54 protein-coding genes (2 of these 54 cut by a window edge) are annotated in these 56,738 nt (G+C 71.0%); 42 read left to right on the top strand and 12 right to left on the bottom strand.

Annotation, left to right across the window (positions count from 1 at the left end; translation table 11 throughout):
• The 5 genes from ABKA19_RS09495 to ABKA19_RS09515 all read right to left on the bottom strand — a co-directional run.
• On the bottom strand, positions 1 to 740 hold the start of the coding sequence (locus ABKA19_RS09495) for a phospholipase D-like domain-containing protein (RefSeq protein ID WP_353688695.1). The gene continues 805 nt to the left of window position 1, outside the view; 740 of the gene's 1,545 nt are visible here — the first part of the coding sequence; its start codon is at positions 738 to 740; the stop codon falls past the left edge of the window.
• 229 nt (positions 741 to 969) lie between these two features.
• The gene (crcB, locus tag ABKA19_RS09500) at positions 970 to 1,356 is read right to left on the bottom strand and encodes a fluoride efflux transporter CrcB (RefSeq protein WP_353688696.1); all 387 of its coding nucleotides are present in this window, start codon (positions 1,354 to 1,356) and stop codon (positions 970 to 972) included.
• Between the two features lie 59 nt (positions 1,357 to 1,415).
• Positions 1,416 to 2,795 carry a replication-associated recombination protein A gene (locus tag ABKA19_RS09505; RefSeq protein ID WP_353688697.1) on the bottom strand — a complete coding sequence of 460 codons (1,380 nt, stop codon included), beginning with the start codon at positions 2,793 to 2,795 and terminating at the stop codon, positions 1,416 to 1,418.
• Between the two features lie 77 nt (positions 2,796 to 2,872).
• Positions 2,873 to 3,514, bottom strand: a complete 642-nt coding sequence (gene lolA, locus ABKA19_RS09510) for an outer membrane lipoprotein periplasmic chaperone LolA (RefSeq protein WP_353688698.1) — start codon at positions 3,512 to 3,514, stop codon at positions 2,873 to 2,875.
• Between the two features lie 178 nt (positions 3,515 to 3,692).
• The gene (locus ABKA19_RS09515) at positions 3,693 to 6,035 is read right to left on the bottom strand and encodes a DNA translocase FtsK (protein ID WP_353688699.1); all 2,343 of its coding nucleotides are present in this window, start codon (positions 6,033 to 6,035) and stop codon (positions 3,693 to 3,695) included.
• A 309-nt stretch (positions 6,036 to 6,344) separates the two neighbouring features.
• Here ABKA19_RS09515 and trxB point away from each other — a divergent pair, with 309 nt between their 5' ends.
• The 5 genes from trxB to ABKA19_RS09540 all read left to right on the top strand — a co-directional run bounded on the left by trxB (position 6,345) and on the right by ABKA19_RS09540 (position 10,297).
• Positions 6,345 to 7,295 (top strand): thioredoxin-disulfide reductase, encoded by a 951-nt coding sequence (gene trxB / locus ABKA19_RS09520; protein WP_162375382.1) that lies wholly within the window; start codon positions 6,345 to 6,347, stop codon positions 7,293 to 7,295.
• A gap of 185 nt (positions 7,296 to 7,480) precedes the next feature.
• Positions 7,481 to 8,608, top strand: coding sequence for a GNAT family N-acetyltransferase (locus ABKA19_RS09525; protein WP_353688700.1), 1,128 nt, complete (start codon positions 7,481 to 7,483; stop codon positions 8,606 to 8,608).
• 27 nt (positions 8,609 to 8,635) lie between these two features.
• The gene (gene aat, locus ABKA19_RS09530; RefSeq protein WP_353688701.1) at positions 8,636 to 9,385 is read left to right on the top strand and encodes a leucyl/phenylalanyl-tRNA--protein transferase; all 750 of its coding nucleotides are present in this window, start codon (positions 8,636 to 8,638) and stop codon (positions 9,383 to 9,385) included.
• Positions 9,386 to 9,461: 76 nt separating this feature from the next.
• Positions 9,462 to 9,680, top strand: a complete 219-nt coding sequence (infA, locus tag ABKA19_RS09535; RefSeq protein ID WP_052633646.1) for a translation initiation factor IF-1 — start codon at positions 9,462 to 9,464, stop codon at positions 9,678 to 9,680.
• 251 nt (positions 9,681 to 9,931) lie between these two features.
• A complete protein-coding gene (locus tag ABKA19_RS09540; RefSeq protein WP_353688702.1) occupies positions 9,932 to 10,297 on the top strand; it encodes a hypothetical protein in 366 nt (121 codons plus the stop codon).
• 130 nt (positions 10,298 to 10,427) lie between these two features.
• Here the strand turns inward: ABKA19_RS09540 and clpA are convergent, their stop codons facing one another.
• Positions 10,428 to 12,713, bottom strand: coding sequence for an ATP-dependent Clp protease ATP-binding subunit ClpA (gene clpA, locus ABKA19_RS09545; protein WP_353688703.1), 2,286 nt, complete (start codon positions 12,711 to 12,713; stop codon positions 10,428 to 10,430).
• A 138-nt stretch (positions 12,714 to 12,851) separates the two neighbouring features.
• Positions 12,852 to 13,172: an ATP-dependent Clp protease adapter ClpS gene (gene clpS / locus ABKA19_RS09550; RefSeq protein ID WP_162375376.1), complete on the bottom strand. Its 321-nt coding sequence runs from the start codon at positions 13,170 to 13,172 to the stop codon at positions 12,852 to 12,854.
• Between the two features lie 97 nt (positions 13,173 to 13,269).
• Here clpS and ABKA19_RS09555 point away from each other — a divergent pair, with 97 nt between their 5' ends.
• The 6 genes from ABKA19_RS09555 (at position 13,270) to ABKA19_RS09580 (ending at position 17,722) form a co-directional block, all read left to right on the top strand.
• The gene (locus tag ABKA19_RS09555) at positions 13,270 to 13,764 is read left to right on the top strand and encodes a YbjN domain-containing protein (protein ID WP_353688704.1); all 495 of its coding nucleotides are present in this window, start codon (positions 13,270 to 13,272) and stop codon (positions 13,762 to 13,764) included.
• Between the two features lie 2 nt (positions 13,765 to 13,766).
• A complete protein-coding gene (locus tag ABKA19_RS09560; protein ID WP_162375374.1) occupies positions 13,767 to 14,228 on the top strand; it encodes an NUDIX hydrolase in 462 nt (153 codons plus the stop codon).
• Between the two features lie 14 nt (positions 14,229 to 14,242).
• Positions 14,243 to 15,325, top strand: a complete 1,083-nt coding sequence (gene mnmA / locus ABKA19_RS09565; RefSeq protein ID WP_502945772.1) for a tRNA 2-thiouridine(34) synthase MnmA — start codon at positions 14,243 to 14,245, stop codon at positions 15,323 to 15,325.
• Positions 15,326 to 15,464: 139 nt separating this feature from the next.
• Positions 15,465 to 16,079, top strand: coding sequence for a high frequency lysogenization protein HflD (hflD, locus tag ABKA19_RS09570; RefSeq protein ID WP_353688706.1), 615 nt, complete (start codon positions 15,465 to 15,467; stop codon positions 16,077 to 16,079).
• A 138-nt stretch (positions 16,080 to 16,217) separates the two neighbouring features.
• Positions 16,218 to 17,411, top strand: coding sequence for a methyl-accepting chemotaxis protein (locus ABKA19_RS09575; RefSeq protein WP_353688707.1), 1,194 nt, complete (start codon positions 16,218 to 16,220; stop codon positions 17,409 to 17,411).
• 98 nt (positions 17,412 to 17,509) lie between these two features.
• A complete protein-coding gene (locus ABKA19_RS09580; RefSeq protein WP_353688708.1) occupies positions 17,510 to 17,722 on the top strand; it encodes a hypothetical protein in 213 nt (70 codons plus the stop codon).
• Positions 17,723 to 18,221: 499 nt separating this feature from the next.
• Here the strand turns inward: ABKA19_RS09580 and ABKA19_RS09585 are convergent, their stop codons facing one another.
• Entirely contained in the window at positions 18,222 to 21,011 is a 2,790-nt protein-coding gene (locus ABKA19_RS09585) for a bifunctional diguanylate cyclase/phosphodiesterase (RefSeq protein WP_353688709.1), read from the bottom strand.
• Between the two features lie 158 nt (positions 21,012 to 21,169).
• Between ABKA19_RS09585 and ABKA19_RS09590 the strand changes: the two genes are divergently transcribed.
• Positions 21,170 to 23,227, top strand: a complete 2,058-nt coding sequence (locus tag ABKA19_RS09590) for a sensor histidine kinase (RefSeq protein ID WP_353688710.1) — start codon at positions 21,170 to 21,172, stop codon at positions 23,225 to 23,227.
• 7 nt (positions 23,228 to 23,234) lie between these two features.
• Positions 23,235 to 24,962 (top strand): EAL domain-containing protein, encoded by a 1,728-nt coding sequence (locus ABKA19_RS09595; protein WP_353688711.1) that lies wholly within the window; start codon positions 23,235 to 23,237, stop codon positions 24,960 to 24,962.
• Between the two features lie 19 nt (positions 24,963 to 24,981).
• Here the strand turns inward: ABKA19_RS09595 and ABKA19_RS09600 are convergent, their stop codons facing one another.
• The 4 genes from ABKA19_RS09600 to flgA all read right to left on the bottom strand — a co-directional run bounded on the left by ABKA19_RS09600 (position 24,982) and on the right by flgA (position 27,673).
• Positions 24,982 to 26,211 (bottom strand): ATP-binding protein, encoded by a 1,230-nt coding sequence (locus ABKA19_RS09600; RefSeq protein WP_502945773.1) that lies wholly within the window; start codon positions 26,209 to 26,211, stop codon positions 24,982 to 24,984.
• An 85-nt stretch (positions 26,212 to 26,296) separates the two neighbouring features.
• A complete protein-coding gene (locus tag ABKA19_RS09605) occupies positions 26,297 to 26,638 on the bottom strand; it encodes a flagellar protein FlgN (RefSeq protein ID WP_162375366.1) in 342 nt (113 codons plus the stop codon).
• Between the two features lie 3 nt (positions 26,639 to 26,641).
• Positions 26,642 to 26,950 carry a flagellar biosynthesis anti-sigma factor FlgM gene (gene flgM, locus ABKA19_RS09610; protein WP_162375365.1) on the bottom strand — a complete coding sequence of 103 codons (309 nt, stop codon included), beginning with the start codon at positions 26,948 to 26,950 and terminating at the stop codon, positions 26,642 to 26,644.
• Between the two features lie 90 nt (positions 26,951 to 27,040).
• Positions 27,041 to 27,673, bottom strand: coding sequence for a flagellar basal body P-ring formation chaperone FlgA (gene flgA / locus ABKA19_RS09615; protein WP_353688999.1), 633 nt, complete (start codon positions 27,671 to 27,673; stop codon positions 27,041 to 27,043).
• 111 nt (positions 27,674 to 27,784) lie between these two features.
• Here flgA and ABKA19_RS09620 point away from each other — a divergent pair, with 111 nt between their 5' ends.
• The 29 genes from ABKA19_RS09620 to ABKA19_RS09760 all read left to right on the top strand — a co-directional run.
• Positions 27,785 to 28,732: a chemotaxis protein gene (locus tag ABKA19_RS09620; protein WP_162375364.1), complete on the top strand. Its 948-nt coding sequence runs from the start codon at positions 27,785 to 27,787 to the stop codon at positions 28,730 to 28,732.
• A 69-nt stretch (positions 28,733 to 28,801) separates the two neighbouring features.
• A complete protein-coding gene (flgB, locus tag ABKA19_RS09625) occupies positions 28,802 to 29,218 on the top strand; it encodes a flagellar basal body rod protein FlgB (protein ID WP_353688712.1) in 417 nt (138 codons plus the stop codon).
• A 25-nt stretch (positions 29,219 to 29,243) separates the two neighbouring features.
• Entirely contained in the window at positions 29,244 to 29,651 is a 408-nt protein-coding gene (gene flgC, locus ABKA19_RS09630) for a flagellar basal body rod protein FlgC (protein WP_162375362.1), read from the top strand.
• 11 nt (positions 29,652 to 29,662) lie between these two features.
• A complete protein-coding gene (locus tag ABKA19_RS09635) occupies positions 29,663 to 30,334 on the top strand; it encodes a flagellar hook capping FlgD N-terminal domain-containing protein (protein WP_353688713.1) in 672 nt (223 codons plus the stop codon).
• A gap of 44 nt (positions 30,335 to 30,378) precedes the next feature.
• Positions 30,379 to 31,602, top strand: coding sequence for a flagellar hook protein FlgE (gene flgE, locus ABKA19_RS09640; protein WP_353688714.1), 1,224 nt, complete (start codon positions 30,379 to 30,381; stop codon positions 31,600 to 31,602).
• A gap of 27 nt (positions 31,603 to 31,629) precedes the next feature.
• Positions 31,630 to 32,379, top strand: a complete 750-nt coding sequence (locus tag ABKA19_RS09645; RefSeq protein ID WP_353688715.1) for a flagellar basal body rod protein FlgF — start codon at positions 31,630 to 31,632, stop codon at positions 32,377 to 32,379.
• A 773-nt stretch (positions 32,380 to 33,152) separates the two neighbouring features.
• Positions 33,153 to 33,938, top strand: coding sequence for a flagellar basal-body rod protein FlgG (gene flgG / locus ABKA19_RS09650; protein WP_162375358.1), 786 nt, complete (start codon positions 33,153 to 33,155; stop codon positions 33,936 to 33,938).
• A gap of 33 nt (positions 33,939 to 33,971) precedes the next feature.
• Positions 33,972 to 34,658 carry a flagellar basal body L-ring protein FlgH gene (flgH, locus tag ABKA19_RS09655; protein ID WP_162375357.1) on the top strand — a complete coding sequence of 229 codons (687 nt, stop codon included), beginning with the start codon at positions 33,972 to 33,974 and terminating at the stop codon, positions 34,656 to 34,658.
• 9 nt (positions 34,659 to 34,667) lie between these two features.
• A complete protein-coding gene (locus tag ABKA19_RS09660) occupies positions 34,668 to 35,840 on the top strand; it encodes a flagellar basal body P-ring protein FlgI (protein ID WP_353688716.1) in 1,173 nt (390 codons plus the stop codon).
• Complete coding sequence (gene flgJ / locus ABKA19_RS09665; RefSeq protein WP_353688717.1) at positions 35,840 to 37,003, top strand: flagellar assembly peptidoglycan hydrolase FlgJ; 1,164 nt, start codon at positions 35,840 to 35,842, stop codon at positions 37,001 to 37,003. Before ABKA19_RS09660 ends, flgJ begins: the two co-directional genes overlap by 1 nt.
• Positions 37,004 to 37,009: 6 nt before the next feature.
• A complete protein-coding gene (gene flgK / locus ABKA19_RS09670; protein WP_353688718.1) occupies positions 37,010 to 38,890 on the top strand; it encodes a flagellar hook-associated protein FlgK in 1,881 nt (626 codons plus the stop codon).
• Positions 38,890 to 40,092 carry a flagellar hook-associated protein FlgL gene (gene flgL, locus ABKA19_RS09675; RefSeq protein ID WP_353688719.1) on the top strand — a complete coding sequence of 401 codons (1,203 nt, stop codon included), beginning with the start codon at positions 38,890 to 38,892 and terminating at the stop codon, positions 40,090 to 40,092. The genes flgK and flgL overlap by 1 nt, the downstream gene beginning before the upstream one ends.
• 833 nt (positions 40,093 to 40,925) lie before the next feature.
• Complete coding sequence (locus tag ABKA19_RS09680; protein ID WP_353688720.1) at positions 40,926 to 41,750, top strand: flagellin domain-containing protein; 825 nt, start codon at positions 40,926 to 40,928, stop codon at positions 41,748 to 41,750.
• Positions 41,751 to 41,974: 224 nt separating this feature from the next.
• Positions 41,975 to 43,315, top strand: a complete 1,341-nt coding sequence (fliD, locus tag ABKA19_RS09685; RefSeq protein WP_353688721.1) for a flagellar filament capping protein FliD — start codon at positions 41,975 to 41,977, stop codon at positions 43,313 to 43,315.
• Between the two features lie 102 nt (positions 43,316 to 43,417).
• Positions 43,418 to 43,831 carry a flagellar export chaperone FliS gene (fliS, locus tag ABKA19_RS09690; RefSeq protein WP_162375350.1) on the top strand — a complete coding sequence of 138 codons (414 nt, stop codon included), beginning with the start codon at positions 43,418 to 43,420 and terminating at the stop codon, positions 43,829 to 43,831.
• Entirely contained in the window at positions 43,828 to 44,133 is a 306-nt protein-coding gene (locus ABKA19_RS09695; protein WP_353688722.1) for a hypothetical protein, read from the top strand. Before fliS ends, ABKA19_RS09695 begins: the two co-directional genes overlap by 4 nt.
• A gap of 30 nt (positions 44,134 to 44,163) precedes the next feature.
• Entirely contained in the window at positions 44,164 to 44,403 is a 240-nt protein-coding gene (locus ABKA19_RS09700) for a hypothetical protein (protein ID WP_353688723.1), read from the top strand.
• Positions 44,400 to 44,972, top strand: a complete 573-nt coding sequence (locus ABKA19_RS09705) for a PilZ domain-containing protein (protein WP_353688724.1) — start codon at positions 44,400 to 44,402, stop codon at positions 44,970 to 44,972. Before ABKA19_RS09700 ends, ABKA19_RS09705 begins: the two co-directional genes overlap by 4 nt.
• A gap of 72 nt (positions 44,973 to 45,044) precedes the next feature.
• Positions 45,045 to 45,677, top strand: coding sequence for a response regulator (locus ABKA19_RS09710; protein ID WP_162375346.1), 633 nt, complete (start codon positions 45,045 to 45,047; stop codon positions 45,675 to 45,677).
• Between the two features lie 190 nt (positions 45,678 to 45,867).
• Entirely contained in the window at positions 45,868 to 47,295 is a 1,428-nt protein-coding gene (rpoN, locus tag ABKA19_RS09715) for an RNA polymerase factor sigma-54 (protein ID WP_353688725.1), read from the top strand.
• 14 nt (positions 47,296 to 47,309) lie between these two features.
• Positions 47,310 to 47,690: a response regulator gene (locus ABKA19_RS09720; RefSeq protein WP_162375344.1), complete on the top strand. Its 381-nt coding sequence runs from the start codon at positions 47,310 to 47,312 to the stop codon at positions 47,688 to 47,690.
• Positions 47,687 to 49,159 carry a sigma-54 dependent transcriptional regulator gene (locus ABKA19_RS09725; protein WP_353688726.1) on the top strand — a complete coding sequence of 491 codons (1,473 nt, stop codon included), beginning with the start codon at positions 47,687 to 47,689 and terminating at the stop codon, positions 49,157 to 49,159. Before ABKA19_RS09720 ends, ABKA19_RS09725 begins: the two co-directional genes overlap by 4 nt.
• Positions 49,156 to 49,857, top strand: coding sequence for an acyltransferase (locus ABKA19_RS09730; protein WP_353688727.1), 702 nt, complete (start codon positions 49,156 to 49,158; stop codon positions 49,855 to 49,857). The genes ABKA19_RS09725 and ABKA19_RS09730 overlap by 4 nt, the downstream gene beginning before the upstream one ends.
• Positions 49,858 to 49,925: 68 nt before the next feature.
• A complete protein-coding gene (locus ABKA19_RS09735; protein WP_353688728.1) occupies positions 49,926 to 50,381 on the top strand; it encodes an adenylyltransferase/cytidyltransferase family protein in 456 nt (151 codons plus the stop codon).
• Positions 50,381 to 51,952, top strand: a complete 1,572-nt coding sequence (locus ABKA19_RS09740; protein WP_353688729.1) for a CDP-glycerol glycerophosphotransferase family protein — start codon at positions 50,381 to 50,383, stop codon at positions 51,950 to 51,952. Before ABKA19_RS09735 ends, ABKA19_RS09740 begins: the two co-directional genes overlap by 1 nt.
• Complete coding sequence (locus ABKA19_RS09745) at positions 51,940 to 53,223, top strand: ATP-grasp domain-containing protein (protein ID WP_353688730.1); 1,284 nt, start codon at positions 51,940 to 51,942, stop codon at positions 53,221 to 53,223. The genes ABKA19_RS09740 and ABKA19_RS09745 overlap by 13 nt, the downstream gene beginning before the upstream one ends.
• Positions 53,220 to 54,734 carry a glycosyltransferase gene (locus ABKA19_RS09750; RefSeq protein ID WP_353688731.1) on the top strand — a complete coding sequence of 505 codons (1,515 nt, stop codon included), beginning with the start codon at positions 53,220 to 53,222 and terminating at the stop codon, positions 54,732 to 54,734. The genes ABKA19_RS09745 and ABKA19_RS09750 overlap by 4 nt, the downstream gene beginning before the upstream one ends.
• 82 nt (positions 54,735 to 54,816) lie before the next feature.
• A complete protein-coding gene (locus ABKA19_RS09755; RefSeq protein ID WP_353688732.1) occupies positions 54,817 to 55,947 on the top strand; it encodes a DegT/DnrJ/EryC1/StrS family aminotransferase in 1,131 nt (376 codons plus the stop codon).
• Positions 55,944 to 56,738: the 5' portion of a CDP-glycerol glycerophosphotransferase family protein gene (locus tag ABKA19_RS09760; protein ID WP_353688733.1), read on the top strand. It continues 510 nt past the right edge of the window; 795 of the gene's 1,305 nt are visible here — the first part of the coding sequence; it begins with the start codon at positions 55,944 to 55,946; its stop codon lies beyond the right edge, outside the window. Before ABKA19_RS09755 ends, ABKA19_RS09760 begins: the two co-directional genes overlap by 4 nt.

The raw sequence follows: 56,738 nt of genomic DNA on the forward strand, positions 1-56,738 counted from the left end.
GGCGAGGACTGGTCCGGGGAAAGCTGGGCGATCGGATAGTTGGAAGGCGAATCCCAGAACCGCGCGAAGTTGCGCGCCACCTCGCCGACCGCCGGGCCGACGACCAGCAGGTCCAGGTCGACGAAGTTCGGGCCGTCGCTGGCGGCGAAGTACTCGTTGCCCAGGTTGCGGCCGCCGACCAGCGCCATGCGTCCATCGACGATCCAGCTCTTGTTGTGCATGCGGTGGTTGAGCCGCTTGAAGCCGGTGCCGAACTCGCCGGCCAGGCTGAGCGTGCCAGAGCGGCTGGCCAGCGGGTTGTAGAGCCGCACCTCGATCCGCGGGTGCGCATCGAGCGCGGCCAGGCCGGCATTCTTGGCCCGCGCATCCAGGTCGTCGGCGAGGATGCGCACGCGGACGCCGCGGTCGGCGGCCTGCAGCGCCTGCCGCGCCAGCATCCGCCCGGTGAGGTCGTCGTGCCAGATGTAGGTCTGGATGTCCACGCTGGCTACCGCGGCCTGGGCGCTGTAGGCACGCAAGGCATACGCTTCGGCGCCGTCGCCGACGAGGCGGAAACCCGATTGCCCCGGATGCGCCGCCTCGGCCGGCAGCGTGCGCCCGGCGATGGCGCCTTCGGTCGCCGGGGGCAGCAGCGCGTCGGGAGGGGTTTCGGCGCGCGGCGGCAGTTGCGCGCAGCCGGCCAGGAGCGCCAGCGCCAGCCACGCGCAGGCGCGAGGGATGGACGGGCAGCGGACTGCCATCCTGCCGCGACGACGACCTTCGGCTCCCCGCATGGCCCCTCCCCCGGTGCCCGTGTCTTTCGGCGCCCCCTGCGATAGCGCCGTGAGCGGTGAATAGCACATCGGCGGCCGACAATCCCGCACCGGCCGCGCATGCGCCATGCATGCCGCGGCCCGGTCCGTGACCCGCGCGGCCGTCCGCGTGGCCGCTGCCCGCGGCGGGCGATCGTTGGCGGACGCGACGCCCGGATCAGGCGCCGAAGCGCAGCAGCCGGTAGGTGTACAGGCCCAGTGCGGTGAGCAGCAGCGAGCCGAACAGGTGCGCCGCCACGCCGAGCAGCGCGGTTCCGTACTGATGCCGGGTCAGGTGCTGGACGATCTCGGCGGAGAAGGTCGAGAACGTGGTCAGCCCGCCCAGCAGTCCGGTGACCAGGAACAGCCGCCACTCCGGCGACACGCCGGGCCGGTAGGTGATCCACCCCAGCGCGATGCCGATCACGTAACCGCCGACCAGGTTGGCAGCGAGTGTCCCCAGCGGGATCGGGCTGCGCGACGGATTGAGCCAGACCGACAGGCCCCAGCGCATCCACGCGCCGATCGCCGCGCCGGTGCCCACCGCGATGAAGGAACGAACCATGTCCACTGCCCTGCTCCGTGCCCGTGCCTGTCGGGCAGCCCGCGGCCAAGCGTAGCGGATCAGTCGCCGGACGGGCGGCGCGCCTGGCTGCGCGCGGCGCGCAGCCGGTCGAGCTTGTCCTTGAGCTTGATCTCCAGGCCCCGCTCGACCGGTTCGTAGTACACGCGCTCGCCCATCGCGTCCGGGAACCCGGTCTGGTCCAGGGCGATCCCGCCCGCGGCGTCGTGGTCGTACTGGTAGCCCTTGGAGTAGCCCAGCTGCTTCATCAGCTTCGTGGGCGCGTTGCGCAGGTGCAGCGGGACCTCGGCGGTGCCGTACTGGCGCACGTCCGCCCTGGCCGCGTTGTAGGCGTTGTAGGCGGCGTTGGACTTGGCGGTGCTGGCCAGGTAGATCGCGACCTGGGCCAGGGCCAGGTCGCCTTCCGGGCTGCCCAGGCGCTCGTAGGTGTCCCAGGCGTCGACCGACATCTGCAGCGCGCGCGGGTCGGCCAGGCCGATGTCCTCCACCGCCATCCGGGTCAGGCGCCGCGCCAGGTAGGCTGGATCGCAGCCGCCGTCGAGCATCCGCGCCAGCCAGTACACCGCCGCGTCCGGATTGGAGCTGCGCACCGACTTGTGCAGCGCGGAGATCTGGTCGTAGAACTGTTCGCCGCCCTTGTCGAAACGGCGGGTGCGGTCGGCCAGCACCTGCATCAGGGTCGCCTCGGTGACGCGGCCGCCCTCGTCGGCGGCCAGCTCGGCGGCGATTTCCAGCAGGGTCAGTGCGCGGCGTACGTCGCCATCGGCCGCGCCGGCGATCTCGCGCAGCAGCGCATCTTCCACTTCGATGCCCTGTCCGCCCAGGCCACGTTCGCCATCCTCCAGCGCCCGCCGCAGCGCATCGGCGATGTCGTCCACCGACACCGCTTCCATCACGTGCACGCGGCAGCGCGACAGCAGCGCCGAGTTCAGTTCGAACGAGGGGTTCTCGGTGGTGGCGCCGACAAAGACGATACTGCCGCGCTCGATGTGGGGCAGGAACGCGTCCTGCTGGCCCTTGTTGAACCGGTGCACCTCGTCCACGAACAGGACGGTGCGGCGCCCCTCGGCGAAGCGCTGCGCCGCCTCGGCCAGCACCTGGCGCACGTCCGGCAGGCCGGACAGCACCGCCGAGATCGCCCGGAAATCGGCGTCGGCATAGCGGGCCAGCAGCAGCGCGAGGGTGGTCTTGCCGCACCCCGGCGGGCCCCACAGCACCATCGAATGCACGCGGCCCGATTCGACCGCGCGACGCAGCGCCGAGCCCGGTGCCAGCAGGCGGCGCTGGCCGACCATCTCGTCCAGGCTGCGCGGCCGCATGCGCTCGGCCAGCGGACGCATGGCGTCCTGGCGCCCGCTGTCCACGGCCAGCAGGCCGTCATCGGACCCGGGGGACGAAGCGTTTCGGCGCGCGCGGCTCATCGCGCCATCCTAGCGCCTGGCCTCACCGGGACGCCTGGTTGCGCAGGCCGGCCGGACCTGGGATCGGCGTGGCCCGGTCACTGGCCGACGACGTCGACATCCTCGCCCGGCTTGAACTGGAAGGTGCCCGCGGCGAAGGCCGGGTTGCGCTTCCAGGCCTCGAAGCGGATCTCGGTCTTCTGCCCGACCAGGTCCAGCACCTGCATCCGGGCCAGGCCCTGCGCGCCGAAACCCAGCCGCGCCATCTGGAAGTTGGCCTGCGCATCCACCTTGGGGGTCAGGGTCAGCCACTGCAGGCCTTCGCTGGCGGCGGCCTCCTCGCTGACATCGAAATGCTGGTCCAGGCGCTTGGGATCGAACAGCGCCACCAGCGGGCTGTTGCGCTCCTCCTCGCCCTGCGGCCGCACCGTGGCCTGCTGCAGGTCCGGCTCATAGACCCAGACCTTCTGCCCGTCGGCCACGATCAGCTGCGCGAACGGCTTGACGTATTCCCAGCGGAACAGCCGCGGCGCCGACACGGCCACGCTGCCGGCGCTGCTTTCCTTGGCCCGGCCGTTGGCATCGAAGACCTGCTGGCTGAACTTCCCTTCCAGGCCCTTGAGCCCGGTGGTGAACCGGGCCAGGTCCTCGCGGGCGCCCGCGAAAGCGTGGCCGGCCAGGAGCAGGCCCAGGCCGATGCCGGAGGCGAGGCGGAGAGCGGTGCGCGATATGCGGTGCATGGCGTGATCGACGGAGGATGGATGGCGGAAGTGTGCGGATAGGAAGCTGAACAGGCGTGGATGCCCGGGTGGTGGCGGATGGCGTGGGCGGAAGGCTGATGGAAGCAGCCGCGCAAGCCCGGCCCCACGCGCCCCATTTCGTAGAGCGGGGCTCGCCCCGCTGGCGCTCCCCGCCCGGTCAGTCGCGCGGCGGCGGCGGCGCCAGCACGCTGCGGTCGCCGTTGTGCTCGGGCCCGCTGACCACGCCCGCCGCTTCCATCGCCTCGATCAGGCGTGCGGCGCGGTTGTAGCCGATCTTCAGCCGCCTCTGCACGCCGGAAATGGACGCGCGGCGGGTCTCGGTGACGATCCGCACCGCCTCGTCGTACAGCGGGTCGGACTCGTCGCCGCCGCCGCCGGATTCGGGCAGGCCGGTGGCGCCGACGACCACGCCGTCGCCCATGGTCTGCACTTCGTCGAGCACGCCCTCGATGTAGTCGGCGCGGCCGCTGGCCTTGAGGTGCTCGACGACCCGGTGCACCTCGTCGTCGCTGACGAAGGCGCCGTGGATGCGCTCGGGCATGGCCGTGCCCGGCGGCAGGTAGAGCATGTCGCCGTGGCCGAGCAGGGTCTCGGCGCCGGACTGGTCCAGGATCGTGCGCGAGTCGATCTTGCTGGACACCTGGAAGGCGATGCGGGTCGGGATGTTGGCCTTGATCAGGCCGGTGATGACGTCCACCGACGGGCGCTGGGTGGCCAGGATCAGGTGGATGCCGGCCGCGCGCGCCTTCTGCGCCAGCCGCGCGATCAGTTCCTCGACCTTCTTGCCGACGATCATCATCATGTCGGCGAATTCGTCGATGAAGATGACGATGAACGGCAGCGGTTCCAGCGGACGCGGCGCCTCGCCCAGTTCCGGGTTGGGCTTGAACAGCGGGTCCATCAGTGGCTGGCCCGCATCCTGCGCGTCGCGGACCTTCTTGTTGAAGCCGGCCAGGTTGCGCACGCCGACCGCGCTCATCAGCTTGTAGCGGCGCTCCATCTCCGCCACGCACCAGCGCAGGCCGTTGGCGGCCTCCTTCATGTCGGTGACCACCGGCGCCAGCAGGTGCGGGATGTCCTGGTAGACGCTCAGCTCGAGCATCTTCGGATCGATCATCAGCATCCGCAGGTCTTTCGGGCTGGCCTTGTACAGCAGGCTCAGGACCATGGCGTTGACCGCCACCGACTTGCCCGAGCCGGTGGTGCCGGCCACCAGCAGGTGCGGCATGCGCGCCAGGTCGGCCACGGTCGGCCGGCCGGCGATGTCCTTGCCCAGGGCCAGGGTCAGCGGGCTGGCGGACCTGTCGTATTCCTTCGAGCGCAGCAGCTCGGAGAGGAAGATCATCTCGCGGCTGGTGTTGGGGATCTCCAGGCCGATCACCGACTTGCCCGGGATCACGTCGACCACGCGCACCGACTTCACCGACAGGCCGCGGGCGATGTCCTTGTCCAGCGAACTGATCTGGCTGACCTTGACGCCCGGCGCCGGCTCCATCTCGAAGCGGGTGATCACCGGGCCCGGATAGGCGCCGACCACCTGCGCATCGATGCGGAAGTCCTTGAGCTTGAACTCGATCTGCCGCGACAGCGTTTCCAGGGTCTCCTCGGAGTAGCCCTTGGTCTGCGGCTTGGGGTCGTCGAGCAGGGCCAGGGGCGGCAGGCCGTCGGCGGTGCCGCCGGTGCCCTGGAACAGCGGGATCTGGGTCTCGCGCTTGGCCCGCTCGCTCTTCTCCACCACCGGCGCCGCCGGCGGTTCGATCCGCACCGGTTCACGCCGGGCCTGCCTGACCGCATCGGTCTTGCGGACCTCCTCACGCTCCTCGCGCAGATCGCGGGTGCGCTTCCACTCCTCGGCCTGCTGGGTCTTGCGCCGCAGCAGGTCCGGCAGCGCCAGCACGCCGGCGCCGATCTTCTCCATCACCCAGAACCAGGACAGGCCGGTGGCCAGGGTGATGGAGACCAGCAGCAGGACGACCAGGAACAGGTTCGCGCCGAGGGCACCGAAGCCCGCCGCCAGCGACTGCCCGACCAGCCGCCCGATGACGCCGCCGGCCTGGCCGACGTCGCCCGCGTGCAGGCGCAGGTGCAGCAGCCCGGTAAGCGCGATCAGGAACGCGACGATCCCGACCAGGCGCAGGGCCGGCCCGAGCTCGTCCTCCTCGCCCAGCCCGAACAGCGCGATCCAGGCGATCGCGCCGAGGATCACCGGCAACACGAAGGCGGCGTAGCCGAACAGCTGGATCAGGATGTCGGCGATATATGCGCCGGCCAAGCCGCCGAGGTTCTGCACCTGGCCTGTCACGCTGCCGCTGTTGGACCAGCCGGGATCGTCCGGCGAATAGCTCACCAGGCACGCCAGCAGGTACAGCAGCAGCGGCGCGATCACGATCAGGGCCAGGTCGCGCCACAGCCGTTGCCGTCGCGGGCTGGCGGCGTCGCGCTCGGCGCGCGCTGCGTTGCCGCGGCTGGACTTGCTGCGTTCCGTCAATGCCTTGGCCACGTCGACGTTTCGATCCCCGGGTCTGGAACTGCTCGCAGAATGCGATGTTAGGCCTTGATCTTAAATGCTTCTGTCGCCAATTGCCTAGCCGCCGTGCCGGCCGGCGGCGGCGACGGGCCGCCGCGCCGGCAGGATCGCCGCCGCCGGCGGCAGACGAGCGGTTGCGCCCCGCGAGCGGGAGTTCCCGGCGCGCTCGCCGGGGAAGCCGAGCCCCCCGCCCTGGCGCCCCAGCGTTCCGTCCTTCGCCTTGATTCACCCCGGTGCGGCCTCCACTCTATGCGCTGCTTCCCACTCGTCGCCACGGACTGCATGACCACCAAGCACTCGCGCCTGCTCATCCTCGGTTCCGGCCCCGCCGGCTGGACCGCCGCCGTCTATGCCGCGCGCGCCAACCTCAAGCCGGTGGTGATCACCGGCCTGCAGCAGGGCGGCCAGCTGATGACCACCACCGAGGTGGACAACTGGCCCGGCGACGCCCACGGCCTGATGGGCCCGGACCTCATGGCGCGCATGCAGGCCCACGCCGAGCGCTTCGATACCGAGGTCATCTTCGACCACATCCACACCGCCGACCTGTCGAAGCGGCCGTTCACCCTGTCCGGCGACAACGCCACCTATACCTGCGACGCGCTGATCATCGCCACGGGCGCGACCGCCAAGTACCTGGGCATCGAGTCGGAGGAGAAGTTCAAGGGGCGCGGCGTATCGGCCTGCGCGACCTGCGACGGGTTCTTCTACAAGGACCAGGACGTGGTCGTGGTCGGCGGCGGCAACACCGCCGTGGAAGAAGCGCTGTACCTGTCCAACATCGCCCGCAAGGTCTACCTGGTCCACCGCCGCGACACGCTGCGCGCGGAGAAGATCATGCAGGACAAGCTGTTCGCGAAGGTCGAGGCCGGCAGGATCGAGCCGGTATGGCACCACACCATCGACGAGGTGCTGGGCGACGACGCCGGCGTGACCGGGGTTCGGGTCAGGTCCACGCTCGACGGCAGCACCCGCGACCTCGCCGCGCACGGCTTCTTCGTGGCCATCGGCCACCATCCCAACACCGGCCTGTTCGAGGGCCAGCTGGCGATGGACAACGGCTACCTGGAGATCCGCTCGGGCCTGGGCGGCAACGCCACCGAGACCTCGGTGGCAGGCGTGTTCGCCGCCGGCGACGTCGCCGACCAGCACTATCGGCAGGCCATCACCTCGGCCGGCTTCGGCTGCATGGCCGCGCTGGACGCCGAGCGCTTCCTCGACAAGGGCGAGTAGCCGCCCTTGCATGCCGCCCCGCCGGTGGTTTGCGCGGCGGCGGGCGCCCGGTCATGCACAGCCGGGCCGGGCGTTGCGGAGCGCGTGGTGCGCCATGGACGGCGACACATCCGCCTGGAGAGGCCGAGGCTGCCGGAACAGATGAAAGCCCCCTCCCCGTTCGCGAATCCGCAGACCCCGCCTTGATGCCGACCGTACGCATCCTCGATTCGCTGGCGCAGGTTCCCGCCGCTGACTGGAACGCGCTGGACGACAGCGGCAACCCGTTCGTCCGCCATGCCTTCCTCGAAGGCCTGGAGCGGCACGGCTGCCTGCGTGCCGACTGGGGCTGGACCCCGCGCCACCTGACGCTCTGGGAGGGCGGACGGTTGCTCGCCGCCGCCCCTGGCTACCTCAAGACCAACTCGCACGGCGAGTTCGTGTTCGACCATGCCTGGGCCAACGCCTATGCGCGGCATGGGCTGGACTACTACCCCAAGTGGCTGTTCGCGGTGCCCTACTCGCCGGTGACCGGGCCGCGCCTGCTCGCCGGCGGCGAAGCGGCGCGGCGCGCCCTGCTGGAGGCAATCGCGCGCCAGGCCGACGAGGACGGCCTGCCTTCGGCCCACGTCAATTTCCACACCCAGGACGAGGACGCCCTGTTCGATGCCCAGTGGTTGCCGCGCATCGACGTGCAGTACCACTGGCACAACCGCGACGGCTGGGCGGATTTTCCCGGTTTCCTGGCGGCGATGGACCACAAGCACCGCAAGAACATCCGCCAGGAGCGGGCGCGGGTGGCCCGCGCGGGAGTGGAGTTCCGGCGCCTGCACGGCGATGAGGCGGGTCCGGCCGAGCTGGACCTCATCCACCACTTCTACCTGCAGACCTTCCGGGAGTACGGGAACGCGCCAGCCCTGACCCGGGACTTCCTCTCGCATATTGCGCGAGAAATGTCTCGTAACATTATGATTGTTATCGCATATCATGCGGGGCAAGCCGTCGCCGGGGCGCTCTTCCTGCGTGGCCGGGATACGCTCTATGGTCGGTACTGGGGCAGCGACGCAGTCCTGCCGGGGCTGCACTTCGAGACCTGCTACTACCAGGGCATCGAGTACTGCCTGGAACAGGGCCTGGCCCGTTTCGAACCCGGCGCCCAGGGCGAGCACAAGCTGGCCCGGGGGTTCCTTCCCGCGTTCGTGCGCAGCCGGCACCGCATCGCCGATCCGCGGTTCCAGCCGGCCCTGCGCGACTGGTGCCAGGAAGAGGCGCGCTCGGTCCGGCGTTACGCGGCGGCACTGGCCACGCGCGGGCCGTTCCGCGACCCGCCCTGAGCCGCCGCCCCCTGCCTACAATCCACCATGGCCCGACGCCCCGTCCTCCTGTCCGGCGATCCCCATGCCCCCTTCCCCGACGTATCGCTGGCGCTGCGGCAGCCGGATGGGCTGCTGGCAGTCGGTGGCGACCTGTCGGTCCCGCGCCTGCTGGCGGCTTACCGCAATGGCATCTTTCCCTGGTACTCGGAGGGCCAGCCGATCCTGTGGTGGAGCCCCGACCCGCGGACGGTGTTCCGCACCGGCGCGGTGCATCTGTCCTCGCGCTTCCGCCGGGAACTGCGCCGCCTGCGCTGGCAGGTGCGGGCCGATACCGCCTTCGACGCGGTGGTCGCCGCCTGCGCCGCGACGCCACGGCCCGGACAGGACGGCACCTGGATCGTCCCGGGGATGCGCCGCGCCTACGCGCACCTGCATCGCCTGGGACATGCGCATTCCATCGAGGTCTTCGACGAGGATGGGCTGCTCGCCGGCGGGATCTACGGCGTGGCGATCGGCCGGATGTTCTTCGGCGAGAGCATGTTCAGCGCACGCAGCGGCGGCTCCAAGGTCGCGCTGGCGGCACTGGCGCGATGGCTGGACGAACGGGGCTGGCCGCTGATCGATGCGCAGGTGGGCAACCCGCACCTGGAATCGCTTGGCGCCGAGGCGTGGCCCCGCGAACGCTTCATGGACGCGCTGGCTGCGCTCACCGCCGCCCCGGGCCTCGGCGGCAGCTGGACCGGCGAATTCGGGACCATTCCGGCCTCGGGGCTGGCCGGACCGACGGCTGGTTAACATAATTTTTGCCTTCGGCGCCAGTCTCGCGTAAAATGCGCGGCTTTCCGCCCGCCCGCCCCCTGACTGGAACCGCATGTCGAAAGACGACTCCATCGAGTTCGAAGGCACCGTCATCGAGACGCTGCCCAACACCACGTTCCGGGTTCGCCTGGAGAACGGGCACGAGATCATCGCCCACATCTCCGGGCGCATGCGCAAGAACTACATCCGCATCCTCACCGGCGACAAGGTGAAGGTCGAGATGACCCCGTACGACCTGACCAAGGGCCGTATCACCTACCGAATGAAGTGATGCACGGCCTTGCGCCGCGGCATCCAGCAAAGGCGGCCGATGGCCGCCTTTTTTTTGCCGCGCGCCGGCGCGCCGGACCACGCCGTGCGCACTGTGACGCAGGCACGTGGATGTGCAGCGCACATGAACAAGGCATTACCGAAACGGCATCCATGACCTTGGTCATTGTCACCACAGGCAGGTCCGGAAACGCATAAGCGGCCATAGCCTTGTGCGCGTCCAATCCGGACCACCCCGAGCCCCTATAAGCCATGAACATCAAGCGTCTTTGCACTGCAGCGCTGCTCGCCGGCGCCGCCTTCGCCGCCAATGCCGCCGACAACACCCCGATCACCGACTGCGTCGACCTGGGCGCGAACCAGGAGATCGTGCGTTCCGGTGGCGCGCAGAACATGCTGCTGCGCGACGGCGATGCGCACTACCTGGTCGGCTTCCGCGGCGACTGCAGCTCGCTGGCCACCGCCTCGAACATCCAGATCAGCACCGATGGCACGGCCAACCGCCTGTGCCCGAAGGGCACCAAGGTCAAGACCAACCGCGCTACCTGCAGCGTCGGCAAGGTCGAGGCGATCGACGCCGAGCAGTTCGCTGCCGGCAAGAAGCGCGCCTCGCGCTGATCGAGGACCTTATCCCGCCGTCGCCCGCCGCCCACTCGTCGTGGCGGCGGACGATGGCGTGGAGAAGAGTGCCGCCGCTGGCGCCAGCTGCCAGCGGCGGCTTTTTTTTTATCGCGACCGCGCGCCGGGACTAGACAGTCGCCGGCAACAGCCGCTCCGGCTCGGACTGGCTTTCGACCACCAGCTGGCCGTCGACCACGTCGATGTTGACCCGGCCGCCATCGACCAGCTTGCCGAACAGCAGCTCGTCGGCCAGCGGTCGCTTGATCCGGTCCTGGATGACGCGGGCCATTGGCCGGGCGCCCATCAGCGGGTCGAAACCGTGCTGGGCCAGCCACTCGCGCGCCGTCGGCGAGGCGGTCAACGCCACGTGCTTCTCGTTGAGCTGCATCTCCAGCTCGATCAGGAACTTGTCGACCACGCGCAGGATGTGCTCGAAGCCGAGCGGCTGGAACTGCACCACCGCGTCGAGGCGGTTGCGGAATTCCGGGCTGAAGCTGCGGCGGATCACTTCCATCGCGTCGGTCGAGTGGTCCTGCCGGGTAAAGCCGATCGAACGCCGCGAGGCCTGGGCGGCGCCGGCATTGGTGGTCATCACGATCACCACGTTCTTGAAGTTGGCCTCGCGCCCGTTGGTATCGGTCAGCACGCCGCGGTCCATGACCTGCAGCAGGATGTTGAAGATGTCCGGGTGCGCCTTCTCGACCTCGTCCAGCAGCAGCACGCAGTGCGGGGTCTTGACGATCTTCTCGGTCAGCAGGCCACCCTGGTCGAAGCCGACATAGCCCGGGGGCGCGCCGATCAGGCGCGAGACCGAATGCGGCTCCATGTACTCGGACATGTCGAAGCGCACCAGCTCGATGCCCAGCTGCAGCGCCAGTTGCTTGGTCACCTCGGTCTTGCCCACGCCGGTCGGGCCGGCGAACAGGAAGTTGCCGATCGGCTTGTCCGGGTTGCCCAGGCCGCTGCGGGCGAGCTTGATCGCCGAGGCCAGGGTCTCGATTGCCGGGTCCTGGCCGAAGATCACCATCTTCAGGTTGCGCTCCAGGTGCTGGAGCACGTCCTTGTCGGTGGCGCTGACCTGCTTGGCCGGGATCCGCGCCATCTTGGCCACGATGGTCTCGATCTCCTCGACGTCGATCAGCTCCTTGCGCGTCTCCAGCGGCAGCAGCCGCTGGCGCGCGCCGGCCTCGTCGATCACGTCGATGGCCTTGTCGGGCAGCAGCCGGTCGGCGATGTGCTTGACCGACAGGTCCACCGCCGCCTGCAGCGCCTCGTCGGCGTAGGTCACGCCGTGGTGCGCCTCGTAGCGGGGCTTGAGGCCCTGCAGGATCTCGTAGGCCTCGCCCACCGTCGGCTCGACGATGTCGATCTTCTGGAAGCGGCGGGCCAGGGCCCGGTCCTTCTCGAAGATGCCGCGGTATTCCTGGAAGGTGGTCGATCCGATACAGCGCAACTCGCCGGAAGCCAGCGCCGGCTTGATCAGGTTGGACGCGTCCATGGTCCCGCCCGACGCCGAACCGGCGCCGATGATGGTATGGATCTCGTCGATGAACAGGATCGCGCCGGGGATCTTCTTGATCGAGCTCAGCACGCCCTTGAGCCGCTTCTCGAAGTCGCCGCGGTACTTGGTCCCGGCCACCAGCGCGCCCAGGTCGAGCGCGTAGATCACCGCGTCCGACAGCACGTCGGGCACCTCTCCCTCGACGATGCGCTTGGCCAGGCCTTCGGCGATCGCGGTCTTGCCCACGCCGGCCTCGCCCACGTACAGGGGGTTGTTCTTGCGCCGGCGGCACAGCACCTGGATCGTGCGCTCGATCTCGTCGGCGCGTCCGACCAGCGGGTCGATCTTGCCGATCCGGGCCTGCTCGTTGAGGTTGGTGGCGTATTCGGCCAGGGCATCGCCCTTGCCCTCGCCGTCACCGCCTTCGGCCTTGCCCTCGCCTTCGCCGGGCGCGGGCTGGCCGCCGTCCGGCTCGTCGCCGAGCTTGGCGATGCCGTGGGACAGGTAGTTGACGACGTCCAGCCGGGTGACGTCCTGCTGGGTCAGGAAATAGACCGCGTGCGAGTCCTTCTCGCCGAAGATCGCCACCAGCACGTTGGCGCCGGTGACCTCCTTCTTGCCCGAGGACTGGACGTGGTAGACCGCCCGCTGCAGCACCCGCTGGAAGCCCAGCGTGGGCTGGGTGTCGCGGCCGTCGTCCTCGGCCAGGCGCGAGACCGAGGCCTCGATGGCCTGGTCGAGTTCGCCGCGCAGGCGGTTGGAGTCGGCGCCGCAGGCCCGCAGCACGGCCTGGGCGGACGGGTTGTCGAGCAGCGCCAGCAGCAGGTGCTCGACCGTCATGAATTCATGGCGTGCTTCGCGTGCGCGCTTGTAGCACTGGCCGATGGTCTGTTCGAGGTCTTTGCTGAACATGGCGGACTCCGTGAGATGCCAACAATATGCGGCCTGTCGTCCGGAATTCCACAGTGCCGGCGGATCGCAGCGTTCAGCCGGCGGCATGGCCCGGGCGGCCGGCCTTGGCCCCTGCCCAGGCGAGGCGCCATCCCGGGGTCAGGCCTTCTCCATGGTGCAAAGCAGCGGGTGCTGGTTCATCCGCGAGAACTCGTTGACCTGGGCCACCTTGGATTCGGCCACTTCGCGCGTGAAGACCCCGCAGACGCCGCGCCCGCGGGTATGGACGTGGAGCATGACCTGGGTGGCCTGCTCCAGGTCCAGGCTGAAGAACTGCTGCAGGACCGCCACCACGAAGTCCATCGGGGTGTAGTCGTCGTTGAGGAGGACCACCTGGTACATCGGCGGCGGAGCGACTTCCGGCTTGCCGGGATCGACCAGCGCGCCGTGCTCGTGTTCGTGTCGTGGGGTGTGGGGCATGCCCCGATTATACGGGCGCCTCCGCGATGGACTCGATCGCGCCGGCTGCCGGACAATGGCTGCGACCCGCGCACGCGCGCGCCTCCCGCCAGAGCCCATGTCGCCATACCGCCTCGCCTGTGCCTGCCTTTTCGCCTTCGCTTCGCTGGGGGCGCACGGCGCCGGCCAGGCGGCGTCCAAGGCCGATCCCTCGATCGCGCCGCTGCTGGAGGAGCTGGGCTACGAGTACGAACTGGACGAGGACGGCGATTACAAGATGGTCATGGCGCTCGACGGCGGGCGCACCCAGATGGTCTTCATCCGGTCCGGCGTGGAAACCTACGGCCTGCATCGCGTGCGCGAGATCTGGTCGCCGGCCTACCGGGTCGATGCGGGCGCTTTCCCCGGTCCGGTCGCCAACCGGCTGCTGGAGGCCTCCCATGCGCTCAAGCTCGGCGCCTGGGTGAACAATGCCGGTTTCGCCGTGCTGGTAGTGAAGGTCGACGCCGGCATCGATGCCGAGGCACTGGACCAGGCGATCGGCGCGGCGGTCACCAGCGCGGACGAGATGGAGCGGGAGCTGGCCGGCGATCCCGACAGCGACGAGTTCTGAGCATGGTCGCCACCCTGCCCGGCCAGGCCTGGCACCCGGACGTGACCGTGGCCACCGTGGTCGCGCTCGAGGGCCGGCTGCTGCTGGTCGAGGAAAGGATCGACGGCCAGCTGGTGCTGAACCAGCCGGCCGGCCACCTGGAACCGGGCGAGAGCCTGGTCGAGGCCGCCGTGCGCGAGACCCTGGAGGAAACCGGCTGGCAGGTCCGCCTGGAAGCGTTCGTGGGCAGCTACCAGTGGACGGCCCCCGGTGGCCAGCAATACCTGCGCTTCGCCTTCGCCGGGCAGGCGCTGGCCCACGACCCGTCGCGGCCGCTGGACGAAGGCATCGAGCGCGCCGTGTGGCTGGCCCCCGCCGAACTGCGCGCACGCACGGCCCAGCACCGCAGCCCGCTGGTCTGGCGGGTGGCCGCCGACTGGCTGGGCGGGCAGCGCCATCCGCTGTCGCTGGTGCAGGCGCTGTGACCGCCATACGCACCATGGTCGGGGTGTCCGGCGGGGTCGACTCGTCGGTCGCCGCCTGGCTGCTGGCCCAGGCCGGGGAGCCGCTGGCGGGACTGTTCATGCAGAACTGGGACGACGACGGCAGCGGCGACTGCCGCGCAGAAGAGGACCGGCGCGACGCGGTCGCGGTGTGCGGGCGGATCGGCATCCCGTTCCACTTCCGCGACTTCTCGAAGGAATACTGGGCCGGGGTGTTCGAGCACTTCCTGGCCGAATACGCCGCCGGGCGCACCCCGAACCCGGACGTGCTGTGCAACCGCGAGGTGAAGTTCAAGCATTTCCTGGACGCGGCCCGCGCGCTGGGCGCCGAGCGCATCGCCACCGGGCATTACGCCCAGGTCGCCCGCGAGCGCGGACGCTGGCGGCTGCTGCGCGGCGCCGACCGCGACAAGGACCAGAGCTACTTCCTGCACCAGCTCGGCCAGGCGCAACTGGCCGCGACCCTGTTCCCGATCGGCCACCTGCCCAAGGCCCAGGTGCGGCAGATCGCGCGCGACGCCGGCCTGCCGACGCATGCGAAGAAGGACTCCACCGGCATCTGCTTCATCGGCGAGCGCGACTTCCGCGAGTTCCTGGGTCGCTACCTGCCGGCGCAGCCCGGCGAGATCCGCGACCCCCGGGGGGTCAGGGTCGGCGAGCATCCCGGCGTGTTCTATTTCACCCTGGGCCAGCGCGAAGGCCTGGCCATCGGCGGCGTCCGAGGCCGTGCGGCCGCGCCCTGGTACGTGGTCGGCAAGGACGTGGCGCGCAATGTCCTGTACGTGGACCAGGACCGCGACAGTCCCTGGCTGCTTTCGTCCGTGCTGCGGAGCGAGCCGATGCACTGGGTCGAAGGCGCCCCACCCGCCTCCAGCTTCGAATGCACCGCCCAGGTGCGCTACCGCCAGCACGCGGAGCCCTGCCAGGTGCAGGTCCAGGACGATGGCACGCTCCAGGTCCGCTTCGAGCGCCCGCAACGCGCGGCCACGCCGGGCCAGTCGCTGGTGCTGTACGACGGGCCGGCCTGCCTGGGTGGCGCGGTGATCGAAGCCACGGACGCACCCACGCCAGCTTCTTAGGCGCCGGGTTCGCCCGCGAGCGAGCCTCGTCGGCCGGTTGAGGCCATCGCGATGCCGGCGCACGGCTCGCCCGCGAATCGTGTGCTGCGAGGGGCCCCTCCGCCGCAGGCGCGGGAGATGCCCGGTTAGAATGCCGCGCATGAACTTTTCCTACGACGACCGCGTGCTGGCCCTGGCCGGCCTGGCCCAGGCGCTGCAACAGGTACGCCGCATCGCCGAAACCGGACAGAGCCAGGATGCCGCCGCCCTCCCCGTGCTGGAGAGCGTGTTCCGGATCGACGCCGGGTCGGCCGCCGAGGTCTACGGCGACGGCGCGCGCGTGCTGGAGCCGGGGCTGCGTGCGCTGGGGGATTACCTCTCCAATCGCAGCGAAGACCCGCTGCTGCCGCGCCTGGCGCTGGCCACGCTGCAGCTGGAACGGCGCTTCTCGGGCGAACCCAACACCCTGGCCGCGGTCGGCAACGGCCTCGATGCGCTGTCGGCGCAGGCCGCATCGCTCGGCTGCGGCCACCCCGAGGTGCTGGCGGCGCTGGGCGGCCTGTACGCCGACACCATCAGCCACCTGCGGCCGCGGATCATGGTCCAGGGTAATCCGCACTACCTGGGCCAGGCCGGCGTGGTCTCGGAGATCCGCGCGCTGTTGCTGGCCGCGGTGCGTTCGGCCCTGCTCTGGCGTCAGCTGGGCGGCAGCCAGTGGCAGTTCCTGTTCGCGCGCCGGGCGATGGTCGAGTCGGTGGCCCGTCACCTGGGTTGAGCGGCGTCCCCTGCTGCGGCGCTTGCGCGGCGACGCAAGCCATGGACCGGCGTAGCGGGTCCAAGGCCGGGCGGCAAGGCGGCTAAAGGCACCGGGTGGGCGGCCGATACTGCTCACGTGGTTCCGCAGAGATCGCCCATGGACTCCCGCTTGCTAATCCGTATGGCCGCGCCGCTGGCGCTGACCCTCCTCGCCCCCCTTGCCTTCGGCTTCGACTGGCCGACACCGGTACGCTGGGCGATCCTCACCACGCTCACCCTGAGCTGGTTCGGCTTCGCCGCCTGGCTGCTGCTGCGCGGTAGCGGACTGGCGACGCAATCGCCGGAGCACCAGCGCGTGATGCGCGAGCAGGAACAACTGCTCGCCGAGCTGCGCAGCTTCGTCGGCAAGGAGATCGATGGTTCCCGCCAGGAAGTGGAGCGTGCCCGCGACCTGATCCGGCAGGCCGTCGCCGGGCTCGGCGCCAGCTTCGACGCGATGAACCGCAAGTCGCGCCAGCAGGGTACGGCCATGGCCCGGATCATCGCCGACCAGGACGGCAGCGGCGGGGTCGACGTGGCCCGCTTCGCCCAGCACGCCAGCTCGCGCATGGAGCAGCTGGTGGAGGCGCTGGAACAGGTCGCCGGCCAGAGCACGGTCACCGTGCAGCACATCGACCAGATGGCGCAGCACCTGGACGGCATCTTCGCCCTGCTGGAGGACGTCAAGTCGATCGCCGACCAGACCAACCTGCTGGCGCTGAACGCGGCCATCGAAGCGGCCCGGGCCGGCGAGGCCGGGCGCGGCTTCGCGGTGGTCGCCGACGAGGTGCGCAACCTGTCGGAACGCTCGACCACCTTCAACGAACAGATCCGCAAGCTGGCGCACAGCTCCAAGGACGCCATCGCCAAGGTGCGCGAGACCGTCACCCAGATGGCCTCCCGCGACCTGGACCGCTCGCGCGAAGCGCGTGCCGAGGCCGCGCAGATGCTGCAGAACGTGGCCGCGATCAACAGTTCCCTGGGCGACGGCATGCGCGAGATCTCCGAGTGCGGCCGCGCCATCGACGGCTCAGTCGCCGAGGCCGTGCGCGCCCTGCAGTTCGAGGACATCGCCACCCAGGCGCTGGGCGGAGCGCACGTGCACCTGGACCGGCTCGACGCGATCAACCGCGAAGCCCTGGCCCTGCAGGACCTGCTCCACCGCAGCAACGGCGCCGGCGACGAAGACCTGCTGCGCGCCCTGCAACGCCTGGGCCAGCGCCTGCGCGACCTGCGCGGCGAATGGGAAGCGCCGCCGCACAAGCCGGTCGCACAGCAGACCATGGGCGCCGGTACGGTCGAGCTGTTCTGAGCACCGCACCGGCGGTGATGCGGTCGCGGTCCGGATGGACCGCTTCCAGGCCCCGGCCGCACGCCGGGGCCTTCGCCTGTATCCGCAGCGAGGCTGTCATGGACGAGGATCAGCTGGCATCGGCGCGACAGGCGGCGGACACGTCCACCGCCGACCCCGGCAAGCCGGTGGACAAGGCCGCCCTGGCGCGCCTGGAACATCTCGCGTTGCAGGAGCTGTCGGCCGCCCGGCCCCTGCTCGGCGCCGGACGCGAGCAGGACGACACCCTGCTGGCGTGCATCCACTGGGACCTCGGTACGCCGCCGCGCTGAGCGGACAGGATCCGGCGTGGTTGAACCCCGGACACGCGTGCCCGAGGGGATGGAGTATCGCCGGCAGCGCGAGCGCACCTGGCTGACCGCATGGCGCGAGGCGTCCTGCTCCTGTCGAGGCGCATGCGACCCGGATCGTGGGCTCGACCCGGATCGTGGGCTTGCGACGCACTCCCCACCCCGCCGGACCGGTCGTCAGGACGATCGAAAGCGTCCACGGGTGTGGACAGGTTCGCGCGCACGCCATGCGCCATCGCCTGCCTGTCGGACTCCTCAAGCTGCGGCACCCGGTGACGCCGCTGCGCACATCGGGGTCCAGGCGAGGCGTACGGAGCGCCCGCCGGCTTCGGCAAGCGTGCCCGCGATGCGGCGAATCGTCGGCGTTGCGGGGCGATGCGGGCGCACCGGGGCGTCAATGACCCTGTGGCCGTTGCGCTGCGAAGGTGGCCAGGCCGCTACCGCTTGCGGCGCTGCCGGCGCTTGCCGGCGTGTGCCGCCCTCAGAGGTTGCGGCCGGCCAGTCCCGGGATCCAGGCGCCTGACATAGGCTCGATGGACAGCTGCCGCAGCCATTGCGCCAGCTCGCGCGGCGGCAGCGGCCGGGTGTAGAGGTAGCCCTGGATCTCGTCGCAGCCCCAGCGCGCCAGCTGCGCCTGCTCCTCCAGCGTCTCCACGCCCTCGGCGACCACCCGCATGCCCAGCGCATGGCCGAGGTGGATGATTGCCTGGGTGACTTCGCCGGCATTGGCATCGCGCAGCATGTCGGTGACGAAGCTGCGGTCGATCTTCAGGCGCTGTACCGGGAACCGGTTCAGGTACTGCAGGTTGGAGAAGCCGGTGCCGAAGTCGTCCACCGCCAGTTGCACGCCGTGGCGTTCGAAAACCGAGAAGCAGTGGCGCAGGCTGTCGCTGTCGACGATCAGCGCCGATTCGGTCAGCTCCAGCTCCAGCCTGCCCGGGGGCCAGCCGGCGCGCTGGCACAGCGTCACCACGCGCTCGGCGAAGCCGCGGTCGCGCAGCTGCACGCCCGAGACGTTAACCGCGATCCGGCCGAAGTCCAGCCCGGCGGCGTGCCAGGCCACCGCCTGGCGGCAGGCCTGCGCGATCACCCAGTCGCCGAGGCGGACGATCTCGCCGCACTGCTCGGCGACGGGAATGAACTCCCCGGGATGGCAGGCGCCGGCCGGCCTGTGCCAGCGCAACAGGGCTTCCACGCCCGGCGCCTGGCCGTCGCGCAGGCTGACCTGCGGCTGGTAGACCAGGCTGAATTCCTCGCGCTCCAGCGCACCGCGCAGGGAGTGCTCGATCTCGAGGCGGCGACGGGCGTGCCGCTGGATGTCCTCGTTGTGCAGTTGGCAACTGTTGCGGCCCTGCTCGCGCGCCGCGTGCAGGGCGGCGTGGGCCGCGCGCAGCAGGTCGTCGAACGCGCGCCCGTCGCGACCGAGCAGGGCGATGCCCACGCTGGCGCCGACCTTGAGCTGTTCGCTGCCGAACGCCAATGGTTCGGCCAGCACCGCGATCAGCCGCCGCGCCAGGTCCTCGGCCATCGCCGGATCGGCCGGGCCGCGCATCACCACCAGGAACTCGTCGCCACCCAGCCGCCCGAACAGCTCGCCGCTGCCCAGCGCGTGGTGCATGCGCCCCGCCGCGGCCTTGAGCATGGCATCGCCGGCGGCGTGGCCGAAGGAATCGTTGATGCCCTTGAAGCCGTCCAGGTCCAGCAGCAGCAGCGCCAGGCCGCTGCCGGCGCGGTCGTGGCTGGCGAGGATCGCCTCCTCGGTCTGCGCACGCAGCAGGAAGCGGTTGGGGAGGCCGGTCAACAGGTCGTAGTGGGACAGCAGTTCGATCCGCTCGCTGGTCTCGCGCTCGCGGGTGATGTCGCGGTACAGGGCGACCAGCCGCGGCACCATGCCCTCGCGCCGGTCCATCTCCACCATCACCTGCACCCAGACGCGCTGGCCGCTGTGGCGGTAGAAGCACAGCTCCAGCTGCTCGGGCGCGCCGCCGGCGGCCAGCCGGCGCAGGGCGCCCTCGAACGCCTCGCGCGAGTCGCGGGTGTACAGCGACAGCGCATCGTCCAGGGTGAGCGGGCCGTGCGGCATGCCGTGGATCCGGTAGCACTCCTCGGTCCACTGCACCCGCCGGCTGACCGGCTCGATCTCGCAGCCGCCGATGTGGCCCAGCGATGACACCCGGTCGAGCAGCTCGGTGCGCCAGCGCAGCAGCGCATCGGCGCGGCGCTGGCCGGTCACGTCCTGCAGCTGCCCGAGTACGCGCACGATGTGGCCGCCGGCGTCGAGCTCCGGCCGGGCCCAGGCCAGGACCTGCAGCGGCTCGCCTTGCGGGCCGTCGAGCACCAGGTCGAACTGCACCGGCTGGCCATCGCGGCGCATCCGGCGCCAGGCCCGGCGCAGCGCGCTGGCGGCGGGCCGCGGCATCCGCCGCAGCCAGGCGCGCGCCGAATCGCCCTCCTGGCGCGGGTGGCCGGTCAGGCGATAGAGGTCATCGGGCCACCAGCCGGTGTCGGTCTCCGGATCCCAGGACCAGGGCACCATCGCCGCCAGCCGCTGGATCTCCTCGAGCAGCGCCTGCTGCTTGCGCAGCTCGCCCTCGAGCTGCTTCTGCGCGTCGATGGCGGTGTGCGTGCCGACCATCCGCAGCGGCCGGCCGTCGGCCGACCAGGACACCACCCGGCCGCTGTCGCGGACCCAGCGCCAGCTGCCGTCGGCGTGGCGTACCCGGTGTTCGCCGGCGTACATGGGGCTGTGGCCTTCCAGGTGCGCGCGGACCGCGGCCCGCACCCGCTCGATGTCGTCCGGATGGACCAGGGCCAGCGCCGATTCCAGGTTCGCGTCGGGAACGTCGTCGGCGGTGTAGCCGAGCATCGCCAGCCAGCTCTCGGAGCGGAAGATGCGGTTGGCGGCGATGTCCCAGTCCCACAGTCCGTGCCCGGCGCTGTCCAGCGCCACCTGCCAGCGGCCGGAATCCTCCGGGTCGGGAATCCCCAGGGTGTAGGCGAGCACGCCGCCCTCCGGCGCCCGCACCGCCCGCAGCCAGCCGTCGAGCCGGCGCTGCGGCCCGGGCAGGCTGCAGGCCACCGCCTGCAGGCGGCCGTCGGCGAGGAGCTCGCGCAGGTCGCGCAGCACCGGCGCGTAGCGCGCGGCCGACGCCTGCAGGCCGAGCGCCTGCGCGGCCGGATTGGCGGCCAGCGGCATGCCGTCGCGGTCCAGCACCAGAAGCGCACTCTCGATCGGGTGCTGCATCAGGCTCGCGATCGCCCCTGCATCCACGCCAGCACTCCATGCAATCGCCCGCAGCGGGCCGTCATGCAGGTAGCGGCCGACGCCCGCGTTTTTTGAGCGGCTGGCCCGCGACGTGACCGCTTGGCGCACTGATATGCTTGCCCGGCGAGGCAGAGGGGGATTGGATGCGGCAGCAGGACCAAGCGATGGAAGGCGACGCCGCGCGGCCGGCGCCGCGGCCGATGGTCGTGCCGCGGGCGCGTGCCCTGGTCTGGCGCATCCCGCTGCTGTACGTCCTGCTGGGGATCTGCTGGATCCTGTTCAGCGACCAGCTCACCGCCGCGCTGTTCGACGACGCCGCGGCCATCACCCGCTGGCAGATGTGGAAGGGCGTGGCCTACATGGTCGGCACCGGCGTGCTGCTCTACCTGCTGCTGCGGCCGCTGGTGGAGCGCCTGCTGGAGGCCCAGCGGCGGATCACGGACTCGGAAGCGCGCTACCGCGAGATGTTCGAGTGCAACACCAGCCCGATGTGGACCTACGATCCGGAGTCGCTGCGGATCGTGGACGCCAACCCGGCGGCGAGCGAATTCCTGGGCTGGTCCCGCGGCGAGCTGCGCGGCATGGAACTGCACATGCTCTGGCCGGCCGAAAGCCGCGGCCACTTCGACGAGGGCATCGCCGCGATCCGGGCCGCTCCGGGCCAGCCCTGCGCGCGCATCGATCGCCTGCGCACCAGCGATGGCAGCTTCCGCGACGTGGAGATGCGCAGTTCGGAACTGGTCCTGTCCGATGGCCAGCGTATCCGCCTGATCGTGATGCACGACCGCACCGCCGAGCTGCAGTCGCAGCGCTCGCGCGAACACGCCATGTCCCGCCTGCAGGAGGCGCAGCGGCTGGCGCGCCTGGGCTCGTTCGAGGTCGACGCGCGGACCCGGCGCGGCCATTTCAGCCCGATCCTGCTGCGCCTGGTCGACCAGGCCGGCGACGACGACCGGCCCCGGGCCCTGGAGGAGGTGCTGGTCGCGGCCAACGCCGATACCCAGTCGCGGCTCGAACACATGCTCGACGAGCTGGGCGCCGGGCAGCTGCAGAAGATGGACGTGCTGCTGCCGTTCCTCGGCGCGGGCGGCCAGGAGCGCCTGCTGCGCGTGCGCGTGCAGCGGGTCGAGGAGGACCGCCGCTGGATCCTGCGCGGCACCGCCCAGGACGTGACCGAAGAGCAGCAGACGCGGCGCCTGCTCGGCGAGCGCGAGCAGCAGTTCGCCGAGCTGATGCGGATCCTGCCCGACGGGGTGATGCTGCTGTCGGCCGAGCACGTGATCTACGCCAACCCCGCCTGCGCAGGCCTGTTCGGGCGCCGCACCGAGATGCTGCTCGGCGAGCCGCTTTCGTCGCTGGTCCTGGAAGAGGACCTGCCGGCGCTGCGCGAGTACATGCTGGCCGGCACCGGCAGCGAACCCTCGCCACGGATGCGCCGCGGCGACGGCAGCTGCTTCCGGGTATCGGTTTCCTGCAGCAACGCGCGCTACGGCGGGCAGGACTGCAAGCTGCTGGTGGTGCGGGACCTGAGCGAGCCCGAGCGCATGCGCATCGCGCTGGCCGCCAGCAACCAGGAACTGCAGGCCATGGGCCACCAGCTGTTCACCGCCCAGGAGGACGAGCGCCGGGCGATCTCGCGCGAGCTGCACGACGACATCGGCCAGGCGATCACCGCGATGAAGCTGTCCGCGCACGCGGCCATGGGCGAGGAGGACGGCGCCCGCCGGCTCGAGGACCTGCAGGCGCTCGCCGGACTGGCCGACGCGACGCTGGACAAGCTGCGCAACCTCTCCACCCTGCTGCGCCCGCCGCAACTGGACGCACTCGGCCTGGAAGCGGCGCTGCGCTGGCATGCCGGCGTGCTCCTGCGCAACTCGCCGGTGCACCTGCGGCTGGACATCCAGCCGCTGCGCCAGCGGCCGCATCGGGAAGTCGAGCAGGCCTGCTTCCGGATCGCGCAGGAGGGACTGACCAACGTGATGCGCCACGCCGGCGCGCGCAATGTCAGCGTGGCCCTGGCCGACGTGGACGGCGCCTGGCTCCAGCTGCGCATCGAGGACGACGGACGCGGGTTCGAGCCGTCCCAGGCGCAGGGGCTGGGGCTGGTGATCATGCGCGAGCGCGCGCAGGGCGTGGGCGGGCAGTTGCGCATCGACGCCCTGCCCGGGCGCGGCACCCGGATCGAACTCGACCTGCCGTACGACCAGCAGCTCGCGGACTGACGCCTGGATGTCCGGCCACCTTCCCTACCCCGCCCCGTCCGCCACGCCCGGGCCCGCCCGCCTCGGGGCCGGGCACCCGGTGCTACAGCGCCTGGTAGAGGACGCGATCGCCGGTGGCCCGCGGCTGATGGTGGTCCACCTGGACATCGACCATTTCGCCTCGGTCAACGAGAACATGAGCGTGGCCGTCGGCGACCTGGCCCTGGACCTGCTCGCGCGCCGGCTCGAAGCGTGGCTGCACGGCCGCGGCCACCTGTGGCGGCACGGCAGCGACGAATTCGTGGCGGCGATCCCGTTGCCGGCCGGCGGTGCGGACGCGAGCGACCTGGCCCGGGACCTGCAGCGCGAGGCCGAGCAGCCGCTTAGCGTGCTGCCCTACACCCTGTTCCTGACGGTCAAGCTGGGCGTGAGCTGCTGCCCGGAGCACGGCCAGGACGCCGACACCCTGCTGCGCCACGCGGAGATCGCCGCGCGCCAGGTCGGCCACAGCGACGAGCGGATCCAGTTCTACGGCGGCCAGAGCCTGCAGAACGTCCACAACGAGAGCGTGATCGCGCGGCAGATCGTCGACGCGGTTCCGAACGGCGAGCTGCGGCTGAGGTTCCAGCCGGAAATCAGCGCCCGCGACGGCCGCGTGATCGGCATGGAGGCGTTGCTGCGCTGGCAGTCGCCGAGCCTGGGCATGCTGGTGCCGGAGCGGTTCATGCCGACCGCCGAACGCCTGGGCGTGATCGTGCAGATCGGCGGCTGGGTGCTGGAGAACGCGATCGAGCAGGTCAGGCAGTGGCGCGAATCGGGCTTCGACGACCTGTTCGTCACGGTGAACGTGTCGACGCTGCAGTTGCAACGGCCCGGCTTCCCCGACGAAGTGCTGGCGCTGCTGATGCGCGCCGGGGTGCCGCCGGAGTCGCTGGTGCTGGAGATCAACGAGAGCGCGCTGGCGGCCAACGTCACCCCGGTGTACGAGGGCCTGGTGGCGCTGCGCCGCGAAGGCGTGGGCCTGGCCCTGGACAACTTCGGCACCGGCGACTCGAGCCTCAGCTCGCTGGTGCGCTACCCGGTCGACAAGCTGAAGATCGACCGCAGCTTCATCCGCAGCTCGCCCGCCGGCGAGCGCGAGGCGGCGATCGTGCGCGCGATCATCGCCATGGGCCACCAGCTCAACATGAAGGTCGTGGCCAACGGCGTGGAGACCGAGGCCCAGCTGGGCTACCTGCGCCGCAGCGACTGCGACATGTTCCAGGGCTACCTGTTCGGCGAGCCGATGCCCGCCGACATGGCCAGCACCACCCTGCGCCGCCGCTACCTGCGCCCGGAGCTGTTCGCGGCCAGCAAGCAGGACCAGACCCTGCTGCTGGTCGACGACGAGGAGAACGTGCTGCGCTCGCTGGTGCGCCTGTTCCGCCGCGACGGCTACCGGATCCTGGCGGCGGGCAACGTGCGCGATGCGTTCGACCTGCTGGCGACCAACGAGGTCCAGGTGATCCTGTCCGACCAGCGCATGTCGGACATGAGCGGCACCGAATTCCTGGGCCGGGTGAAGATGCTCTACCCCGATACCGTGCGCATGGTCCTGTCCGGCTACACCGACCTGGCCACGGTGACCGACGCGATCAACCGCGGCGCGATCTACCGCTTCCTGACCAAGCCGTGGAACGACGACGAGCTGCGCGAGCACATCCGCCAGGCCTTCCGCACGCACCGCGAACGCCAGCCCCTGGCCGGCCCGCCCTAGCCCCGCGCGGGCGTCGGTCCTAGACCGCCTCGACCGTGGCCTGCGGCTGCCGCACCGGCAGCACGATGCGGAAGCGCGAGCCCTCGCCGATGCGGCTGTCCACGTCGATCCGGCCGTGGTGCTTGGCGACGATGCCGTAGGAGATCGACAGGCCCAGCCCCGTGCCCTTGCCCACCGGCTTGGTGGTGAAGAACGGATCGAAGATGCGGGCCTGCGCCTCCGGCGGGATCCCGGGCCCGCTGTCGGCGATCTCCACCCACACATGGTCGCCGTCGTGGCCGGTCTGCACGCGGATCGTGCCGCGCTCGCCGATCGCCTGGCCGGCATTGATCAGGATGTTCATGAACACCTGGTTGAGCTCGGACGGCAGGCATTCCACCGGCGGCAGCGTACCGTAGTGCTTCTCCAGCGTGGTCTTGTACTTGAGCTCGTTCCAGATGATGTTGAGGGTCGACTCCAGGCCGGCGTGCAGGTCCACCAGCTTCCACGACTCGTCGCGCTCGCTGCGCGAGAAGTCCTTCAGGTCGCGCACGATCCGCGTGACCCGTTCGATGCCCTCGCGCGATTCGGTCATCAGCTGCGGCAGGTCGCGGCTGATGAAATCGATGTCCAGGCGGGCGCGGGTCTGGTCGATCTCCGGGATCATCGCGCGCGGATCGGGCGAGCGCAGCGCGCGTTCGTAGGCCTCGATCAGCGCGAACAGGCTGTGCAGGTACTCCTGCAGGCTGCCCAGGTTCGAGTGGACGTAGCCGATCGGGTTGTTGATCTCGTGCGCCACGCCGGCGGCCAGCTGGCCGATCGAGGCCAGCTTCTCCGACTGCAGCAGCTTCTCCTGCGCGGCGGTCAGGCGCACGTTGAGCTCGGCGTGCCGGCGCACCAGTTCCTGGTCGTGGAAGCGGACCTGCCGCAGGTCCTGCATCAGCACCAGGAAGTGCTCGCCATGCTCGGCGCCGAAGTAGACGTGCACCATCAGGATCGCGTCGCCGCCGAAGGACAGGTGGCCGCTCCAGCGGCCCTCCGCGCGCGCCTGCGCCAGGGCGTCGCCGGGCAGCAGCTGCTGCAGGGTCAGGCCGCTGGACAGGTCGCGCGGATAGCATTCCCCGCACAGCTTGTGCGCGGCGGCGTTGGCGTAGACCAGCCGGCTGGCACCGTCGTACAGCAGGATGCCCTCGAACATGCGCCCGGCCAGCCCCTGGATGGTCTGCAGGGAGGGCAGGACGGTGGCTGCAGGTGTGTTGGTCACGGCGATGGCACGCGCTCCGGCGGCATCCGGTTCTGGAGGGCGATTCTAGCCGGTGCCTGCCGCGTGCTGCGGGCGCGCGCGGCGGCCGGGTTCAGGCGACGGCGAGGTCGCGGCGCGGCTGCAGCTGCTGGGCCTGGCCCTGGGCATCGTAGGCCGGGGCGCTCTCGGCGCGACCGAGGTGGCGCAGCGCCCAGTTCACCTCGCGCCGGCGGCGGGCCAGCAGCGCGCCATTGCTGCGGTTGGCCTCGGCCAGCTCGGCCAGCCGCTCGCCACGCCCGCTGGGGAGGTCGGCCTCGAGGTGGCGCAGCGATTCGAGCTTGTCGCGGGTCGATCGCACCAGCAGCTCGATATCGTGTTCGAGCAGTGCGCGGCGCTCGTCGGCCAGCGCGGCGGCGAGCCGGTCGAGCGCTTCGTCGCTGGCGACGGCGTCCATGGATCAGCCGCCCAGCTGCTTGTCCAGGTCCAGCATGCGCTCGGCGATCTTCGCCGGGTCGATGCGGTAGCTGCCCGACTCCAGCGCCTGCCTGACCTCGGCCACCCGGGCCTGGTCGATGGCCGGGGCGGTCGACAGTTCGCGCTGCAGGGCCTGCAGGCTGGTCGCTTCGCCGGTCAGGCGCAGGCTGTCGCCGGCCTGGGCGGCTTCGACCGGGGACGAGCGATCGGCGCCGGCGGGGGCGACGCGGCCGCCCACGGGGCCGGTGCTGCGCACGGCGGGGGGCGGGGTGCCTTCGATCTTGTGGCTCATGGCGATGAGTCCTTTACGGGGTACGCCGGGGTATCGGCTGGGTCGGGAGGGAACTTTAGGGCCGTTCCGGAAATTTTTTCGCAGGTCGGTTCAGCGGCTGACGACGACGTCCCCGCCCGGCCCGACCCGGCCCTGCAGGACGCGGCGGGTGGACAGGTTCTCCACCGCGACCCGCTCGTTCTCGCCGGCATCGCCGAGGGCGCGTCCGGATACCCGGACCTCCACCCCGCCGCGCCGCGATACCAGCGCCACCGCGTCGCCGCGGCGGACCAGCCGTGGCGCGGCCAGGTCGCCGGCCGACAGGACGGTGCCTGCCGGCAATGTCCGCCGCGCGACCTGGCCGGCGGCCTGGGACACGTCGGCCAGCGCCGCACCGGCGATGCGCGAGGTGTCGCGCGCCTCGGTGGCCACCGCATCGGCCGGGATCGCCTCGCCCGCGGCCACGCCCCGGACCAGCACGACCACCGGCTGGCTGCGCCGTACCTTCACCGGCACGAACAGCCGCCAGCCTTGCGGACAGGACACTTCGACCGTTCCGGCCGTCGCCTGCCGGGCCTCGAGCGCCTGGCCGCAGGCCGGCATGCGCAGCGCGGGATCCAGGCTTGCTTCCGCCTGTCCCCCGGGTACCGCCTGCAGCGCGGCCGCGCGGATCGATTCCACCGGCTCGAAGCCGGTCGCGGCCAGCGCCACCGTCATCGGCAGCGCGAGCAGGAACATGAGCATGGGGCGCAGCAGGAGCATGGCGGCCTCGCCGGTGGAAACTGGGCGGGGCCCATGCAAGCACCGTGCCGCGGCCGCGCTCAAGCCTCGCCGGCCAACGCCGATACCGGGGGCATGTCGCACAACCTGCTCAACCGCATCGACCAGCGCACCCGGCTGGCCGGCCACAACCGCCTGGCGCTGCTGCTGTTCCGGCTCGGCGGCCGGCAGCTGTTCGGGGTGAACGTGTTCAAGGTGCAGGAGGTCCTGCGCCGGCCGCCGCTGTTCCAGCTGCCGGGCCTGCCGGCGCAGTTCGCCGGCGTGGCCGACGTGCGCGGGCGCTCGGTGCCGGTGCTGGACCTGGGCCAGGCGATCGGCCACCCCGAGCACGATCCGGCCGCGGTGAGCGACGGCACCCACTACCTGGTGGTCACCGAATTCAACCGCTCGGTCCAGGGCTTCCTGGTCAGCGACGTGGAGCGGATCGTCAACATCGCGGTGGAAGACATCCACCCGCCGCCGGACCTGGGCTCGCAGAGCAGCTACCTGACCGCGGTCACCCGGTTCCAGGACGCGCTGATCCAGGTGATCGACGTGGAAAGCGTGCTGGCCGACATCACCCAGGCGCGGATGGACGCGACCCTGGACCCGGCGATGGCGCTGCCCGCCGGCAGCCCGCCGCTGCAGGTGCTGGTGGTGGACGACTCGCGCGTGGCCCGGCAGCAGATCCGCAGCGTGCTGGACCAGCTGGGGGTCGGCGTCACCCTGCTGTCCGACGGCCGCCAGGCGCTGGACCACCTCCTGCAGGTGCACGCCGGCGGCGAGAACCCGGCCCAGCGCTACGCCATGGTCATCTCCGACATCGAGATGCCGGCGATGGACGGCTACACCCTGACGACGGAAATCCGTCGCCACCCCGGCCTGGCCGGACTCTACGTGCTGCTGCACACCTCGCTGTCCGGGGTGTTCAACAACGCGATGGTCGAGCGGGTGGGCGCCAACGCGTTCGTGGCCAAGTACAGCCCGCACGAGCTGGCCGAACACGTCCTGGCGCGCCTGCAGCAGGTCGCCCGCGCCGCCTGACGGCGCTCCCGCCGCGGCTTCTGGCACGCCGCTTGCCTGTGTGACGGCAAAGGTCCGTCCGGAGGCAGCATGTCCAACCCGATCACGTCCTACATGGGGCTCCACGCCGATGCCCTGCCGTTGCGCGAGCAGCGGATGAAGCTGATCGCCAGCAACCTGGCCAATGCCGACACCCCCGGCTACCGGGCCCAGGACATCGACTTCAATGCCGCGCTGGACGCGGCGCGGCTGCAGCGCGAAGGCCTGCCGGGCAATGGCGCCGGCCTGGCCGCGACCCGCGAGGGCCACCTGTCCGACGCGATCGCCACCGGGCAGGCGCCGTTCCAGTTTGCCCGCCAGGCCAGCCAGCCCAGCCTGGACGGCAACACCGTCGACCCGGATGCCGAGCGTGCCGCCTACGGCCGTGCCGCGCTGGAGTACCGCGCGTCGCTGAGCTTCCTCGAATCCAAGGTGCGCACCCTGCTCACCGCGATCACCGGCCAGTAGTCCGGCCCAAGGAGAGCATGCCGCCATGAGCAACCTGCCGATATTCGACATCGCCGGATCCGCGCTGCAGGCGCAGTCGGTGCGCCTGAGCACGATCGCCAGCAACCTGGCCAACGCCGATTCGGTGGCCGGCTCGCCCGAGGCGGTCTACAAGCCGCTGGAGCCGGTGTTCCAGGCCCAGGCCAGCGGCACCGACCCGGCGCTGACCGGCGTGCGCGTGCGCGAGATCGCACAGAGCGAGGCACCGCCAGTGCGCCGCTACGAACCGGGCCACCCGCTGGCCGACGCGGACGGCTACGTGTTCTCGCCGGACGTGGATCCGGTGGCGCAGATGGTCAACCTGATCTCGGCCTCGCGCAGCTACCAGGCGGGCGTCGAGGTGATCACCACCGCCAAGGAACTGGCCCTGGCCACCCTGACCATGGGCCGCTGAGGAACCCGCACATGAGCACGATCGCTTCCGACATCTACTCCAGCCTGGGCCTGACCGGCGCGGGCGGAAGTTCCACTACCAAGAAGGAAGAGTCGCTGGGCCAGGCCGATTTCCTGCGCCTGATGACCGAACAGCTGCAACACCAGGATCCGCTCAAGCCGATGGAGAACAGCGCCTTCCTCGGCCAGCTGGCGCAGTTCTCCACGGTCCAGGGCATCCAGGACCTCAACAGCCAGGTGCAGAACTTCTCCAGCGCGCTGGGCAACGACCAGGTGCTGCGCGGCGCGGCGCTGGTCGGGCACCAGGTGCTGGTGCCGTCGTCGAAGCTGGCGCTGGGCGCCGAGGGCGGGGCCAGCGGCGTGGTCGCCGCACCGGGCGCGGGCACCGTGACCTTCACCATCTCCGACGCCAACGGCCAGAAGGTCCACGAGTTCAGCGTCGCCGCCTCCAAGGCCGGCGAAGTGGCGTTCAACTGGGACGGCACCGACGCGCTGGGCGACCGGCTGCCCCCCGGCAGCTACGGCGTGAGCGCCAGCCATGCCGCCGCCGACGGCACGACCGGCAAGGTCGACACCTACGTCAAGGGCACCGTCGACAGCGTCACCGTCGGCAGCGACGGGTTGTACCTGGACCTGCCCGGGCTGGGCACCGTCCCGCTCGATTACGTGCTCCGCGTCAGCTGAGCCATCCACCCGAACGTTACGCAAGACTCACGCAGGAGTCCGCCATGAGCTTCAATACCTCGCTGTCCGGCATCAACGCGGCCAATTCCGACCTCAACGTCACCGCCAACAACATCGCCAACGTCAACACGACCGGGTTCAAGGAATCGCGCGCCGAGTTCGCCGACCTGTTCTCGTACACGACCTACGGCCTGTCGCGCAACGCGATCGGCGCCGGCGTGAAGGTCAGCAACGTCGCCCAGCAGTTCTCGCAGGGCAACATCGACCCGACCGGGCGCAGCCTGGACTTCGCCATCGACGGCGAGGGCTTCTTCACGGTCAACAAGAACGGCAACACGCTGTACACCCGCGCCGGCAACTTCCAGACCGACAACCAGGGCTACGTGGTCACGCCCGATGGCGCGCGCCTGCAGGTGTTCGCGCCCAACGCCGGCGGTGCCGGCTTCGACGTCGGCCGCCTCAGCGACCTGCAGCTGCTGACCACCGACAGCCCGCCGGCGCAGACCGGTCTGGTCAACCTGATGGTGACCCTGCCCGGCAACGCCTCGCCGCCGGTGACCAGCCCGTTCGACCCGGCCGACCCGAACAGCTACAACGCCTCCAGCGGCGGCGTCACCGTGTACGACTCGCTGGGCGTGAGCCACGTGCAGACCTCGTACTTCGTCAAGACGGCCAACCCGAACGAGTGGCAGGTGCACAACTACGTCGACGGCACCTCGGTCGGCGCGCCGACCACGCTGCAGTTCTCCGGCAGCGGCACCCTGACCAGCCCGGCCAGCGGCCAGATCACGATGGATCCGTTCACCCCGGCCACCGGCGCCGGCGTGCTGAACATGACCCTGGACATGAGCGGCAGCACGCAGTACGGCAGCACCTTCGCCCTGCGCGACGTGCGCCAGGACGGCTACGCGGCCGGCAAGCTCAGCGAGATCAGCGTCGCCGAGGACGGCGTCGTGTTCGCCCGCTACACCAACGGCGACGACGTCGCCCTGGGCCAGGTCGCGCTGACCAACTTCGTCAACCCGCAGGGCCTGCAGTCGCAGGGCAACAACCAGTGGGGCGCGACCTACGCCTCGGGCACGCCGCGCACCGGCGCGCCGGACAGCTCGGACTTCGGCCAGATCCAGGCCGGCGCGCTGGAGTCGTCCACGGTCGACCTGACCGAGCAGTTGGTGAACATGATCGTGGCCCAGCGCAACTTCCAGGCCAACGCGCAGATGATCTCCACCCAGGACCAGGCCACCCAGACGGTGATCAACATCCGCTGACGCGGATCGCACCGACGGAGCTGATGCATGGACAAGGCCCTCTACATCGCCATGACCGGCGCCCGCGCCACGCTGCAGGCGCAGGGCACGGTCTCGCACAACCTGGCCAACGCCGATACCGCCGGTTTCAAGGCCGCGCTCGCCAACACCGAGGCGTTCCCGGTGCGCGGCGCCGGCCATGCCTCGCGCACGGCGGCCATGCACATCGACCAGGGTTTCAATGCCCTGGCCGGCGCACAGCAGGTGACCGGCAATCCGCTGGACGTCTCGCTGCAGGCCGACCGCTGGCTCGCGGTGCAGGCCCCTGATGGCGGCGAGGCCTACACCCGCGCCGGAAACCTGTCGCTCACGCCGAACGGCCAGCTGGTCACCGGCGGCGGCCATCCGCTGGTGGACGACCAGGGCAACCCGGTCACCCTGCCCCCGCACCAGGCGCTGGAGATCGGCCAGGACGGCACGATCTCGATCGTGCCGCTGGGCGAAGGCGCCGATACGATGGCCATGGTCGGCCGGCTGCGCGTGGTCGAGGCCACGCCCGACCGGCTCGCGCGCGGGCTGGACGGGCTGATGCGCAATACGGATCCGCAGCGGCCGCTGGCACAGGCGGCCGGTCCGGTGATGGCCACCGGCGCGCTCGAGCAGAGCAACGTCGATGCGGCCGGCGCGCTGGTGCAGATGATCCAGCTGCAGCGCCAGTTCGAGATGCAGGTCAAGGTGATCAGCCGCGGCGACGACAACGCGCAGGCGGCCAATTCACTGCTGAGGCTGGGCGGCTGAGGCCGACTAGTAGTGACCGGCGCGAATGGCGCCGGCTACCGCCACGACCTTGAGCCACGGCTGCCTGGACGTACGAGCTGGAGCCAACAGGCCTGGAGCGGCCGTGACGTGCAAGCCGACCATCGGTCCTGGAGCGGCGGTGACGTCCAGAGGCCAAAACCATCGGTTCCGGAAGGGGCCGCCGTGACCCGGGGGTATGGCGCCCCCCTCGGGCGGACGTCCTGTCCGTACTCGGGTCGTGGCACATCCATGTGCCACTGGCGTCATACCCCCGGGCCACGACGTCCTCGGGCGGCTTACGGGTCGTAGCTTCGATCGGGAGCGGGCCATCGCTTCGCCTGCGCGAACGCACGGGTGGCGACCCTACAGAAACCCCAGGCCGGCACCGGTACCGATGGCACCGCGTGAGGAGCCAGCACGGCTCCGCGGTCGAAGCGACGACCGCAAAGCATCCCGAAGACGCGTCGGGTCGGGGGTGTCGTGGCAGCGGCCATGGATGGCCGCGGTAGCGAGTGCGTACAGGGATGTACGCCCGAGCGGCCACGACACCCCCGGCCCGGCGCGGCTCCCACCGAGCCGACGCTGTTCCGCCACCCCTGCAACGGCGCGGCATCCACCGGAGCCGATCTGTTCTGCCTAGCGTGCACCGGGAGCGGCTCCCCGCCGGGATGGTGCACGCCCGGATCAGCCCCCCGCTTCCCGCGCTGCCGCCGTTCTGGCACGCCGCATGCATCTACCCCGGCGTCAATCCGTCCCTATCGAGGTCACGCGTCATGAATCAGGCACTCTGGGTCGCCAAGACCGGCTTGGACGCGCAGCAGACGCGCATGTCGGTGGTGTCCAACAACCTGGCCAACACCAACACCACCGGCTTCAAGCGCGACCGCGCCAACTTCGAAGACCTGCTGTACCAGCAACTGCGCCAGCCCGGTGGCTCGACCTCGGCGCAGACCCAGCTCCCGTCCGGCCTGCAGCTGGGCACCGGCGTGCGCGTGGTCTCCACCTCCAAGGACTTCCAGCAGGGCAACCCGCAGCAGACCGGGCGCTCGCTGGACGTGATGATCAACGGCCGCGGCTTCTTCGAAGTGCTGATGCCCGACGGCAGCCCCGCCTACACCCGCGACGGCAGTTTCCAGGTCAACGCCCAGGGCGAACTGGTCACCAGCAGCGGCTACCCGGTGCAGCCGGGCATCCAGATCCCCGAAGGCGCGCAGTCGCTGACCATCGGCAACGACGGCACGGTGACCGTGCAGATGGCCGGTGAAGGCCAGTCGCTGGAGGTGGGTTCGCTGACCGTGACCGACTTCATCAACCCCGCCGGCCTGCAGGCCCGCGGCGAGAACCTGTACGTGGAAACCACCGCGTCGGGCCCGGCGCAGAACGGCACGCCCGGCCTCAACGGCCTGGGCCTGCTCGAGCAGGGTGCGCTGGAGGGCAGCAACGTCAACGTGGTCGAGGAACTGGTGAGCATGATCGAGACCCAGCGCGCCTACGAAATGAACGCCAAGGCCATCTCCACCACCGACTCGATGCTCGGCTATCTCAACACCAACGTCTGACGCGCGCGCCCGCCGCGCCGCAGGAGACATACCGTGAACAAGCGCCTGACCCCTTCCCTCGCCGCCCTGCCCGCCGTGCTGCTGCTGGGCGGTTGCGTCGCCGCCGGCGATGTCCGGCCGTACCCGGCGATGGCGCCGATCGTCCCGGTCGTCGCGCCGGTCGCGGCGGCCACTCCGGGCGCGATCTACCAGGCCGGCCCCGGCCTGTCGCTGTATGCCGACCGCGTCGCCCGCGACGTCGGCGACATGGTCACGATCACCCTGGTCGAATCGACCACCGCCCAGACCAGCGCCAGCACCCAGGTCGCCAAGAACAGCGAGATCGGCATCGCCGCGCCGGAGATCTTCGGCGCGCCGGTCACCTACAACGGCCGCGACATCCTGTCGGCGACCGCCAGCGGCGAGCGCGATTTCGATGGCCAGGGCAAGAGCAGCCAGAGCAACCGCCTCCAGGGCAGCGTGACCGTCACCGTGATCCAGCGCCTGCCCAACGGCAACCTGGTGGTCCAGGGCCAGAAGAACATGCGCCTGAACCAGGGCGACGAGCTGGTCCAGATCCAGGGCATCGTGCGCCCGGCCGACATCGCCCCGAACAACACCGTGCCCTCCAGCAAGGTCGGCGAGGCACGCATCGTCTACGGCGGCCGCGGCGCCATCGCCCAGTCCAATGCGATGGGCTGGCTGGGCCGGTTCTTCAACACCCGCCTGTACCCGTACTGAGGCAAGGCCATGCGCATCATTCGCCAGCTCCGCGTCCCCGTCCCGCCCCGGGACCGGCGATCTTCCGCAACGAAGCGCCGGATCGGCGCCGTGCTCGGTGCGCTGGCATTGCTGGCCGCGGCCATCGCCCCGGCCCATGCCGAACGGATCAAGGACCTGGCCCAGGTCGGCGGCGTGCGCGGCAACGCACTGGTCGGCTACGGCCTGGTCGTGGGCCTGGACAACAGCGGCGACCGCACCAGCCAGGCGCCGTTCACCGTGCAGAGCCTGAAGAACATGCTCGGCGAGCTGGGCGTCAACGTCCCGGCCAACGTCAACCCGCAGCTGAAGAACGTGGCCGCCGTGGCGATCCATGCCGAGCTGCCGCCGTTCGCCAAGCCCGGCCAGACCATCGACATCACCGTGTCCTCGATCGGCAACGCGGTCTCGCTGCGCGGCGGTTCGCTGCTGATGGCCCCGCTCAAGGGCGCCGACGGCCAGGTCTACGCGATCGCCCAGGGCAACCTGGTGGTCGGCGGTTTCGGCGCGCAGGGCAAGGACGGCTCGCGGGTGTCGGTGAACATCCCCAGCGTCGGCCGCGTCCCCAACGGCGCCACGGTCGAGCGCGCGGTGCCGAGCGCGCTGGACGGCGGCGGCGACATCACCCTGAACCTGCATCGCAACGATTTCACCACCGTCTCGCGGATGGTCGATGCGCTCAACAACGCCTTCGGCGCCGGCGCCGCGCGCGCGGTCGACGGCGTCACCGTCTCGGTGGCGGCCCCGGCCGATCCCGGTGCGCGGATCGGCTTCCTGGCCCGGGTCGAGAACCTGGAGCTGACGCCGGGTTCTGCGCCGGCCAAGGTCATCGTCAACGCACGCACGGGCACGGTCGTGATCGGCTCGCAGGTGCGGGTGATGCCCGCCGCCGTGGCCCACGGCGCGCTCACCGTGACCATCGCCGAATCGGTCGATGTCAGCCAGCCCAATGCCTTCGGCGGCGGCCAGACCGTGGTCGCGCCCTCCTCCACCGTGAGCACCTCGCAGGAAGGCAGCCGCATGTTCAAGTTCGAGGGTGGCACCACCCTGGACGAGATCGTGCGCGCAGTGAACGAGGTCGGCGCCGCCCCCGGCGACCTGATCGCGATCCTGGAAGCGCTGCGCCAGGCCGGCGCGCTGCGCGCGGAGCTGGAAGTGATCTGATGCGCATCGGCTCGCCCTCGCCGATCGAACTGGCCGCCGGCCCGCAGAAGGCCGACGCGGCGCGCATCGACCATGTCGCGCGCCAGCTCGAGGGCCAGTTCGCGCAGCTGCTGGTCAGGAGCATGCGCGATGCCAGCTTCGGCGACTCGCTGTTCCCCGGCGAGAACCAGACCTTCCGCGACATGTACGACCAGCAGCTGGCCAAGGCGCTGACCGACGGCAAGGGCCTGGGCCTGGCGCCGATGATCGCGCGCCAGCTCGGCCGCCAGTCCGGACTGGCGGCCGATGCCGCGCCCGCGCTCGACACCCGCCTGGACCCGGCCGCGGGCCCGACCCGCGCCGCGGCGGCGGCGCTGGCCTATGCACGCCAGGCCGGCGCGGCGACCACCGCGGGCCTGCCGGACGCCGGCTCGACCCCCGAGATCGATCGCGCACTGGACGTGATCGCCGGCCGCGAGCCGGGCTCTGCGGCCGCGGCGCAGGCCTCGCCGCTGGATGCGCTGGTCGCCCGGCTGATGGCCGGTGCGCAGGTGCAGGCCACCGGCGCGGCGGTGCCGGCAGCCGATGCCGCGGCCGCGACCGAGGCCGCCGCCGGCTTCGCCCCGCGCAGCCCGGAACAGTTCGTGGCCAAGATCTGGCACCACGCCCAGGCCGCGGCCCGCGAACTCGGCGTCGACGCCCGCGCCCTGGTCGCGCAGGCGGCGCTGGAGACCGGCTGGGGCCGCAAGCAGATCCAGCGCGGCGACGGCGACAGCGCGCACAACCTGTTCGGGATCAAGGCCACCGGCTGGAAGGGCGAGCGGGTCAGCAGCGGCACCCACGAGTACGTCAACGGCGTGCGGGTAAGCGAGAAAGCCGAGTTCCGCGCCTATGCCTCGCCCGCCGAAAGCTTCGCCGACTACGTGCGGATGCTGAAGAACAACCCGCGCTACCGCCAGGCGCTGCAGTCCGGTGGCGACGTCAGGCGCTTCGCCCAGGCCCTTCAGAACGCCGGCTATGCGACCGATCCTTCCTATGCGGCCAAGATCGCCGCGATCGCCAACGGCCCGACCATCGGCCGCGCGGTCGATGCGATCGCCGGCATCGCCGCGCGCACCGGCGCCGAGGCGGCCGCCGGCGCCGCGCGCGTGGTGGCCGGCTCCGCAGCCGCTTTCAGGAGGTAACCCCCGATGTCCGTCCTGTCCACCGGTACCGGCGCACTGATCGCCTTCCAGCGCGCCCTGGCGACCGTCAGCCACAACGTGGCCAACGTCAACACCGAGGGCTACAGCCGCCAGCGCGCCGAGTTCGCCACCCGCAGCCCGACCGACTACGGCTACGGCTTCGTCGGCAACGGCGTGAAGATCGGCGACATCCAGCGCATCGCCGACCAGCTGGCCACCTCGCGACTGCTCGACAGCGGCGGCGAGCTGGCCCGGCTGCAGCAGTTGTCCGGCCTGTCCAACCGGGTCGACAAGCTGTTCTCGGACAACGCCACCAACATCGCCGGCATGTGGTCGAGCTTCTTCGACTCCGTCAGCGCCCTGTCTTCCAACGCGGCCGGAACCGCCGAACGCGGGGACATGCTCTCCCAGGCCGACGCGCTGGCCACCCGCTTCCGCCAGCTGGACGGCCAGTTGCAGGCGCTGGATTCGGAAGTGAACAACGGCCTGGTCGCCGGTTCCCAGGAGATCAACCGGCTTGCCGCCGAGATCGCGCGCATCAACGGCACCATCGGCGGCAACCTGTCGGCGGCCTCGCCCGACCTGCTGGACCGCCGCGACCAGCTGGTCAGCGAACTGGTCGGCTACACCGGCGGCACCGCGGTCGCGCAGGACGGGGGGATGCTCAACGTGTTCACCGCCGGCGGCCAGCCGCTGGTGGTCGGCAACCAGGCATCGACCACGACCACGGTGGCCGATCCCTACCGCCCGGAGCGCCTGCAGCTGGCCTTGAGCACCCAAGGCACCACCGTGGCGCTGGACCAGCGCACGCTGGGCGGGCGCATCGGCGGACTGGCCGAGTTCCGGGCCAGCGTGCTGGATCCGGCCCGCGCCGAACTGGGGCGCCTGGCCGCCAGCATGGCCGAGACGTTCAACGCCGGCCACCGCGCCGGCATGGACCTGTACGGCGACATGGGCGGCGACCTGTTCTCGTTGCCGGCACCGACGGCCGTCGGGCATGCCGGCAACACCAGCGGCGCCAGCCTGCAGGCCACGCTCGCCGATACCGGGGCGCTCACCGGGCAGAACCTGGTGCTGCGCTTCGACGGCAGCGCCTGGACCGCGACCCGTGCCGACACCGGCGTGGCGGTGCCGATGACCGGTACCGGCACGGCCGCCGATCCGCTCAGCGTCGGCGGCATCGCGCTGGTCGTTTCCAGCGCGCCGCCGCCGGCCGCCGGCGACCGCTTCCTGCTCCAGCCCACCGCCGGCGCGGCCGCGGGCATGGGCGTGGCGATCACCGACCCCTCGCGCATCGCCGCCGCCACCCCGGTATCGGCCCGCGCCGACCTGGACAACGTCGGCACCGGCGCGCTGTCCGGGCTCAAGGTCGACGATGCCGGGGATCCGGCGCTGTTGAACGATGCGTTGATCGAGTTCATCGATGCCGGCCAGTACACCGTCGACGGCACCGGGCCCTATCCGTTCACGCCCGGGCAGACGATCAGCGCCAACGGCTGGAGCGTCACCCTCGACGGCGCGCCTGCCGCCGGCGACCAGTTCCGGATCGCGCGCACCGCCGCGCGTTCGGGCGACAACGGCAACGCCGCGCTGCTGGCCAACCTGGACGATGCGCGGGTGCTCAATGGCGGCACCGTCAGCCTCAACGGCGCGCTTGGCGGCCTGACCACCCAGGTCGGCTCGGCCGCGCGCCAGGCCCAGTATTCGGCCGACGCCCAGCAGGTGATCCACGACGAGGCGCAGGCCGCGCGCGATTCGATCGCCGGGGTCAACCTCGACGAAGAGGCGGCCAACATGCTCAGGCTGCAACAGGCCTACCAGGCCGCGGCGCAGGTCATCTCGACGGCCGACACGATGTTCCAGTCCATACTCAACGCGGTGCGCTGATGACCGATCGCATTTCCACCGGAATGATGTACGGCCAGTCGCTGTCGGGCATGCTGGTCCGGCAGAAGCAGCTCAATACCCTGCAGCAACAGCTGGCGACCGGGCAGAAGCTGGTCACGGCCAAGGACGACCCGGTGGCCGCCGGCACCGCGGTCGGCCTGGACCGCACCCTGGCCGAGCTGGAACGGTTCGGCAAGAACGCCAACACCGTCGCCAACCGGCTGGGCCTGCAGGAGAACGTCCTGGCCCAGGCCGGCGACTACATGATCCGGGTCAACGAACTGGCGATCCAGGCCAACAACAGCAGCCTGTCCGACCAGGACCGCCAGGCTATCGCCGCAGAACTGCGCTCGATCTACGACGGCATGCTCAGCGTGGCCAACAGCACCGACGGCAGCGGACGCTACCTGTTCGGCGGCAGCGCCGACGACGCGGCCCCCTTCAGCCGCACCAGCGGCGGCGTGGCCTACCACGGCGACCAGACCCAGCGCCGGGTCGAGGTCGCGCCGGAAACCTTCGTCAGGGACGCCACGCCGGGCAGCGAGATCTTCATGCGCGTGCGCACCGGCGACGGCACCATGGACGCATCGGCGCAGGCCGCCAACACCGGTACCGGAGTGATCGCCGGATACGGCCGCGACAGCGGCGGTGCCTGGAACGGCGAGTCGTACCGCATCGTGTTCACCGGCGCCGGCGCCTACGACGTGCTCGATGGCACGGGCGCCACCGTCGGCGGCGGCACGTGGACCGCCGGCGAGGACATCACCCACGGCGGTGTACGCATCGCCTTCGACGGCCAGCCGGCGCCCGGCGACGCCTTCGACGTCGGTCCGGCCGGCACGCGCGACGTGTTCGCGACCCTGCAGAACCTGATCGGGACGCTGGAGTCCAGCCCCGCCTCGCCCGCCGGGCAGGCGGCGCGCCAGAACGCGCTGCAGGCCGCGATGCGCGACGTGGCGCGCGCGTCGGAACAGATGATCGATGCCCGCGCCGCCGGCGGTGCGCAGCTGGCCGCGATCGACGACGCCGGCGCGGTACGCGAGGCCAACGACGTGACCGTGCAGGGCACGCTTTCCGAGCTCCGCGACCTGGACTACGCCGAGGCGATCACCCGCTTCCAGCTGGAAAGCACCGCCCTGCAGACCGCGCAGACGGTGTTCACCCGCATGCAGGGCCTGTCGCTGTTCAACCTGCTGCGCTGACGCGGCTTCGGCCGCATCCGGCACTGGAAGGCGCAGTCCGCTGCGCCTTTCTTATCCCTTCTTCTTGCCGCGCTCCAGCACGGCTGCAAAGCCCGCACGGGGGGCAGCGCGTGAGCCATTAAAGCACCGGCTCCGGAACGTGCCGCCGGCCCCACGGGGCGTGCTCAGCATTCGGCTCAAAGCAAGAGCGCCGGTTCGGCGGGGGCCGCCGGGCCATGGGGGCATGGCTTACCGCGCGGGCAACATCCGTGTTCGCACGCGCGGCCGTGGCACATCCCTGTGCCACTTGCGCCATGCCCCCATGACCCGACGTCCTCGGGCGACCTGGATGGCTGTCGCTTCGTCTGTCAGGCACGCGACGACCCGCGTCGTTTGCCGCTCCCTGTAGGAGCCCATCCTCATGGGCGACCGGGCGCGAAAACAATGAAGGCGTCGGCTGTGCCGACGGCCTCGGGTCGCCGATGAATCGGCTCCTACATCGAGAACGAAGCGACGACGTCTAAGCGCTCCGAAGACGCGGTGGGCCGGCGGTGTCGCGGCCATTGCCGTGCCTTTGCCATGTCCCTCTCCTGGCCGGAAAAGCCGGACTAAATTTCCCGATGCCGGTGCCGTTACCGGTACCGGCGGGCGAACCGCCACGGTGGCGCAGCGGCAGGCGGCAGCGGAAAAACCGGGTAAATCGAAAAATTTCACCCGGACCCGCTAAAGCTTCTTGACAAAGCGCCGTTATCCAAACCAGCAGCGGCATCGGTCAACTTGATGACCCCCCTGCGGAGGCTCCGGCCAAGGCTCTGAAACCTTCCCGCCGGGATAAATCGCTTAGGAGAATCAAAATGGCACAAGTCATCAACACCAACGTGATGTCGCTGAACGCGCAGCGCAACCTGTCCACCAACAGCGCGAGCCTGGCGACCACCATCCAGCGCCTGTCCTCGGGCCTGCGCATCAACAGCGCCAAGGACGACGCGGCCGGCCTGGCGATCAGCCAGCGCATGACCACCCAGGTCCGCGGCATGGACGTGGCCGCCCGCAACGCCAACGACGGCATCTCGCTGGCCCAGACCGCCGAAGGCGCGCTGAGCTCGATCGGCGAGAACATGCAGCGTATCCGCGAGCTGGCCGTGCAGGCCGCCAACGGCACCAACAGCGCCGAAGACCGCGCTGCGCTGCAGAAGGAAGTGACGCAGCTGTCCGACGAAATCACCCGCGTCAAGAACAACTCCAGCTTCAACGGCACCAAGCTGCTCGACGGCTCGACCGCCAGCTTCACCATCCAGGTCGGCGCCGACGCCGGTTCGGACAACCAGATCGACATCAGCACCGTCGACATGACCGCCACGGCCACCGCCGTCGCCGCCCTGGACATCTCCTCGGCCTCCGGCGCGACCGCGGCGCTGACCGCGATCGACACCCAGCTGCAGACGGTCAACACCGCCCGCGCGGACCTCGGTGCGATCCAGAACCGCTTCAGCTCGGTGATCTCCAACCTGCAGAACAGCTCGGAGAACCTGTCGGCCGCCCGCAGCCGCATCCAGGACACCGACTACGCGAAGGAAACCGCCGAACTGACCCGCACCCAGATCCTGCAGCAGGCCGGTACGGCGATGCTGGCGCAGGCCAAGTCGGTCCCGCAGAACGTGCTCAGCCTGCTGCAGTAAGCCGGCGACCCCGCAACACAGAGCGGTTCCATGCAACACGGAAGGCCCCTCCCGCAACGGAGGGGCTTTTCCGTTTCCGGGCCGGCACGGATGCCGACGGCACGGAACTTGCCTGTGCCGGGGTCGACACCCGGCCACCACGCGCTCAAGGGCGGCGCGCGTCGGCCGATAGGACCTGAAAGGCACTGCCGCACGACGGCAAGCGCCCACGCGAGGACAGCGACATGGCGAACCAGATTTCCGCATCCGGCTCCGGCCTGGACATTCCCTCCCTGGTCTCGCAGCTGGTGCAGGCCACGCGCACCCCGACCGAAACCCGGATCAACAGCGCCGGAAGCGCGGCGACGGCCAAGCTGTCGGCCATCGGCCAGGTCAAGAGCGCCATGACCTCGCTGCAGTCGGCGCTGGAGAAGATGGCCTCGGCCGCCGATGCGCCGTCCTACAAGACCACGGTCGGCACGGGTGCCGGCTACGCGGCGAGCGCCTCGTCCAAGGCCGTGCCCGGCGACTACAGCGTGGAGGTCGTCCGCCTGGCCACGGCGCAGAAGCTGTCCTCGGCCGCTTACGCCAAGGACGCCACGGTCGGCAGCGGCTCGCTGCGGATCGCCTGGGGTGCCGGCGCCGACGATGCGGTGGACGTCGCCATCGGCGCCAACGCGACCCTGGCCGACATCGCCTCGGCGGTGAACCGGGCGGCGGGCGGCAAGGGGGTCACCGCCAGCGTGGTCACCGCCGACGATGGACAACACCTGGTGTTCAGCGCGGCCTCGACCGGTTCGGGAGGTGCGCTCGCCATCTCCGCCAGCGGCGGCGACGGCGGCCTGGTCGCGTTGACCAATGGCGCCGGCGGCGGACTGACCCAGACGGTGGCCGCCGCCGACGCGCTGGTCCGGGTCGACGGCTTCGAACGCACTTCCAGCAGCAACACCATCGCCGACCTGGTCCCGGGCGTCGACCTGACCCTGACCAAGGCCGCGCCCGGCACCAGCCACACGCTCAACATCGCTTCCGACAACGCCAACCTCAAGGCCGCGATCGGCGCCTACGTCACCGCGTACAACAGCGTGGTCGGGACCCTGAAGTCCACCAGCAGCTACAACAGCACCACGCGCACCGCCTCGGCGCTGACCGGCGACTCGCTGGTGCGCACGGTCCAGCAGCAGTTGCGCGAACAGGTCAGCGGCAACGTGCTGGCGCTCAAGGACCTGGGCGTCACCGTCAGCAAGGAGGGCGTCATGAGCTTCGACGCCACGTCCTTCGACCAGGCGATCGCCGCCGACCCGGGCAAGGCGCAGGCGATGTTCGGCAAGGAAGGCCTCTACGGCGGCGCGGTGGCCTCGCTGCTCGACCAGCACCTGGACTCGATCAGCGGCACCCTGGTCCTGCGCACCGAGAGCATCAACAAGCAGATCTCCGGGCTGGAGGACGAACTGGACCGGCTGGACGTGAAGATGGAGCGGTTGTCGGAGCAGTACACCCGGCAGTTCACCGCCATGGAAACCATGATCGTGCAGATGCAGAGCAGCGCCAGCTCGCTCAACAGCCTGCTTGCGCAGTCCGAATGACGACCGCACTCAAGCCCGGCGGCCCGCCGGCCGATAACCATCCTGTCCGGCACGCCGCCGGCGCACCCGCTCGACCGGCACCGCAAACAGGGGAATGACAGCATGTACGGGACCAGCCGCCACTTCGCCGAGCAGTACCGCAAGACCGGCGTGTCCGCCAAGGTGACCGAGGCCGACCCGCACCGCCTGATCTCGCTGCTGTTCGAAGGCGCCAGCCAGCGCATCCGCCTGGCCCAGGCCGGCCTGGCCCAGGGCAACCCGGCCAGCAAGGGCAAGGCGATCGGCGAGGCCTGCGCGATCATCGGCCACCTCAACGGCTCGCTGGACCACGAGGCCGGAGGCGAAGTCGCCGCAAACCTCTCCTCGCTCTACGACTACATCGTGCGGCGCCTGACCGAGGCGAACCTGCACAACGACGGCATGGCCCTGGCCGAATCGCTGGACCTGCTGGGCGAGATCGAGTCGGCCTGGAACGCGATCCCGCAGGCGCAGCGTGCGATGGCGGTGGCGCCGTGAGCGAGGCCGCCGCCCGCCTGGCCGCCCTGCGCGCCGGACTCGACGCGATCGCCGCGGCGCTGGAGCAGGATTACCTGGCCGTGCTGCCGGGGATGATCGACCGCCACGATGCCGGGGTCCGCGAATTCTGCGCCCTGCCCGGCGCCAACGCCCATGCGACGGAAGTGCGCGCCCTGCGCGACGCCCAGCAGGTCCTGGTCGAGCGGATGCGCGAACGCCAGGCCCGCCTGCTCGAACTGATCCGGCGCCAGCGCCAGACCTCGCAGGCCGCCACTGCCTACGCCGGCGCCGCCGCCGGCTGACCTCCGCCCAGACCGCCCGCCCCACGACCCATGAACGACGCCACGCCCGACGCGCTGCACGATGACCTGGTGGACCTGCGCGACGCGCTCGAGCGCGAGGACTTCCGCTGCGCCGGGGACGTGCTGGCCCTGCACGACCGGCGCATGCGCCAGTACATCGACACCGTCGGCATGCAGGCGCCGCTGCTCGCCCTGCGCGAACTGTTGACGCTGCAGCACCGGCTGCAGGCACCGGCGCTGCGCGCCCACGCCACCGGCACGCTGCAATGAACGCGTACTGGCCCGCACCGGCACGCGCTGCCGAAACGGCGCTGTTCGACGACACCCTGGCCTGCGAGGCCATCCTCCCGGCCGGCTTCGTGCCCGGCCCGGGCACCGGCCAGCCGCACCAGGCCGAGGCGCTGCTGCGCAGCCTCGCCCAGGTCGAGGACCTGCGCGGCGAAGACGGCGCCGAGGAGAAGCGCGGCGAGCTGCCGCAGCTGGCCCAGCGCATGGACGCCAAGCTGGACCTGGTGCTGGCCCTGCTCGGCCGCCTGGTCCGGCAGTCCTCGCCGGGGCTGCCGGCCCTGCCGCTGCGCTGGTCGGTGCACGGCGTCCGCCTGGAACTGCCGGCAGGCCCGGAACCGGACGTCCATGGCCACGGCCTGGTCCGCCTGCAGCCATCGGAGTGGCTGCCGGACAGCCTCGAACTGCCGGCCACGGTCCTGGCGACGGCCTCGGCCGAGGGACGCCGCTGGCTGTGGCTGCGCTTCGCCGACCTGCCGCCGGGGCTGGAGGATGCGCTGGAGCGGCAGCTGTTCCGCATGCACCGCCGCGAGGTCGCCGCACGTCGGCGCTGAGACGTCCGTCCTTTTCCCGCTCCGCCGCCTGGGCTAAGGTGGCTGCCTGTTCCGGGGAGCACCCAACCGCCCGTGCGTGTCCTGATCGTCGACGACCACACCCTGGTCCGGGCCGGGCTCAGCCGCCTGCTGCAGACCTTCGCCGGCGTGGACGTGGTCGCCGAGGCCAGCAACGCCGACCAGGCCATCGACCTGGCGACGATCCACCGGCCCGACCTGGTCCTGCTCGACCTCTCCCTGCCGGGCCGCACCGGACTGGAGGCGCTCAGCGTGATCCTGGAGCGGGCACCGGGGACGCGGGTGGTGATGATGTCCATGCATGACGACCCGCTGCACGTGCGCGATGCGCTGGACCGCGGCGCGGCCGGCTTCGTGGTCAAGGACGCGGCGCCGATGGAACTGGAGCTGGCCCTGCGCTCGGCGCTGGGCGGCGACGTGTTCCTGAGCCCGCGCATCTCCTCGCGGATGATCGCCCCGCTGCTGGGCAAGGCCAAGCCGGCCGGGGTGGCGGCGCTGCCGCCGCGCCAGCGCGAGATCCTGGCCCAGATCGGCCGCGGGCTGAGCAGCAAGGAGATCGCCGCCGACCTGGGGATCAGCGTCAAGACGGTGGAAACCCACCGCGCGCGGATGATGGAGGCGTTGGGCTGCCGTCGCGCCAACGAACTGGTGCTGCTGGCGGTCAAGCACCGCCACGAGCTGGGCTGACGGCCCGCCGTCGCCGCACCCGGCCGCCGCGCCGGCCCGTGCCGGAAACCCGTGGCCATGTAGGGAAATCCCCGACACCGGGTCAGGAAAACGACCACCCGCCTCGGGTATGCCCCGATTCAATTCCCGTCGCGCCGGGCGCACGATGCCTCCATCGCGCCAGGGGAGTCCGGCGCACGGGGAACAAGCCATGAAAGCCAGCGTCTCGGTCCAGCTCGGCCAGCAACTGCACCTCACCCCGCAGTTGCTGCAGTCCATCCGCCTGCTGCAGCTCGATGCCCAGCAGCTGCAGCTGGAAGTGGCACGGGTGCTCGAGCAGAACCCGATGCTCGAGCTGGACGAGGAAGCCGCGACCGCCGATGCAGGCGCCGTGCCGGAATCCGGCGCCGATGCGGTCCAGCTGGAAACGGCGGCCTTCGACGAACTGCCCGAATCCTCGATGTGGGACGTGGCCGGCGCCAGCTGGAGCGGCGAAGGCGAGGACCGCATGCAGCGCATCGCCGAGCCCGGCTCCAGCGACCCGTGCGTGCGCGTGCTGCAGCGCCTGGCGCTGGAACTGGATCCGAAGTCGCTGGAGATCGCCGCGTTCTGGCTGGAGCACTGCGACGACGCCGGCTACCTGGAAGGCGACCACGAGGCCCTGCTGCTGCGCGCCTGCGCCCGCTTCGACGTGGCCGCGCCGCGTATCGAGGCCATCCGCCAGCGCCTGCTGCACGGCGAGCCGGCCGGCCTGGCCGCGCGCGACGTCGGCGAATGCCTGCAGGCGCAGCTGGCCGCCCTGCCCGCTCCCTGCGCCGCGCGCCCGCTCGCCGCGCGCATCCTCGAGCATTGCGTGGCCGAACTCGCCAGCCACGACCACGCCGGCATCGCCCGCCGCCTGCACGCCGAGGAGGCCGACGTGGCCGAAGCGGTGCGCCTGGTCCTGTCGCTGCAACCGCGGCCGGCACAGGCCGAGGCCGGGCAACCGGACGATGCGGGCTACGTCGTCCCCGACGTGGTGGTGTGGCATGCCGACCGCCAGTGGCGGGTCGCGCTGAACCCGGCCACCGCGCCGAAGCTGGCGGTCAATGGCGCCTACGAGCGCGCCCTGGCCCAGGCCGGCGACAGCGAAGGCGCCGGCCGCCTGCGCGAGCTGCTGCAGGAAGCGCGCTGGCTCACCCGCGGCCTGTCGATGCGCTACGACACCCTGCTGCGGACCACCCGGGTGATCGTCGAGCGCCAGGCCGCGTTCCTGGAGCGTGGCGACGAGGCGATGGCGCCGCTGACCCTGAAGGAAGTGGCCGACGCGATCGGCATGCACGAATCGACCGTCTCGCGGATCACCAGCGGCAAGTACGTGCAGACCCCGCGCGGCACCTTCGAACTCAAGCACTTCTTCGCCGTGCGCCTGGAAGGCGCCAACGTCTCCGGTGCGGCGGTCAAGGCGATGGTGCGGCGTTTGATCGAGTCCGAGCCGGCCGCCCGGCCGCTGGCCGACGATGCGATCGCCGCGCTGCTGGCCCGCCAGGGCGTGAACATCGCGCGCCGCACCGTGGCCAAGTACCGCGAACAGATGTCCATCGCCCCGGCGCGCGAACGCCGCCGCGGCACCGCCCCCCTGCTGGCCCGCGCGGGCTGAGAAGGAACCAGACCATGCGTACCCTCCGCGTCCTGCTGGTGGACGACCACGACGGCTTCATCAACGCCGCGATGCGCCACTTCCGCAAGGTCGAGTGGCTGGACATCGCCGGCACCGCCGGCAACGGGCTGGAGGCGATCGAGCGCTCCGAGGCGCTGCGCCCGGACGCGATCCTGATGGACCTGGCGATGCCGGAAATGGGCGGGCTGCAGGCCACGCGCCTGATCAAGGCCCAGGACGAACCGCCCTACATCGTGATCGCCAGCCACTTCGACGACGCCGAGCACCGCGAGCACGCCATGCGCGCCGGCGCGGACGGCTTCGTCAGCAAGCTGTCCTACCTGCAGGAAGTGATGCCGATCCTGGAGCGCCTAGCGCAGGGAGAGGCCTCGTGAGCGAGTCGCGCATCCTGGTCATCGACAGCCAGGCCGAGCGCGCCGAGCGCGTCTGCGGCCTGCTGGAGTTCATGGACCTCAACCCGCGCTGGGCCGCCTGCGCCGGCGACGTCGCCACCGCCCGCCAGCGGCCGACCGACTGGATGGCCGTCGTGGTCGGCGAGCTGGACGACGCCGACGCCGCGCGCGGGTTCTTCGCCTGGCTGGGCGCCGCGCCGCTGCCGCCGCCTGTCCTGTTGCTGCAGGGTGATACCGCTACCTTCGCTGCCGCCCACGGGCTGCACGAGGCCGGCGTGTGGCCGCTGGAATCGCCGATCCGCCACGCCCAGCTGGAAGCCTGCCTGCGCCGCGCCAGCCTCAAGCGCCTGGACGCCGAGGCCCAGGCCGGGGCCGCGGTGCAGGACAACGGCCCGACCGGCAACAGCGTCGCCGTACAGCGCCTGCGGCGGATGATCGGCCAGGTCGCCCCGTTCGACACCACGGTGCTGGTGCTGGGCGAGTCGGGCACCGGCAAGGAAGTGGCCGCGCGCGCGATCCACCAGCAGTCGGCCCGCCGCGACGGGCCGTTCGTGGCGATCAACTGCGGCGCGATCCCGCCTGACCTGCTGGAAAGCGAGCTGTTCGGGCACGAGAAGGGCGCCTTCACCGGCGCGCTGACCGCACGCAAGGGACGCTTCGAGATGGCCGAGGGCGGCACCCTGCTGCTGGACGAGATCGGCGACATGAGCATGCCGATGCAGGTCAAGCTGCTGCGCGTGCTGCAGGAACGCAGCTTCGAGCGCGTCGGCGGCAACCAGACCATCAAGTGCAACGTGCGGGTGATCGCCGCGACCCACCGCCACCTGGAGGACCGGATCGCCGAGGGCAGCTTCCGCGAGGACCTGTTCTACCGCCTCAACGTGTTCCCGATCGACATGCCGCCGCTGCGCGAGCGCCGCGACGACCTGCCCGCCCTGGTGGAGACCATCGCCGGCCAGCTGGCACGCACCGGCCGCGGCGAAGTCCGCTTCGCCCGCGACGCGCTCGCGGCGCTGGCCGGTTACGCCTGGCCGGGCAACGTGCGCGAACTGACCAACCTGGTCGAGCGCCTGGCCGTGCTCAACCCCGGCGGTCTGGTGCGCCTGGACGACCTGCCGGCGCGCTACCGCGCCCACGTGCCGGCCGGGACCACGCCGGCGCCGCTGCCGGAGGTCGCGACCGTGCAGGCCAGCGACGATGCGGCCGTGCCGGCGGCACCCGTGCCGGCCGGCACCGTCCCCGCCGCCGATCCGGCCACCCTGCCCGAGGACGGCCTGGACCTGCGCGAGCACATCGCCCGGATCGAACTGCAGCTCATCCGCGAGGCGCTTGAACGCAGCCAGGGCGTGGTCGCCCATGCCGCCCAGCTGCTCGGTCTGCGCCGCACCACGCTGGTGGAGAAGCTGCGCAAGTACGGGATCGAGCGCGAACAGGCCGAACTGGCCGGATGAACGCCGACGCACGTGCGCCGGCATCGCCCCTGGCCGAGTGGCGCGACGCCCGCGGCAACCGGGTGCTGGCGCCGGCCGGGATCGGCGGCCTGTCGACCGTATTCAAGGGCACCGGCTGCACCCTGGAGATCGATGCGCGCGCTCGCCTGGGCTCGGTGACGGTCGAGTTCCACGGGTCCAACGCCCATTGCCGGATCGGCGCCGGCGGTCCGGACGGGAACTTCACGGCGCTGATCCGCCTGGGCCAGGACTGCCGGGTCGAGGTCGGCGCCGGGGTCACCACCACCGCCCGCGCCTTCCTGGCCGCCAGCGAAGGCACCCGCCTCGTGCTCGGCGACGATTGCATGCTCGCCTCCGACGTGCAGCTGCGCACCGACGATGCGCACCCGATCTTCGACGTCCACACCGGGCAGCGGGTCAATCCGGCCGAGGACATCCATGTCGGCGCGCACGTGTGGCTGGCCTACGGGGTCCGCTGCCTGGGCGGTACCCGCATCGGCGACGGCAGCGTGGTCGGGATGGACAGCCTGGTCAACGGCGCCATCCCCAACAACTGCATCGCCGTGGGCACGCCGGCGCGGGTGGTCCGCCGCGACATCGCCTGGGAGCGGCCGCACCTGGCCATCGATCCGCCCGCGTACAAGCCCGACGCCAGCCGCCTGGCCCGCTCGGCCTACTGGCAGCCGACGCGCGACTGACCGCCGGCCGCGCCGGGGCACGCCGCTTGCATGGACCACGGCAACGCCCGACGCCCGGAATACCCGCCATGGCCCTCGTCCTGACCTACGGCACCTTCGACCTGCTGCATGTCGGCCACGTCAACCTGCTCCGGCGCGCCCGTGCGCTGGGCGACCGGCTGGTGGTGGGCCTGTCCAGCGACGCGTTCAACGCGCTCAAGCGCAAGCACGCCACCCAGTCCTACGCCGACCGCGAAGCGGTCCTGCGGGCGATCCGCTACGTGGACGAGGTATTCCCCGAGGACAGCTGGGAGCAGAAGGCCGACGACATCCGCCGGCTGGGCGCCGGCCTGATGGTGATGGGCTCGGACTGGACCGGCCATTTCGACCACCTGGCCGCCCACTGCCCGGTCCATTACCTGCCGCGCACCGAGAACATCTCCAGTTCCCAGCTCAAGGCCGAGATCCGGCGCGGGCCGCCAGCGTTGGCCGCCGATGCGCCGCCGCGGCGGCTGGCGCGGCTGGTACAGGCGGGGCAGTACTGATGCAGCCACGGCTCCTGCTCCGGTGCGACGGCGATGACCTGCACCTGCAGCTCGATCCCCTGCCCGCCGGCGCGCGCGACCTGTGGCTGGGCACGCGCGACGGTGCGCTGGCGCTGCAGGTAGCGCTGGCGCCGGACGCGTCGGGCGGCGCGACCGCGCAGGTCCCCCTGGCCGGCCTGCTCGGCGCGGGTGTCCTGCGCCTGGACGTGCGCCTGCGCGGCGACGGCGAGTGGCCGCTGGTGCCGTCACCGCCCGCGCCGGGGCCGCGCCACTTCTTCCGCGAGCGCATCGGCGGGCACGGCCTGTCGGCCTACCTCAGCGACAGCGCCGCCTCGCTCGTGCTGATGACCGCACCGCTGGCCCAGCATGCGCGCCTGGCCGAGGCCGAGGACAGCCGCGCGGCGTTCGCCCGCGACCTGCGCAGCCTGCCGCTGGAGCCGGACCTGGTCCTGTTCGAAAGCTTCCTGGGCAAGCAGTACGCCGGCAATCCGCGCTACATCTACGAGGCCCTGCGCCAGCTGCGCCCGGACCTGCGTTGCGTCTGGGCCTACGACGGCCCGCAGGCCATTCCCGGCGATCCGCCGCGCGTGCGCCGTGGATCGCCCGAGTACTTGCGCGTGCTGGCGCAGGCCGGCTACCGCGTCAACAATGTCGTCTTCGCCGCGCACGGCCGCAAGCCGGAGACGGTGTACCTGCAGACCTGGCACGGCACCCCGCTCAAGCGCCTGGGCTGGGACATCGAGGTGGACGGGCCCGAAGCGGCGGCGCGCGCCAATTTCCATGGCGAGTCGCGCGGCTGGAGCGTGCTGCTGAGCGCCAACGCCTACTCGACCGGCACCCTGCGCCGCGCGTTCCGCCACGAGGGACCGGTGCTGGAGGCGGGCTATCCGCTGACCGATCCGCTGCTCGATGCCTCCCTGGACCGTTCGGCCGTGGCCGCGCGCCTGGGACTGCCGGCCGACCGGCGGTTCGTGCTGTACGCACCGACCTGGCGCGACCATCGCCCGGTCGGTCCGTGGCGCTTCGATTTCGACCTCCACCTGGACCTGCAGGCGGTGTCGGCCGCGCTGGCGCCGGACCAGATGCTGCTGATCAAGGCCCACCACCTGGTGGCGGCCGGCCTGGACGCGGCGGCGCTGCCGGACAATGTCCGCGACGTCTCGCACCTGGAGGACATCACCGAGCTGTGCGCGCTGGCCGACGTGCTGGTCACCGACTACTCGTCGGTGTTCTTCGACTTCGCCGTGACCGGGCGACCGATCCTGTTCTACTGCTACGACCTGGATCTCTACGCCCGCCAGGTGCGCGGCTTCTACCTGGACGTGGAACGCGACCTGCCCGGTCCGGTCGCCCGCGATTCCAGCCAGCTGCTGGCGCTGCTGGCCGACCTGCCGGCCGTGTCCGCCCGGTACGCCGATCGCTACCGCCGGTTCCGCGAACGCTATTGCACGCTGGCCGATGGCCGCTGCGCGCAGCGGGTGGTGGACGCGGTGTTCGGCCCGGCACCGGCAGCCGATGCCGGTCGCGCCGGCGAGCGCGGAACGGCGGAGGCGCGCGCATGCCTCGCCTGAACATCCTGGTCTTCCCCTGCGGCTCGGAGATCGGCCTGGAGATCCATGCCGCGCTGCGCTACGCCAAGGACATCCGCCTGCATGGCGCCTCCTCGGTCTCCGACCACGGCGAGTTCGTCTACGCGCGTTACCGCCAGATCGCCGCGCAGGCCGGCTCGGACGACCTGGTCGGACAGCTCAACGGCCTGATCGACGAGTGGGCCATCGACCTGGTGGTGCCGGCGCACGACAGCGTGATCCCGCTGCTGGCGCAGGCCGGATCGCGCCTGCGCGCGCCGGCGATGGTGCCCGATGCCGACACCGCGCAGGTCTGCCGCGACAAGCGCCTGACCTACGCGCGCCTGGAGAAGCTGGGCATCGTGCCACCGGCGGTAGCGTGGCCGGCGCCGGCCTATCCGGTGTTCGCCAAGCCGGCCATCGGCCAGGGCAGCCAGGGTGCCGAACGCGTGGACGACCCGCAGCGGCATCGCCAGCTGCTGGACAGCGGCATCGACTACGTGGTCAACGAGTACTTGCCCGGCGAGGAATACACGGTCGACTGCATCTCCGATGCCGATGGCCGGCTGCTGCACGCGGCGCCGAGGCGCCGGGCACGGGTCAAGTCGGGCATCAGCGTGCGCACCGAGCCGGTGCCGGCCGATGCCGGCATCGACGCCATGGCGACGGCCATCGCCGGCGAGCTGCGCCTGCGCGGCGCCTGGTTCTTCCAGGCGCGGCGCGACCGCGACGGCCGGCCGAAACTGCTGGAGGTCGCGCCGCGGATCGCCGGCTCGATGGGCCTGTCGCGCGCACGCGGCATCAACTATCCGTTGCTGGGGATATACGCGCACCTGGGGCGGCCGTTCGCGGTGCTCGCGCAGGACTATCCGCTGGTGCTGGACCGCGCCCTGGGCAACCGTTACCGCACCGGCCTGCGTTACGAGCGCGTGTACCTGGACCTGGACGACACCCTGGTGGTGGACGACGCGCCCAACCCCCTGCTGATGGCCCTGCTCTACCAGTGGAGCGCACGCAAGGTGCCGGTGGTGCTCGTGACCCGGCACGCGCGGCGGCCGCTGGAAACCCTGGACCGCCTGCATATCAGCCCCGGGCTGTTCGAGCGGGTGGTGCACATCGAGGACGGCTCGCCCAAGAGCGCGGCGATCGGCCGCGACCCGGCCGCGATCTTCATCGACGACTCCTTCCGCGAGCGCCGCGACGTGCTGGAGTCCTGCGGGATCCCGGTGTTCGACCTCGACGCGGTGGAGCAACTGCTGGACCTGCGCGCATGACCTGCCCCCCGCCCTTCCCCGCCGGACCCGGACCGCTGCTGTCGATCGTGGTGCTGGTCTACAACACCGCGCCCTACCTGCGCGAATGCTTCGATTCCCTGCTCGGCCAGCAGTACCGCAACATCGAGGTGATCGCGATCGACGACGCCAGCACCGACGACAGCCTGGCCATCTGCCGCGAGTACGAAGCCGCGCACCCGAACTTCCGCTGCATCAGCAAGGCCAACGAAGGCGGCGCGGTTTCCGGCAACCTGGGCGTGTCGCTGGCGCGCGGCGAGTACGTGGCCCTGGTCGATTCGGACGACCTGGTCACCCCGGCCGGCTATCGCCTGCTGATGGAGCAGGCGCTGCGCACTGGCGCCGACATCACCGTGGGGCGCGCCGCGCGACTGACCGCCAGGGGCCTGTCCTCGGTCGCATTCCTGTACGAGCCCTACGTGTGGTCGCGACGGCAGGCGTTCGACTCGGTGGACCAGTTCCCCGACCTGCACCACGACGGCTTCTACTGGAACAAGGTCTTCCGCACCGCCTTCCTGCGCCAGCACGGCCTGGGCATGGAACCGGGGCTGCTGTACGCCGACCGGCCCTTCGTGCACAGGGCGTACTGGTGCAGCCGGCGCACGGCGGTCGTCCCCGAACTGGTCTACCTGTGGCGCGTGCGCGGCGAGGGACTGTCGCGTTCGATCACCCAGAACATCCGCCAGTGCGACAACTTCCTGGACCGCATGCACTCGGTCCGGATCGAGTGGGAGCAGTACCGCGACCTGCCGGAGGCGCACGCCTGGCGCGACGCGATCGCCGTGAGCAACCTGCAGCGCGCACTCCACGCGGCCAACGGCATCGTCGCCTCGCCCTCCTTCCGCCGGGTCTTCATCGCCGCGATGCAGGAACTGCTGGACCTGTACGGCGACCTGGACTGGCGCTCCCTCGGCCCGCGCCGCTGCCTCTACCTGGAGCTGATCCGGCGCGGCGAGGTGGAAGCGCTGTGCTTCCTGCTCGGCGTGACCACCGAGCGCGGCTGGATCGCGGAGATCGACGGCGCCTGCTACTGGCAGCAACCGCTGCTGGACAACCCGGAGATCCCGCTGCCCCGCGAGACCATGCGCCTGGATTTCCCCACCGTGGGCTTCTTCCAGCTGCTGGACGTGGACCTGGACGACCGCCGGCTGGCCCTGACCCTGCACCTGCACGAGCGGATCATGGAGCGCTGCGAGGTCCGGTTCGAGCTGCACTCGATCCATGGCGAGGGCGGCTGGTGGTTCCAGCCGCTGGGCCGGGTCGACGAGCACCGCTGGCGTTACGCGCTCAGCCTCGACGACAAGGCCTGGGAACCGGGCGCGCTGTACGGACTGGTCATGCACTACACGACCCCCGACGGCGGCGCGGGCCGCTACCGGATCGGCCAGGCCATGGTACCGGCCGACTGGCTGCCAAGGCTGCCGCTGGCCAACGCGCACGGCCGCCTGCTGCATTCGCCGGAAGCCGGGGGGATGGGGTTCGCCGCCAACTGACCGGCGTGCCGCCGGCGGCACGGCGCTTGCATCGGCAGCGCTGCCGGCTCGGTGCCGGCATCGCGCCCCGGAGGGCCGCCGGATGAAAGCCAACAAGCCCATTCCCGTCACCAGCCCGCTGCTGCCGCCGCTGGAGGAATTCGTCCCGTACCTGGAACGGATCTGGGAGAGCCGGATCCTCACCAATGGCGGCAGCATGCACCAGGCCCTGGAGAAGGCCCTGTGCGCCTACCTGGGGGTGGAGCACATCGCCCTGTTCGCCAACGGCACCCTGGCCCTGGTCACCGCGCTGCAGGCGCTGCGCGTCACCGGCGAGGTGATCACCACCCCGTACTCGTTCGTGGCCACCGCCCACTCGCTGCTGTGGAACGGGATCAAGCCGGTGTTCGTCGACGTCGACCCGGTCACCCTCAACCTGGACCCGGCCAGGGTCGAGGCGGCGATCACCCCGCAGACCACGGCGATCCTGCCGGTGCACTGCTACGGCACGCCCTGCGACGTCGACGGCATCGACCGCATCGCCGAAAACTACAACCTCAAGGTGATTTACGACGCCGCCCATGCCTTCGGCGTGCGCGACGGCCGCGGCAGCGTGCTGCGCCACGGCGACCTTTCCGTGCTGAGCTTCCACGCCACCAAGGTGTTCAACACCTTCGAGGGCGGCGCGATCATCTGCCCGGATGCGCGCACCAAGCAGCGCATCGACCACCTGAAGAACTTCGGCTTCGTCAACGAGACCACGGTGGTGGCGCCGGGCATCAACGGCAAGATGAACGAGGTCTGCGCCGCCTTCGGCCTGCTCCAGCTCAAGCACATCGACCGTGCGCTGGAGCGCCGGGCGCAGATCGATGCGCTGTACCGGCGCCTGCTGGCGGGGATCCCCGGCCTGCGCTGCCTGCGCGCGCCCGCCGGCGTGGAGGGCAACCACGCCTACTTCCCGGTGATGGTCGGCGACGAGTTCCCGCTGCAGCGCGACGAGCTGTACCAGCGCATGCGCGACCAGCAGGTCCTGGTGCGCCGCTATTTCTACCCGCTGATCAGCGAGTTCCCGATGTACCGCGGCCTGCCCTCGGCGGCGGCCGACAACCTGCCGGTCGCCAGCGCCGCCGCGCGCCGGGTGCTGTGCCTGCCGATCCACCCCGACCTGGGCGACGCCGACGTGGAACGCATCTGCGCCCTGGTCGCAGCGCCGGCGCGGGTCCGCGCGGCGTGAGCGTGGCGGTGGCCAGCCCGCCGCCCTGGCGGCGGCGGATCACCCGCGCCTGGCTCGGGCTGCCGCTGCTGGCGCTGTGGCGGCTGCTGGACCTGCTGGTGCCCAAGCGGCTGGACCGCTGGGCCTTCTTCGCCCATCCGCTCAAGCCGGGCCAGTTCGTCGAGAACGCACGCGCGGTGTTCGAGCAGGTCAAGCACGAGCCCGGCCTGCAGCGCTGGATCTTCGTCCGCGGCGGCCACCGGCCACCGGGCATCGAGGAAGGCCCCGGCACCCGGATCGCCGACCTCGACAGCCTGGCCGGGCTGTGGGCGCTGGCGCGCTGCGGGGTGCTGTTGTTGACCAACTCCACCGCCATGGACATGTCGCTGGCCTGGCAAGGCGGCGGCTTCGCCGCGCCGCGGCCGTGGTTCGGTCGCCGGGTGGTGGTCAACCTGTGGCACGGCATCCCGCTCAAGCGGCTGTTCGCACTCGCCCACCCGCAGCAGCGCCACCACGGCGACCGCAACCGCTCGCGCCGGCGCGAGCGCCGGCACTACGACGGCCTGGTGGCGTCGTCCCCGGTGGACAGCCACGCCATGGCCGCGATCTTCCACCCGCTGCCGCCCGACCGGGTGTGGGTCACCGGCCTGCCGCGCAACGATTTCCTCCGCATGGACGAGGCCGCGCTGCCAGCGGCGCTGGCCGCCGAGCTGCAGCGGGTGCGTGTGCTGCGCCAGGGCCGGCGCCTGGTGCTGTACGCGCCGACCTACCGCGATGCCAGCGTGGCCCGCGACCTGTGCTATCGCTTCGGC

It is taken from the genome of Pseudoxanthomonas sp. Soil82 (genome assembly GCF_040446535.1).
Taxonomy (GTDB): Bacteria; Pseudomonadota; Gammaproteobacteria; order Xanthomonadales; family Xanthomonadaceae; genus Pseudoxanthomonas; species Pseudoxanthomonas kaohsiungensis.

Coding starts and splice junctions, on each gene's coding strand:
- crcB (WP_353688696.1), bottom strand. CDS start 1,356: ATGGTTCGTTCCTTCATCGCGGTGGGCACCGGCGCGGCGATCGGCGCG.
- ABKA19_RS09505 (WP_353688697.1), bottom strand. CDS start 2,795: ATGAGCCGCGCGCGCCGAAACGCTTCGTCCCCCGGGTCCGATGACGGC.
- lolA (WP_353688698.1), bottom strand. CDS start 3,514: ATGCACCGCATATCGCGCACCGCTCTCCGCCTCGCCTCCGGCATCGGC.
- trxB (WP_162375382.1), top strand. CDS start 6,345: ATGACCACCAAGCACTCGCGCCTGCTCATCCTCGGTTCCGGCCCCGCC.
- ABKA19_RS09525 (WP_353688700.1), top strand. CDS start 7,481: ATGCCGACCGTACGCATCCTCGATTCGCTGGCGCAGGTTCCCGCCGCT.
- aat (WP_353688701.1), top strand. CDS start 8,636: ATGGCCCGACGCCCCGTCCTCCTGTCCGGCGATCCCCATGCCCCCTTC.
- infA (WP_052633646.1), top strand. CDS start 9,462: ATGTCGAAAGACGACTCCATCGAGTTCGAAGGCACCGTCATCGAGACG.
- ABKA19_RS09540 (WP_353688702.1), top strand. CDS start 9,932: ATGAACATCAAGCGTCTTTGCACTGCAGCGCTGCTCGCCGGCGCCGCC.
- clpA (WP_353688703.1), bottom strand. CDS start 12,713: ATGTTCAGCAAAGACCTCGAACAGACCATCGGCCAGTGCTACAAGCGC.
- clpS (WP_162375376.1), bottom strand. CDS start 13,172: ATGCCCCACACCCCACGACACGAACACGAGCACGGCGCGCTGGTCGAT.
- ABKA19_RS09555 (WP_353688704.1), top strand. CDS start 13,270: ATGTCGCCATACCGCCTCGCCTGTGCCTGCCTTTTCGCCTTCGCTTCG.
- ABKA19_RS09560 (WP_162375374.1), top strand. CDS start 13,767: ATGGTCGCCACCCTGCCCGGCCAGGCCTGGCACCCGGACGTGACCGTG.
- mnmA (WP_502945772.1), top strand. CDS start 14,243: ATGGTCGGGGTGTCCGGCGGGGTCGACTCGTCGGTCGCCGCCTGGCTG.
- hflD (WP_353688706.1), top strand. CDS start 15,465: ATGAACTTTTCCTACGACGACCGCGTGCTGGCCCTGGCCGGCCTGGCC.
- ABKA19_RS09575 (WP_353688707.1), top strand. CDS start 16,218: ATGGACTCCCGCTTGCTAATCCGTATGGCCGCGCCGCTGGCGCTGACC.
- ABKA19_RS09580 (WP_353688708.1), top strand. CDS start 17,510: ATGGACGAGGATCAGCTGGCATCGGCGCGACAGGCGGCGGACACGTCC.
- ABKA19_RS09590 (WP_353688710.1), top strand. CDS start 21,170: ATGGAAGGCGACGCCGCGCGGCCGGCGCCGCGGCCGATGGTCGTGCCG.
- ABKA19_RS09595 (WP_353688711.1), top strand. CDS start 23,235: ATGTCCGGCCACCTTCCCTACCCCGCCCCGTCCGCCACGCCCGGGCCC.
- ABKA19_RS09605 (WP_162375366.1), bottom strand. CDS start 26,638: ATGGACGCCGTCGCCAGCGACGAAGCGCTCGACCGGCTCGCCGCCGCG.
- flgM (WP_162375365.1), bottom strand. CDS start 26,950: ATGAGCCACAAGATCGAAGGCACCCCGCCCCCCGCCGTGCGCAGCACC.
- flgA (WP_353688999.1), bottom strand. CDS start 27,673: ATGCTCATGTTCCTGCTCGCGCTGCCGATGACGGTGGCGCTGGCCGCG.
- ABKA19_RS09620 (WP_162375364.1), top strand. CDS start 27,785: ATGTCGCACAACCTGCTCAACCGCATCGACCAGCGCACCCGGCTGGCC.
- flgB (WP_353688712.1), top strand. CDS start 28,802: ATGTCCAACCCGATCACGTCCTACATGGGGCTCCACGCCGATGCCCTG.
- flgC (WP_162375362.1), top strand. CDS start 29,244: ATGAGCAACCTGCCGATATTCGACATCGCCGGATCCGCGCTGCAGGCG.
- ABKA19_RS09635 (WP_353688713.1), top strand. CDS start 29,663: ATGAGCACGATCGCTTCCGACATCTACTCCAGCCTGGGCCTGACCGGC.
- flgE (WP_353688714.1), top strand. CDS start 30,379: ATGAGCTTCAATACCTCGCTGTCCGGCATCAACGCGGCCAATTCCGAC.
- ABKA19_RS09645 (WP_353688715.1), top strand. CDS start 31,630: ATGGACAAGGCCCTCTACATCGCCATGACCGGCGCCCGCGCCACGCTG.
- flgG (WP_162375358.1), top strand. CDS start 33,153: ATGAATCAGGCACTCTGGGTCGCCAAGACCGGCTTGGACGCGCAGCAG.
- ABKA19_RS09660 (WP_353688716.1), top strand. CDS start 34,668: ATGCGCATCATTCGCCAGCTCCGCGTCCCCGTCCCGCCCCGGGACCGG.
- flgJ (WP_353688717.1), top strand. CDS start 35,840: ATGCGCATCGGCTCGCCCTCGCCGATCGAACTGGCCGCCGGCCCGCAG.
- flgK (WP_353688718.1), top strand. CDS start 37,010: ATGTCCGTCCTGTCCACCGGTACCGGCGCACTGATCGCCTTCCAGCGC.
- flgL (WP_353688719.1), top strand. CDS start 38,890: ATGACCGATCGCATTTCCACCGGAATGATGTACGGCCAGTCGCTGTCG.
- ABKA19_RS09680 (WP_353688720.1), top strand. CDS start 40,926: ATGGCACAAGTCATCAACACCAACGTGATGTCGCTGAACGCGCAGCGC.
- fliD (WP_353688721.1), top strand. CDS start 41,975: ATGGCGAACCAGATTTCCGCATCCGGCTCCGGCCTGGACATTCCCTCC.
- fliS (WP_162375350.1), top strand. CDS start 43,418: ATGTACGGGACCAGCCGCCACTTCGCCGAGCAGTACCGCAAGACCGGC.
- ABKA19_RS09700 (WP_353688723.1), top strand. CDS start 44,164: ATGAACGACGCCACGCCCGACGCGCTGCACGATGACCTGGTGGACCTG.
- ABKA19_RS09705 (WP_353688724.1), top strand. CDS start 44,400: ATGAACGCGTACTGGCCCGCACCGGCACGCGCTGCCGAAACGGCGCTG.
- rpoN (WP_353688725.1), top strand. CDS start 45,868: ATGAAAGCCAGCGTCTCGGTCCAGCTCGGCCAGCAACTGCACCTCACC.
- ABKA19_RS09720 (WP_162375344.1), top strand. CDS start 47,310: ATGCGTACCCTCCGCGTCCTGCTGGTGGACGACCACGACGGCTTCATC.
- ABKA19_RS09730 (WP_353688727.1), top strand. CDS start 49,156: ATGAACGCCGACGCACGTGCGCCGGCATCGCCCCTGGCCGAGTGGCGC.
- ABKA19_RS09735 (WP_353688728.1), top strand. CDS start 49,926: ATGGCCCTCGTCCTGACCTACGGCACCTTCGACCTGCTGCATGTCGGC.
- ABKA19_RS09740 (WP_353688729.1), top strand. CDS start 50,381: ATGCAGCCACGGCTCCTGCTCCGGTGCGACGGCGATGACCTGCACCTG.
- ABKA19_RS09745 (WP_353688730.1), top strand. CDS start 51,940: ATGCCTCGCCTGAACATCCTGGTCTTCCCCTGCGGCTCGGAGATCGGC.
- ABKA19_RS09750 (WP_353688731.1), top strand. CDS start 53,220: ATGACCTGCCCCCCGCCCTTCCCCGCCGGACCCGGACCGCTGCTGTCG.
- ABKA19_RS09755 (WP_353688732.1), top strand. CDS start 54,817: ATGAAAGCCAACAAGCCCATTCCCGTCACCAGCCCGCTGCTGCCGCCG.